Source organism: Sporosarcina sp. FSL K6-1540 (genome assembly GCF_038620285.1).
GTDB lineage: Bacteria > Bacillota > Bacilli > Bacillales_A > Planococcaceae > Sporosarcina > Sporosarcina psychrophila.
This window is the reverse complement of record NZ_CP152018.1, coordinates 2,257,501-2,315,171: the sequence shown is the minus strand read 5'-3', so window position 1 is coordinate 2,315,171 and position 57,671 is coordinate 2,257,501. Positions and strand designations below refer to the sequence as shown.

Below are 57,671 nucleotides of genomic sequence, written 5' to 3'. Positions count from 1 at the left end.
TGAAACAATTGCCTCAATGGTCGCTTCATTCATTATGCTAGCAGTTGGTATTCAAGTATTGAATGAGGCAATTACCTCCATGTTTCAAGGAGGCAAAGAGACCCCTCATATTGGCGCCGCTTATGTAGGTGTTTTTTCTTCAATAGTTATGTATTTTGTCTACCGTTACAACAAAAAACTAGCCGAAAAAATTAATAGCAAAGCGGTTATGGCCGCTGCAAAAGATAACATTTCAGATGCCTGGGTAAGTATGGGAACGGCTATAGGTATATTTGGTTCACAATTAAATATGCCATGGTTGGATACGCTAACTGCCATTACTGTTGGACTATTAATATGTAAAACGGCTTGGGATATCTTCAAACTAGCTTCACATGAACTTTCGGATGGATTTGATGTAGATAAAATTAAACTCTATCAGGATATAGTCAAAAAAGTGGATGGAGTTCTAGGTATAGAAACAATTAAAGGGAGGTATTACGGAAATAATGAAGTAATAGATATTGTAATTTTAGTTGATTCCTCGTTAAATATTAAAGACTCTCATGATATAGCCAGCCATGTTGAAAAAGTCTTGATAAATGATCATGGTGTATACGATGTTCATGTCCATGTAGAGCCTGAATGAATCTCCCGAGACTGAAGTCACGGGTGTTCTGGGCTTAATCATAAATTAATAATACCAACAAATAAATTGCTATTTCTTCCTCCTCAATAAAAAGCACCTGGCATCCAAACATTTCATAACCATTTGGATACCAGGTGCTATTCGCTATACATTAACTTCTAGGCGCCCATAACATAACGGATACACCAACTATACAAATTGCAGCACCAATCCAATCGTATGTATCCGGCATCTTTTTATCGACGCCCCATCCCCAAAGTACAGATAGCACAATGAATACCCCGCCATAAGCAGCATACACCCTGCCAAAAGTCGGGAAGTGCTGGAAAGTGGCAATCACTCCGTACATCGCTAAAACAAGCCCGCCTATAAGACCCAAGTAAGCCGGTTTACCCTCTCTTAACCACTGCCAAATAAGATAACCTCCACCGATTTCCGCTAGACCCGCAAATAAAAAAAGCAGTATTACTGTAATCAAAATAAAGACATCCTTTCGAAAGTTTAATATGCAGGTTCTATAACCTTTTTATATAGATGAAGTAATCACTAGCAACATGGAGAAAAAAAGCAGCAAATAATCTCCAAAATCATAAAGGTCATAATGATTCCCTTCAAACCCGCTTCGATCCACCCTCTTAGGCGCCTTCGCTCAGTTTTATATATATATTCATATGTTCAATATACTTCGACATTATGCTGGTTGAATTGAAACCCGTTGTCAATGTTTGATTATTAAAGTTTAGGGATGTCTTCATTATACCTCAATCATTCTTTCCTCTTTTGATAAAATAATTGCGAAGTCCGTAGGTAACAGCTTATACATTATTTCGTACCAATGAATAATCTATAGTAAGTAGTGACTTAGCCATCAGAGGAGGTTTTTATATTGTCACGGAGGAGAAATGGAAGATTTCGTTTTTGTATTCTACCAGGCTATAATTGGTGTGGACCTGGCTGTAATGGGCCCGGCGCACCTATTAATGATTTAGATGCAGCTTGTAAAGCACATGATGATTGTTATCGCAGGGATAGAAACCCATGTGAATGTGACCGCGAATTTCTTAATCGGCTACGATCTAAAATAGATCCATGTACTAAAAAAGGAAGACACGCCCGTATGCTTTATAATTATATGAAACTACAAAAGATTTTCACTTGCAACTTTTATAGATAATGAAAGGCGCTTGGTACTAAAGTAATTCAGCATATTTTAGAACTAGGTGCTTTAAATCATGTTTTTTCCGATCTTTTAATTACCAATAAACTCATATGGTACAGTTAGCATTAAAAAAACTAGAAAAATAAGTGAAAATGATGAAGCAGATAGAACCTTTACAGGTTGCTAGTATTACTCAACTTAATATTTACACATCCTATATCTGAAAGGAATTCCATCCCTAAATGTTCCTAGCACTTATGCAAACTTCATTTGCACCACCAACCTGGCTGAAGACAATCTTGACGCTGCAATGGACTTGGTCAAATTGGGCGTTTGCAATTGTTCCGGTACGCTGACACTTCAAAACCCGAATTTGCAGCTGAATTGTCCTGGTGACAGTAATTTATCACCATAAAGGATCATTGATAGGATCTTTCTTCTGGAGTTCCAAATAATATGGACCTAGGCTAAACATGATATACGCAGCACATGAGACATGCACAACAATACCTAGCAATATATTATCAAATAGCTGAGGGGCGATAATCATAAAAGGTATAAATATATTTAACATACCACCTTTTAATCTTGATTTTTTCGTTCGGCACTGTATTTGACCACAGTAAGGACATGTCATTTTTGTGTTTTTCATGCTTTGTTTCAAGGCCTCTCGATAGGACCATTCTTCACCACATTCCACACAAATCGGTAAGCCTTTTCCACTTTTTTGCAAGCGTCTCTTTAACAAGTCCCGCAGAATAATAAAGAAGCTTATGTAGAGTACCGCTTTTGAAAAATCATTAGTAAGCATTGACCAAGTCGTAGTCGTTATAGGTTCAATCGGTGCTGCACCTTGCGCCTTACTTGCAGGTCCCTCCTGTTGCCATAGTAAATAACTGAAGCCTATTGCGAATATCGTGAAAATCGCGAGCACAAATCGATATTGTAAGTTGATGCGTCTCTTGTGGTTGTGTAATTTTGCTTTTGCCTTCGTTGCAATTAGCTGCTTCTTCTCTTTGGACAATGACACAGACTGAAGCTCACGATTTAAATCTTCCTTAAATTGATTCACGGCCTAGTTCCTCCCATTCATAATCAATTATCCGATTTCCCAGTTGCTTTCGCGCACGCTGTAATCTAGTTCTTACCGTAGCTTCCGGACGCTCCAATAATTCCGCGATTTCTACCGTCGTCATCTCCTGAAAATAATAAAGAATGAGCACTTCACGATAGGTGATTGATAATGTAAACAAGGCATCCACTAATTCCTGCTTTTCCACTTTCTCAATTATTGCACGTTCAGGCGTATGAGTAGTGCCTCTCCCTTTAATTTTTTCAAACAGCATGGTTCGCTTGTTCTTCCAACTTCGTAAATAATCATGGCTGCGATTAACCGTCATTTTCACCAAGTAGGTCCTCAGCGATGCCTCCCCCCTGTACTGATCCTGTTTCTCATAGAAGGCAATGAACACGTCTTGTACAATATCCTCAGCGGTTGCATTATTTTTCACGTACAAATAGGCGACACGCAATAAATAATCACCATGTTCGGCAATAATTTCTTCAATTTCCGTCACAACCTCACCTACCTTCATCCTACTGACGCACCCCAAGCCTTTTCCGATTCACTTTTACTAACTTTATTTACTATGCATGTATTTTAAATCCTCATTAGATGCAATTATAGCGCTCTACTTTGGGATAATGAAAAATACCTGGTAATAAACCCAAATGGGATTATTACCAGGTATCTGGGCTGTTCAAATTTACTTTGGGGTAACTCCAACCAGGCAACATGCTCGCAGTAGTGAACAATGAAAATAAGGTGTAGTGGTGCATCTTTTAACAATTCCGTTGAGATTGGACAAATTCCCAAGCGTTATTGGCTTATATTTTCAAACTTCCAGATTGCATTTTATAATTCCTAAAAACCATACCATTTGTCTGCGTCATACCGAACTTATCATAATAAGGAATTAAATCGTCATCACAGCATAGGTCAATCATATAGATGCCATCGAGTTCTTTTAGCATCCGATCTACTAATTCCTTACCTATACCTTTATTTTTGTATTCCGGTAAAACCTCAAGAAATGGAATGTAGGCAGATAGAACTCCATCACTTATCGCTGTAATAAATCCAACTACTTGATTAGTTTGATCATCAATAGCAATAATCACTTCACTGCTTTTCTTTAACAGTAGTAAGTGAGTTTGCGGATTTGGTGGCTTTGGCCAATCTACAAAAAAGCCCTTTAACATATCAGAAGAAATACCATCGAGTGTGTTCTTGTATATCATAATATATCAGCTCCTAATTTATAGTTATTTATTAGATAGATGATATATCTCAAAAGTAAAGTACCAAAAATATGACCTCCAAGCATTCTAAAGAATACTATACAGCAATTATTAAAAGATGCAATATTTAGTATTTTACCTATTAAAGCTAATTCACCTATATATGATGAAATAAAAAAGATACCCGGTCCTAACACAAGTCGCAATTGTATCAGAACCAGGTATCTTACACTATCGATTATTTCATAATTCTTTACTACTACACAAAGCTGGTGGGTACCTTTTATTCTTTCATTATATTATCAACCCTTCACTCTTCGCTAATCTCTAACGGTTTACCTTCTAAAATCTGCTCGACTTCTTCGTAACCAGTTAAAAATGCGAAGTCGTAACGTGCGGGTATTGCAAAAACATATTTTTCATTACGATTTAATTCTTTTGGTCCGATAGGTGCTGCCCTATATGGAACTTCTCCTGCTGTAATGAATCCCATTGCTCTATTGTGAAAATCATAATCGGTATATCTTGACGCGGATTTTCCGAAGTCCACTGAGGATGTCGAATAGAATTCATTGGACCATTTTCAATTACCTCTTCCGTTTGAGCCTGTGAAACCGCCAAGCCCTCCCACTCGTCCGTTACAATCGAATAATCCTTCCAAGTTGCGGGTAATGTAAAATCAAACCCATATTCTGTGTTTTTATAAAGGAGCGCCATTTTAGGCGCTCCTTTTTGATATATTCTGTTACATATCCCAAGCCAAAATTAGTAATGAACCCAAGATGGTAACAAGCGCTATGGCAACTGCATAATAGATATTCATATAAATCGCCTTTTTATCTTCAGTTTCACCAGCATGCATAAAGACAACGAGTTGGACTGCTGCTTGTACGAATGCTGTGACTAAAAGAATTGTCATCCCCACTGCAAATGAAAAATCTAAGAAATAGACAGTCAGTGCAGCTGCAGTAAGAACTAACGAAAAGATAAAGCCCATTACTTGTTTGCGCGGGAATAATTCGCTCATGTTACATCATTCCTTTCAAGTAGATGAAGCTGAAAATAAAGATCCAGACAACATCTAAGAAATGCCAGTAAAGTGAAAAGATAAATGATTTATTGGCTGTCTCAGGCGTCAAACCGCGCTTTTTCACTTGAAGGATGATGAATAATCCCCAAAAGAAACCAAGTGTAACGTGAGCTCCATGTGTCCCTAATGTAGTTAATAGGATAGCTGTGAATGCACTCGTTTGAAGGCCAGCTCCAACATGGACATAATGCGTAAACTCATAAATTTCTACGCCTATGAATGCAAGACCAAGTAGCAAGGTAATCGCAAAGAATGTCATCATTGCATTTTTTTTACCTAGACGCATTGCATGAACACCAAGACCAATCATAAAACTACTTGTTAACAGTAAAATCGTTTCAAAGAGCACTGGAGTGAGTTCAAAAATCTCAGCTCCGGACGGTCCGTTGCCCGTACGATGCTCTAAAATGAAGTAGGTTGCGAAAAGTGTTGCAAACAGCATTACTTCGGCTCCAAGGAAAATCCAGAAACCTAAAATGTTCAATTTATTTTGTTCTGTACCATATTCAAGTGGAAGCGAGTTATCTGTTTTCATCAGCCCGCACCTCGCAATCTTTTTCAGTGTCTTCTACTTCTTGAACGGAAATGTAATGCCCGTGGTCTTTCTCGAATGAACGGTAAGCCAAACACGCAAAGATTCCAATTGTCGCAAGAATTGCAGGAAGCCACATGTTGAATATGAGCGAGAAGCCCCATACGAAGAAAATACAACTCATGATGAACGGCATACCGCTGTTATTCGGCATATGAATCTTTTCAATTTCATCTTTGAATAATGGTTGTCCTTTTTTCTTATGATCCCAGAACGCTTCAATTGAATTAACTTGAGGTGTCTTCGCAAAGTTATACGATGGCACCGGACTGTGAGTGGCCCATTCCAACGTACGTGCATCCCACGGATCTGAACTGATATTTCTTGATGCATAGCGAATGCTGTGATAGATGTTATAGACAATTAAAGCAAAGCCTATCGCCAGTACAATTGCTCCAGCAAAGGACAGTAAATTAAGCGCTCCATACCCCGATGCTTCAGAGTACGTGTACATCCGACGTGCTTGTCCATCCAATCCAGTGAAGAACATTGGGAAGAATGTTACGTTAAAGCCAATCGCGATAAACCAAAATGCCCATTTCCCAATTCTTTCACTTAACATGAAGCCAAACATTTTCGGCCACCAATACGTGAGACCAGCTATCATCGCGAAGACAACACCAGGAATAATTGTGTAGTGGAAATGCGCAACCAAGAACATCGTATTATGGTATTGATAGTCGGCACTGGCCATACCAAGCATTACCCCGGTCACTCCACCGATTGTAAAAATCGGAATGAATCCTATTGTATAAAGCATCGGAACAGTAAATTCAATTTTCCCTTTACGCATCGTAAGCAGCCAGTTAAATATCTTAATCCCGGTCGGAACGGCAATCGCCATTGTCGTGATTGAGAAAATACTGTTTGTCAGTGGACCTTGTCCCATTGTAAAGAAATGATGAGTCCAAACCAAGAATGAGAAAAACGAAATGATTACGATCGATGCAACCATTGATTTATACCCATAAAGGTTACGACGGGAAAAAGTAGAAATGATCTCACTATAAATACCGAATGCCGGCAAAATCAGAATGTAAACTTCCGGATGTCCCCAAATCCAGAACAGGTTCGCCCAGAGCATATCCATCCCGCCATTTGTCATCGTAAAGATATTTGTGCCGAATAGCCGATCCATCGTTCCCAATAGAAGCGCAATTGTCAGTACAGGAAATGCGAAAACGACAATTGCATTCGTGATTAAAGCAGTCCATGTGAACATTGGCATTTTCATCAATTTCATTCCAGGTACTCTCATTTTGAGTATCGTAGTCGTGAAGTTAATGCCTGATATTAATGTACCAATACCGGCAATCTGAATCGCCAGCATGTAATAATTGGTTCCTACAGATTGACTGAAGTCATTCCCTGCAAGTGGGAAATACGAAGTCCAGCCGGCATCAGGAGAGCCACCAACTACGAATGAAATATTGAATAACATCGCCCCCATAAAGAACAACCAGAAACTAAGTGCATTCAAACGAGGGAATGCTACATCGCGCGCTCCAATTTGCAATGGAACAACGAAGTTCATAAATGCATAGATAAATGGCATAGCCATGAAAATGATCATAACAACTCCATGTGTGGTGAAAACTTCATTGTAATGCTGAGCATCTAGCAGCTTGTTGTCAGGTACAGCAGTTTGTGCCCGCATCATAATTGCGTCTACTCCACCACGGAATAGCATTATCAAAGCAGCAATTAGGTACATAATACCGATTTTCTTATGGTCTACGGTCGTCAGCCATTCACGCCATAAATAACCCCATTTTTTAAAATATGTTAATCCGAAGAGAATCGCAATCATGGTTAGGCCAATGGCAACCATTGATGCGTAAATCGCAGGACTTGGATGTGGAATCGCAAAACGATCAAAGTACTCCATACTTCTATGACTCCTCTCAAAAATTAGACTCTATATGCAAAGTGATTTGTTTGGAAATTTTAATGTTGATGTTCCATGTCTGATCCACCATCAACATCGGTAGATTCGTCTTTTTTTGCTTTATCATCGGAATTACTTGATCCATGTTGATGTCCCCCATGCTCCCCTTCTGGAGCCGGTGAGAATTCCAAGTGAGTTTTATTAAACGTTAATTGGCCAAGATGACCCGGTTCTAATAACTCTTCAAATCTCTCTTCAGTAAGAGTATCCGCAGTCGCTTTCACTTCTTCTACCCATTTATCGAATTCCGATTCAGGCATCGCTTCCACATGGAATATATTCTCAGCGAACCCTTTACCGCTAAAGTTTGCATTTCTCCCCATGTATTCTCCCGGAACGCTAGCTGCCAAATGTAACGTGGTCACCATGTCCGACATTGCATATTTTTGTCCGCCAAGTTGTGGAATCCAAAAACTCGTGATGGGTCCGTATGAGTAAAGTCTAAATTCCAACGGTCGATCTGTTGGGATATACAAATAGTTAACCGTTTCGATATTTTCTTCCAGATAACTGAAATGCCATTTCCAGTCAGAGGAAGATGCATAAACAACCAATGGCTTTTGACCTTCATAACCCTTTGGTGTCGCCTCAACTTCATAAGTGGATTTGACAGTGATGATTGAAAGGAAAATGATAATCAGAACCGGAATACCAACAATAATCGCTTCAACCACCGGATTACCTTCGATATGTGGGGGCTCATAATCTGCGCTCTGTTTCGACGCACGATATTTTATTACGATGTATGCCAACATACCGAAAACCACGACCACAACCAACGCCATGGTAGCAATCGATATCCAAATAACATTAGAAATCGTTTCAGCTTGCGGCCCTTTTGGATCCATAACCATTACTGGTTCACAGCCAGCTAACACTGCGATAATACTGATAATCAAACCTAAAAAAGTCCATTTCATTCTCATGAAGGTACCCCTTTCTTTTACTCTATAAGCTTTAGTAGCATAATAAAAAAACATATTAGTCGGTTACTCTCACAACACATTTTCATCTTATTATAATGAAATACTAAAAACAATTACCTAAAGCGAACTTCATCAAAACTTCATCAATTCTTCACCGAAAGGCTAGTAATTACGTCACAAAACGTTCAACAAGTTCACTTTTCGTTTATATAAAAATAATGAATACCTTATTATTATTAAATGTGTTATAGTCTGATTACTGAAAAAATATGTTATTCACCCCTTATTAATTCAGGCTTTTCTCACCTTACAAATCCTGAAAGAAATAATTTAATTAAAACCCGTATTGGAATCAATTACATTCGTATTCAATTACTCGTTACCACACAAAAAACACTTCTTTCTAGAATGCATTTTCGTTTCACATTATTAATAACATGCCAAACATCAAATCAATTAATAATAATTTGAGTACCGAGAGGATTAAGTGATTTGTTATTGAGTCGAATACTGGACACAAAAAAGGTACTAGGTTAAAAACAATTGGGAATTGTTTTTAACCTAGTACCTTTTGCAATACATGAATACCCAATAAACCTTTACCCCAGTTATAGTAAAGAGATTATTTTTAATGGGTTTGATTCCTTATTAATCTATAATTAAATCTCCAACCATGTAACGCATTCAACGTGCGCTGGGTGCTGACGGTAGAATAAATTAAGATGTAACTGTATTCATTTCTAGAGCTACATATCTAAATTGACATTCGTTGCGTATGACATAATAAAAGGAAGGGGAAATAATCATCCCCTTCCTTTTATATAGTAAACTCAAATTCTTTTAAAGAAGGATTATTTGTCACTAAACCTTTTACTCTTTCTATTGTATTAGAATCTTTGGGTACCCCACCACTTCTATTAAGCACGAGCCACCTGAGACAAGCCAAGGCTTCAAAAACTTCAAGTTCCTTCTGCTGAATATCCTTTTCTAAAAGATAAGCAGAACGAAACACATAAGCATATCGCTCTGAGACATATATTTTCAGTAAAGTAAGTGACCACGCAAAATCATATCTCGGGTCCCCTAATTGCCCATTCGTCCAATCGATTACAGTATACTGGTCATTTTCCTCCATAATGTTATTCACATGAAAATCGCCATGAATAATATGTTCTTGCCTTATTTGGGTTGTTTGTACAAGAGAAATCAATGCTTTATATATGTCAGAGTGTTCTCTTACTCCAGGAAAAAAATAGTCAATGAAATCGTACTTTGGAAGTTTTATATTTCCAATCTCTTTAACGGGAATTTGATGTATTTTTGATAAGATGTTTGCAATCTTTGTCATTTTCTTTTCGTTTGCTTTAAGCACAGGTATTCCGTCAAATGTTGTTAACAACACCTTATCTCCGTTTAGATTTATCCCCCAGCCTAATGGTTTAGAGACTGATAATCCTCGTTCCAATAGGACATTCAATAATCGATATTGAAAACTAATATCGGGTTTGGAACTCTTACTCCACACTTTCAATACAAAGCTATCTTTACCTGAACATATCTTCATGACTTCAGCTTCAAATCCATGTTCCATTGGGTGCATGGTTAAGGTGTCTCCTTGAATTAATAGATCATCTATAACTTCATTTTGTTCTACCCAATCCACGATACCTAAAGGGTTTCCCAATAATATTCCATCTCCTTAGTGAAAGATACAAACTGCCCAAACAACTCGAAATACCTTTTTACATTTTCACAAGCACTATATTTCAATTTACTACATCTTTTTTCTCCTATTCACAACTACGTGACACCAGTCAATAACGCGATTAAATATCCCTTAGCACAACAAAGATATATTGTCATCTAACTGTTTTACAGCTCTGCTTATAGTATCTATAACTAATTCTGGGTTTTCTAAATGTATTGAATGATTGTTGTTAGTTTTAATTTGCACAGTATTATTTGTCAAATTACTAAGAAGTTTTTGTTGGTTAATCCAAATTGGGTCTATATTATTAGAACTTAAAATTGTTACGGATAAGTTTAAATTCAGTGGTTCGGACTTTTTAAGTTGCATAGCAGATTTTTCGCTATATAGAAATTCCTTAAAAACAGCTTCATAAGATTTTGAACGGTATCCTATATACTTAATATACTTCTGATATGGTTCTGGAAGTTGTTTTCTTCCAACAGGAAGTTTTAATAGTTTCGGAAGCCCTAAACCACTGGTGAGATAACCGAACTTGAATAACTTGAGATTTTTCTTATGCATTTTCCTTCGAACAGTGTCCCATTCAGCACTCAAATATCTATTTTCATGAACAGAATCAATTAAGATTAAAGATGCTACCTTATTTGGATATTTACTAGCAAATAATCGCATATTTAAACCCCCAAAGGAATGTCCTACTAAGATATATGGTGGATTTATTTGAAGTTTCTCTAAAATCTCCGATAAATCACTAACAACATCTTCGCTTGTGTATGCTTTCTCTATTGCAGTGCTCCAACCATATCCTGCTCTATCAAATGAGATTACCCTACAAAACTTAGACAATTGAGGCTGAATATAATACCAATCAATTGAACAGCAACTTAACCCCGCGTCTAATATTACAGTACATTTAGTCTCTTCACATTCAGAAACAACAGTATGAACTACCCTATCTTTTATATTTACTAAATCACCTATTTCTCTTACCCTATTCTTCTTATCAAAATACATGTTTGCCATTACAAACGGAAAACCTACTATCTCTAATGTGGTCTTAATGATTTTTTCAGTTTTCATGTCTTCCCACCTTCCCATACAAGGTAAATAATACCATAAACTAATTTAAATTCGCAGAAAACAATGCGAGTTTGATAAATTGGTTAAAATCCCCTGGATCCGTTCACCTCTTCCAATTTAACCAAATTGAAGTAAGTTGTGACCTCAACCATCGGGGAACTACAAGTAAAACATCACCAAGAACAATAGAGAATACGTTTTCGAACACAAAAAAAACGATCACATTTCGAAATGTGATCGTTTTTATTAAAGTGACATTGAATACCCATGCCTCGCCAAATACTCTTCCTTCTCTTTATAATCCGGCATAATACTTCCGACACGTCTCCAAAATGAGCGATCATGATTCATATGAAGTATATGACAAAGTTCATGGATTATCACATAATCGATGACTTCAACCGGAGCCATAGCTAGACGATAATTAAAAGTTAGCTTTTTATCCGAACTACAACTACCCCACTTGGCTTTAGACTCTACTATTTCGATGATTTTAGGCTTTACTTTTAGTTGTTTTTGATATATTTTTATCCGTTCTTCTATAATCGTCCTACAGCTGGCGATATAGAACTTCTTGAGATTTCTTTTAAGTACCTCTTCATTTAACTCACTACTATCTATTAACTCATGAAGAAAACGGTCTTTCCCAAGGTATAAAAACTTCCCTTGAGCGTGATACTCTCTTGCCTTAGGGGCTTCTCGAGCTACTTCAATTTCATGTATTTTCTCTAGTATCCTTTTCCCTTTGCTCTCAATGGCACTGACAATCATTTCTTTACTTGTGTCATTTGGAGCTTTAACAGTTATGAAACCAAACGAATCTATCTGAATCGCTAGCTTCTTCCTATTTCCATACTGAACATTAAATTCTATAATTTCATTTTCAATTTCAACTTTCATAACTAACATCACCTTTATACATTTATTCCTAACTCTTGTTTATTAACTAATCCGCTGTTTTCTTTCTATTCTTAGCCACAATCCATCGATTCGCTTCCTGATACATTCATCTTAGTGTGTATTAACCATTCTGGCAACAAACGCTACGTGTACAACTACTTTTTGGGACGAAAGAACAGCGGTTCTTCTTATCTGGATATAATCCGCCAAAGATACAATTTTGGCGGCTGAAACTTTCTTTATGATTTTCTCTTTTTTAATAGTAAAGAAGTGTCACTTTCTATTAGGCATCACATGATTAGATGCATAGTCTTTCTTAAAAGTAAGCAAGAAGCACATTATACAACGTTCAAGAGTGCCCGAAATTGTATCTTCGGGCACTTACACTCTCTATAGAAAGTCATCTATTCATTTCTTCCAAAACAGCTGCATTTTCCACTTGAACAATGCAGGAACGCGACAGGCTACTATCCACAACAGGATTACTAAAAAATGTATGGCTAGTACCCCTCAGTAAATCTGTCATGAATAGTTAGCCGGAAATAGTCCAGTGAAAATGAAGGTCATCAAGCCCTTCTCACTAGTATTTTATTCAAATAAATGGGTCATCAACAGACGAAATAACATTTAAAAGAATATCAAGTCCCCATTAAATTCAGAACCTTTCTAGAACTCGGCACCTTTCCCTTGCAATTGCGTTAGAATAGAGGTAAGGTTTGTCTAATTAGAAATTCACTTATTTCAAAAATTTTGAAGTAAGGATAGAGGCGCAAAGACCATCAGTACACACGTGGAGGATGATGAGATCCTGTGACATTTGTGGAAAGGGGAATTTGCCGAAGTGGAGAGAATCTCATTTTCTTGAAGCTGGTTCTGTGTTGAATAAACACAGAATTGTCATATAGGAAACTATATGGAGGGCTATCTTATGCAAAGAAATAATTTATTATTTCTACTGCAACAACGAGCCCTTGTTGTTGCTTTTTTGCGTTCATTCACTAACTGCCCTTCTTCCTCTATTTTTTTAAAATAAATTATAGGATGTGGAGAAATAATGAATTTCGGACAAGTATTAACTGCTATGGTGACTCCTTTTGATGAAAATGGTGAAATTGATTTTCAAGCTACAAAAAACTTAATTAATTATTTAATTGCTAATGGAACAGATGGCTTAGTGGTATCTGGTACAACAGGAGAGTCTCCGACGTTAACAGAAGAAGAAAAGGTCAAATTATTTAAGTTTGCAGTGGACGTTGTGAATGGCAGAATTCCGGTGATTGCTGGTACAGGCTCGAACAACACAAAAGGATCAATTGAACTAACAATACTTGCAGAAGATGTAGGTGTCGATGGTATTATGCTCGTTGCGCCATACTATAACAACCCATCTCAAGAAGGATTATATCAACACTTTAAGACAATTTCGGAGGTCACATCTTTACCGATTATACTTTATAATGTTCCCGGACGCAGTGTTGTCAACATATCTGCTGAAACAGTCATTCGCCTTTCAAAAATACCTAATATCGTTTCTATTAAAGAGGCAAGCGGTGATTTAGATGCGATGGTCGAAATTATTACTCATACACCTGAAGATTTTTCATTGTATAGCGGTGATGATGGTTTAACAATTCCAGTGTTATCAATTGGTGGAACAGGTGTTATTTCTGTAGCATCCCATGTTATAGGAAATGAAATGCAAACGATGATTGAACATTTCAAAAGCGGCAATATTCAAGAGGCAGCTAAGGTTCATCGTAGACTACTACCAATAATGAAAGCACTTTTTGCTGCTCCAAATCCATCACCTGTAAAAGCAGCTTTGAATTTAAAAGGAATCCCTGTCGGTGGTGTCCGCTTACCTATGATTCCTTTAAGCGATGAACAACTAAGTTCACTACAACGAGCACTAGATATCCATGAAAAAGTAACTTCTTAATAAACCATTGTGACAGGTACCAGGTTCTAAAACAATTCACAAATCAATAAGAACCTGGCACCCATCACTCTATCTCATCGTCTATAAGCTTAGTGGGTGCGAAATTTAGACCCTCAGCGAGCCACGGAACCCCCTGGCAGCATAGTAGGATTCTGCTCCATTGTGATACACAAAGACAGTGTCGTAGCGCCAATCACAAAAGATAGCCCCTCCGAGTTTTCTAATATTGGCAGGTGTTTGCACCCAGCTCGATGTTTTCATATCGAACTTTCCAAGTTCCTGCAACTCCCGGTATTGTTCTTCCGTTAAAAGCTCAATGCCCATGTCGGAAGCCATATCAAGAGCATTATTTTCTGGTTTATGCTTTTTTCTTGACTCCAACGCTTCTAGGTCGTAACAAACACTTCTACGGCCTTTAGGGCTTTCTATTGAACAGTCATAAAAAATATATTCGCCCGACTTTTTATCATGACCAACAACATCCGGTTCACCACCGGTTATTTCCATCTCATTAAGCGACCATAGTTTTTCAGTATTCGCTTCCAACTTCGCTTGGACTTTACTCCATTCAAGTTCTTTATGGCGATTCATGTTTTTCTCAAAACGAGCTTTCAATATTTCGAGTAATTCTTCACGTTGTTCTAGTGACAACTCCTTGTTTCTCTTTGTCATACTAGTTTCCTCCCCTATTTTTTTATTATGTATAGAATACTCTTAATTTTTATTACGAGCTACCTTAAATAAAAACGGAGGAGAAAATTTTTCATTTTTCTCCTCCGTTTTTATTTTATGAATTGAAATCATATATTTGACCTTTAATCAAATATGCTGCGCTTTCAGCGATATTTGTGATATGGTCTGCTGTTCTTTCAAGATAACGATTTACAAATAATAATTGGACAAGCTGATTTGTTTCTTCTGGATGTTCACTTAGATACGTAGTCAGTTTTTTATAGTTTTCACGACTGCATTGATCCACTTCATCCTCTAAGTCGCCAACTTCTTTAGCAAGTACCATATTTTCCTCTAAAAAAGATTGGAGTGCTTTTCGGAGCATTTCAATTGATATGTCTTTCATCTTTTCTACATGTGTGATTTCCAGTAAAGATGTTGTTTGACCAATCTTAATGGTTGATTTTGCAATATTTACGGCAAAATCCGCAATCCGTTCAATTTCAGACGAAATTTTAAGTACACCAATAATTTCGCGTAAATCCCTTGAAATAGGCGCTTCTTTTGCCATAATCCAGATTGCAAACTGGTTAATTTCCACTTCAAGTTTATCTATTGCTGTATCTCCCTCCATGGTTTTTATAGCAATTTCAACATCTTGTGTTTTCAAGGCTTTAACTGATTTTTCTAAGGCAATAATTGATAGTTCACCCATTTCGGTGATTTTACTTTTTAATTCCTCTAAATTTTTCTCGAAGTTTTCACGCATGATCCTTTGTTACCCCCTGTTATCCGAATCGACCTGTGACATAATCTTCGGTTCTTTGATCTTTTGGCGTAGAGAAAATATTATCTGTATCATCGTATTCAACAACTTCTCCATTTAAGAAAAATGCTGTTTTATCAGAGATTCGTGCAGCTTGTTGCATGTTATGAGTAACAATAACAATCGTATAATCTTTTTTCAATTTCGTGATTAGTTCTTCGACTTTTAACGTAGAAATTGGATCTAGTGCGGAAGTAGGCTCATCCATTAATATAACATCTGGTTTCATCGCAATGGCACGTGCAATGCAAACACGTTGTTGCTGACCACCAGACAAACCTAGTGCTGATGTTTTAAGACGGTCTTTTACCTCTTCCCAAATCGCGGCTCCGCGTAAACTTTCTTCCACAATTCGATTTAATTCTTTTTTATTTTTTATGCCTTGCCCCTTTGGACCATAGGCAACATTATCGTAAATGCTCATTGGGAATAAATTTGGTTTTTGAAATACCATTCCCACTTTTGTGCGTAATTTAATTACATCACTTGAATTATAAATTTTTTCATGATCAATGACAACTTCACCTGTAATTTTCACACCATCAATTAAATCATTCATTCGGTTTAATGTTCGTAAAAAAGTGGATTTGCCACAACCTGAAGGACCGATTAAAGCAGTAACCTCATTTGCACGAATAGCAAGATCGACGCCGAACAGCGCTTGTTTCTCACCATAGAATAAATTCAAATCCGTTACATTAATTTTCGATGTACCTACTTTATGTTGCTCCATATGCGCAAATACCTTTCCTACTTGATTTTGTGTGATTGCTGGTTCTATTACTGCTGTACTCATTGATAAGCACTCCTTATTTGTTGGTTCCTTTGTTTAACTTTTTTGATATGTAGGTTGCTGAAAGGTTGATGATCAAAATGAGAACGATTAAGATGATCCCCACTGCTGCAGCAAGTTCAATGTCTCCCGATTCTTGTGTGACTAAATAGGAATGAACCGTTAACGTTCGAGCCGATGAAAAGATTCCATTTGGCATGGCAGCAACAGTTCCGGCTGTTAAGAAAATAGCAGCTGACTCGCCAACAATTCGTCCAACAGAGAGGATGATACCCGATAAAATCCCCGGCATGGCATTAGGTAAAATCACCTTATATAAGGTTTGTAGCTTCGTTGTCCCAAGTGCTAACGAACCTTCACGATAGGAAGCCGGTACTGTTTTCAATGCTTCTTCTGTTGTTCGGATGATGACAGGCAAAACAATAATCGTTAATGTTAATGAAGCAGCAATAATGGACATACCTAACTTTAAGGTTGTTACAAAGAATACTGCCCCAAACAAACCGTAAATAATCGAGGGGATTCCTGTCAAACTTTCTGTTGCAAAACGTATGATTCTTACCAAACGCCCTTGTTTCGCGTATTCTTGCAAGTAAACGGCCGCTAATATCCCAATGGGTGTTGCGATGATCAATGAAATAAAAATTGTGTAGACCGTTGTTACAATCATTGGCCAAATACCGCCGCCTCCAGTTGGTGAATAATCGCCAAAGATGAAATCGAAGCTGATTAAACGAAATCCTTTATAAAAGATGAACCCCACAATCATAACGAGGACAGCAACCGATAAGAAAGCCGAGAACCATAAAAGTCCACGTAACAAGTTATCTTTAAATTGCCTCATCTTAGTTGCCACCCTTCGCACTGATTCTGGCTAATACAAAATTCAAAATTAATATAAATGAGAATAAAACAATTCCCGTTGCAAACAACATTTCTTGATGTGTACCGAATGCATAACCCATTTCTAAAGCAACATTTGTCGTCAGTGGACGAACACTATCTGTAAGGCTCGTAGGGACGATTAAACTATTACCAGCTACTAAGATAACTGCCATCGTTTCCCCAATGGCCCTACCTAAACCTAATACGATTGCCGTCATAATTCCTGACTTAGCTGCTGGTACAATGACTTTAAAAATTGTCCCAATATGAGATACGCCAAGTGCTAATGATCCTTCACGATATGTATGAGGGACCGCACGAATCGCCGTCTCTGCTACAGTCACAATTGTGGGTAACATCATGATTGCTAGCACAAGAATAACAGCTAGTAAACTTTGTCCTTTCACTAAACCGAACGTATCTTGTAAAAATGGAACAATGATTGCAAGTCCAAATACACCATATAATACAGATGGGATACCAGCTAGCAACTGAATGGCTGGTGAAATAATTTTAGCTACTCTTTTAGAGGCAATTTCCGCCAAGAAAATCGCTGTAAATAAACCGATAGGAACCCCAATAATTAATGCTCCAACTGTTGCATAAATTGATGCAACAATCATTGGGAAGATACCGAATTTATCTTCACTCGGTACCCAATCAGTACCAAAAATAAAATCTATAAAGCTATAACCACCTGCTACAAAGGGATGAGCTCCTTTATAAAATACAAATCCAATGATTAACAATAAAGTGATAACTGAAAGAAGTGCGCAAATCAAGAAAATTCTTGAAGACACCTTCTCTAACAAATACTTCCTTTTATTTGCTTTACCGATTGCTACGGCCTGCTCGTTAGTTGTTGGGATAGACACACTTTATTCCTCCAAAATCACACTCAAAATTATGGTTCTGTTTTTCTTTAAGAATCTTTTATTTTATAGGAATAGCTCCTGCTTCAGCTGCAATGAGTTGTCCATCTTCACTTAAGATGAAATCTATAAATCGTTGGCCATCCTCTGTTAATTGACCTTCTTTATATAGAAATAAGAATGGTCTAGACAAACTGTATTGTTCTTTTAGAACATTTTCTGCATTTGCTGCTACGCCATTAATGTCGATTGTCGAAATGGAGTCATCTATATATTCAAATGAAATAAAGCCCACTGCATGTTTATTGTTCCCTACTGTTGTTTTAATATTACCGTTACCACTTGCAATAATTGCATTTCTTATTAATTCGCCAGAGCTGTAATCGACAATTTCTTGGAAAGCATCACGTGAACCTGAACCATCCTCGCGAGAGACAACAACGATTTCCATATCATCTCCACCAAGTTCTTTCCAGTTCGTCACTACTCCAGTAAAAATCTTCTTTACTTGCTCCATCGTAAGATCTTTTATTTTGTTAGTTGGATGAGTCACTACTACAATTCCATCATAAGCAATAACGACCTCATTCAATCCACTCGCTATTTCTTCATCCTTTAAATCTCGTGAAGACATACCTATTTCAGACACGCCACTGATTGCGTTGGTAATACCCGCAGATGAACCAATTTGGTTTATTTCAATATTCGTTTTGTCTTGCTCTGAATATTTGTGGGCTAGTTTTTCAGCAAGCGGCCCTACAGATGTTGATCCTGAAATAGACACTGTTGCGTTACTACCTTTTGACGCTTGTCCGTTAGGTTCATCATTGCTTGTACATGCGGATAGTATAGTAATTAGAGACAGCGTTAATAATCCCATTTTCACTCTTTTCAACCTAGTCATTTGTGACCTCCTAGAAATAGGTTAGGAACTTTTTTATGTCGTATCTTGTCTAATACTAGAATAATCGCCTAGTGTAAATTTTCAACAGGTATTTTGTAAAGCTTTTGTAAATTTCATTAAAAGCAAGATGCTTTATGTTAAAAATTGTTAAGAATTAATACTCGACAAGATAACTTAGGATGAGTTGAAATTAAAACTTAAATACCTTCCATTTATTTCACAGTCATTCTAAGTAGATTGAATACATGATTTCAATTTTATAGTCTCAAACAAAGCTGTGTAATCATCTCGTCATGTCATAGAATACAGTTTCCAAAAGAACCGCCTTTTGTCCCACTGATGGTTTTGAAGGTTTACCGAGTGATATTCCCTTCTTTGTAAGCAGACCTATAACTATTAACTGTAAAGGGATGATGACCGATTATTTGAGCAATCTAATTGATTTTGGACGCCCTATTGGTTATCTCTATACCCGCTAGGAAGAGCTTAAAATCTTTAAATCAACTATGTTGTTTATTTAGTTTCTTATTAATTTTTAAAATCGATATATTAAACACTGGAATTGTAAAAAGCTTGAGGATTCAAATTTGAATCCTCAAGCTTTTTACATTTATATAGTATGTAAGTCTAACCATGCCAACTCTTCGAATAAAGCTTTTAAGGAACAATATAAAACTGTTCGTTTCGAATTGCACCAAAGAAATTATATGAAAATCTCTAATTGGATGAAAGATGGCACTATATACTTTGACTACACCTCTCTATTTATCCTATCTAACCAGTTTACCGATGAAATTCCCCATACCAATTCACAATTACCTTGTCTATTTATCGTTTGACTATGTCTGTATAAGAGCCAATTACATGGTGATTGGCATATATTACTCAACATAAAAGGTGAAGAATCAAGTTAAAAACGATTCTTCACCTTTCATTCAATATCTCGTTTCAAATCTCCAACCATGCAACGCATTCGACATATGTGTATTCACCTACACCATCGTTCATGTATATATTTCAGTTGCTTCCCTTTTAAATAGTTGTTTGCCATCAAATACTTTAACTAACAAGAAGTGAGCATGAAGAAATTAATTTTCGCATGCAACATTGGATTCATAGTTCAATGTTACATAGGAACTTTTTATTAAGCATTCTAGCTAACCTGATTTAATTAAAGTTTTTTTTGCAAGACTTGAAATAAAAAACCATTTAATTGATAATCGTTATCAACTACTATATATTTAATAGTGACAGAAAATATAAATGTAAAGGGAGAGTATAATGCAAATATACTGGACTAAAATAAATAAAATTATTGAAGAAACTCCTGAAGTGAAAACATACTTGCTCGATCGTCCGGAGGACTTTTCATGGGAGGAAGGTTCCCACACTCATTTCGCACTTAAAGGTTTTAACGCTGGAGATAAGCCGAACCGTAGCTTAATTCGCCACATGTCAATATCCACTTTACCTCATGAAAATTCAATTGGCATTACAACCCGTATCAGAGAACATTGCTCCGAGTTTAAAGCGATCTTAAGAAATCTTGAAGTTGGCAATGAAGTTGCAATATTTAAAACTCATTCGAATATACCACTTAAAAGAGAAAACAAAAATGTTTATCTATTGTCATCAGGCGTTGGCCTGGCAACTTTCAGACCACTTGTACTTGATTACTTTGAACGTGCGGAAAACGTCAATCAAGTTCATTCCTTAAACATCGATTCGTCAAAGGATTTCCTATTCTCTACTATTTTTGAATCTGCACCTGATAAGAAATTCATATCACGGTTCGTCGATAATCGGAGAGACTACTATGAAGAAGTGAAAAATCTAACTGCCGATAAAGACGGACAGTTCTATATAGTTGGCAGTGACGAATTCCTCATGCAGAATATTGAATTGCTGCGTGAACGAGGGATCAAACCAGAACAAATTATGCTCGATAAACGTCAACAGCAACTGTCTGAGTTTTTATGATTTTAAAAACGGGAAAAGATTCACCTTTTCCCGTTTTCCTTATCCTCGAATCAAATCTCCAACCAAGCCACACACTCCACATGACTCGAATGAGGGAACATATCAACCGGCTGTACTTCCTGCGTGCGATAACCGCCATCTTCAAGTATGCGTAAATCCCGTGCAAGTGTACCTGGATTACATGATACGTAAACAACACGTTTTGGCTTATACTCCAAAATTGTTTTCAAAAGTTCTTCGTCGCAGCCTTTACGCGGTGGATCAACAACCAGCACGTCGAATCGTTTGCCATCTGCATACCATTTCGGAATGACGACTTCAGCAGGGCCTGCTTCGAAATGCGCGTTATTTATGCCATTCAATTCCGCGTTGCGTTTAGCGTCTTCGATTGCTTCGGGAACGATTTCAACGCCATAAACTTCTTTTGCTTTTTGTGCGATGAACAACGAAATTGTACCAATACCGCAATACGCATCGATGACAGATTCATTTCCTGTTAGCTGTGCGTACTCTAGTGCCTGTCCGTAAAGAACTTCCGTCTGTACAGGGTTCACTTGGTAGAAAGAGCGTGCAGATATTTCGAAATCGATGTTGCCGATTGAATCGACAATAACCGGTTTCCCGTATAACAAAACTGTTTCATCACCGAAAATAACGTTCGTTCTCTCGGTGTTAAAGTTTTGCATAATTGACGTTACATTTGGAACGACACGTTTAATAAGTTCTATGGCTGCATCTTTCTGCGTAAATTTCTTTTTGCGCGTTACTAAAACAACCATTACTTCGCCTGAGGTACGTCCTTTCCGGACAATTAAGTGACGAAGCAAACCTAAGTGAGTCTTTTCATCATAGGCATCAACGCCGATTGCATGTAGCTCATATTTCAACATAGCCATTAGGTCATCTGCTTCATGACTTTGGATGAGACAAATATCTGTGTCAACGATGTGATGTGTACGCGATTTATAAAATCCAGAAACAACTTTTCCATCCCGCTCACTGAAAGGGATTTGTGATTTATTGCGGTAGCGCCAAGGGTCGTCCATCCCTTTTACTGGGTGCACTGGCACATGGGGGAGTTTTGCGACACGGTCCATTACATCACGTACTGTTTTACGCTTTTGCACAAGTTGACCTTCGTAAGACAAGTGTTGCATCTGACATCCACCGCATTCTGAGAATACATGACAAGGCGGTTTTACACGATCAGGGGATGCTTTCGTTATATTTAACAGCCTGCCAAAGCCGTATTTTTTCAATGTTTTACCTACTTGTATATTAACCTCTTCGCCTGGAAGTACACCGGGGATGAAAAGCGGATAGCCGTCCACTTTTGCTACGCCCGAACCATCGTGCGTTAAATCTTCTACGTAGACGCTGAGACGATCGTTTCTATTTACACTATATGACATTATATTTTCCTCCAAATTTCAGATGTCTTTAGTTTACCATGCTGAGGGTGAAAAAACAGATGTCGCGTGGGCATCTATTAGACAATACATGTACTTTACTGCGGGAGTAGATTTTGTTTGGCTAGTCGGCACTTGTATATGCTCGGTTGGTCCACCCATATAATCGGTAAACTAACCTATATGATCGGTCAGTGTACACTTATGATCGGTTGCCTACTTTTAGGATCGGTTCGCACACGCTTAGGATCGATTGCCTACTTTTATGATTGGTCAGCACACGCTTATGATCGATTGCCTACTTTTATGATTGGTCAGCACACGCTTATGATCGATTGCCTACTTTTATGATCAGTTGCCTTCTTATATGATCGGTTCGCACCCACATACGCCCGCCTACCGATCACCAACAAAAAACAGACGCCACAATCGACGTCTGCTCTCTTTTACTTTTCTTTTTCAATCTGCTTCTTTATGGCTCCGTCCATTGGTGCAATAACGAACGCAACGACGAGTCCCCCGATGAGGACGATGAAAGGTGCGTAAAACATTAAAAAGTGATTCATGGACCATTCCTCCTTATGCGTGGTAGTCGCCTTTTCCGCGGACGTAGTCTTTATCGAATAGGAATAGACGCATGAGCAAGTACAATGACGGAATCAGCAGCCCAAGTCCCATGATGAACACCACGATAAGCGAGATGGCCATGGCCGGGTTCGTGAAGCTGTCGTAAATCGTCAAGTATGGGTACAACAAGTATGGATAATGGGACGCACCATAGCCAAAGAAGGCGAAGGCAAACTGTCCCACTAGCAATAGAAACGCGAGTCCGTAATTACGGCGCTTCCAGATTAGCCAAACCGTTCCGATGAACATGATAAACGAGATAAGGAACATCGGCCAGAAGTTTTGGATGTTAGAGTAATGTTCCGGATTGTGATTTCTTAGTTCGAATATAATGCCCCCTGCTGTGATAATCGTCGGCAATGCCCAGATGAGCGCATATTTCCGAATCATATTCGTCGCTGCAACATCACGTGCTTTATTCGCATACCAAGTCAGGAATACCGCCGATATATAAAGCGTTGCGGCGATGCTTAGCACAACGATCGACCAGGTCAACGGACTGGAGAACAGCCTCCAATAATCGAGTACGGGATTACCGTTTACCATGTCGATAAATCCACCTTCAGAAATGGTAAGTACGATGGACAGCGATGCTGGAATAAGTATTCCGGCAAGGCCGTACATGAACGAATACCCTTTGTGTCCACGTGCCCCGTATGTCTCAAATGCATAATAGGAACCACGGATGGCCAGTAGGATAATCCCAATGCTGACGGGGATTAATAACGTCGTTCCATAATAAAACGCTGTTTTCGGGAAAAACCCAATAATCCCCACAAAGAAGAACACTAAGAAAACGTTGGTCACTTCCCAAACAGGCGATAAATAGCGCTGAATAATGTTGGTCAAAATATGCTGACGGCCAGTGAGCGTGCTGTAGGCATTGAAAAAACCTGCTCCAAAATCAATGGCACCAATCAGTATATAACCGAACAGGAAAGTCCATAGAACGGATATGCCAAGTATTTCGAGTGTCATAGCACGTCGCCGCCTTTCTCCGTATCACGATCTTCAATTTCACGTTCAACTGGATTATTACGGAACATTCTTCTCAGTACAACTACACTACCGACCCCAAGGACAAGATAGAGCAAGCAGAACAAGATAAGCATCGAGTCAACATGTCCGCTCGTCGTAGCGGCGTCCTGCGTCCGCATGATACCTCTTAGAATCCATGGTTGTCTACCGACTTCTGCGAGCCACCAGCCTGCTTCGATCGCTACTATTGAGAGAGGCCCGCCAAGTACGATAAGCCAGCGGAACCATTTCGTAGAAACCATTTTCCAACCTCGTTGAACACCTAACCAAAATACGCCCGAAAGAAGGGTCATCCAAATACCAATTGACACCATTATGTCGAATAAATAATGGATATATAGTGGCGGAACTTCATCTTCAGGGAATTGATCCAGACCAGCTACCTCTTGCGTAAAGCTACCGTGTGCAAGGAATGATAATGCATATGGTATTTCGATGGCATATTTAACTTCTCCATCTTTGAGAATGCCGTACATTATCAGCGGCGCATTATCACTTGTTTCAAGATGCCATTCTGCGGCAGCCAATTTTTCAGGTTGATACTCCGCTAAATATTTCCCTGAGAAGTCACCGATAATTGCTGATGCAATTGCAAAGACAAGCCCAACTTTCATCGTTAGATAAAGTGCTTTTTTGTGGTATTCATGATTCGAACCTTTTAACAGACGGAACGCTGCAATCGCTGCAAGCACAAAAGCAGCTGTCATATAAGAAGTCGCAACAACGTGTGCCACTTTCGTCGGCATCGCTGGATTGAACATCGCAAGTAGCGGATTGACGTTAACGAATTCACCATTAACGATATCAAACCCTCTTGGTGCATTCATGAATGCGTTAACGATTGTGATGAACACCGCAGAAAAGGATGCTCCGATGGCAACCGGAATAAGTAATAGAAAATGTTTCTTTTGGTTTTCAAAACGATCCCATGTATATAAGTAAATACCGAGGAAAATTGCTTCAAAAAAGAATGCAAACGTCTCCATAAATAACGGAAGTGCAATGACGTTCCCTGCAAGTTCCATGAAATTAGGCCATAACAAGGATAATTGTAAACCGATTGCGGTTCCTGTTACGACACCAACGGCAACTGTAATGATAAAACCTCTTGCCCAACGTCGTGCAAGTAAAATATAGTGATCATCGTTTTTCTTTATGCCAACCCATTGTGCGATCATAATCATCAACGGTACTCCGACGCCAATTGTTGCATAAATAATATGGAATGATAAAGTTGTTTCGGTTAAGACCCTTGAAAAAAAGACTGCTTCTTCATTTCCCATCTGCGTATCCCCCTTTAGCTCCCGAAGATTTTACCGAAAATTGATAACAGCATAATTCCTGCAATAATAAATGCAAGCCATATAAGTCTTTTTTCATGTATTTTGTACACTTGCACCATGTCCTTTCAAATACATCATGATTCTATTGTATACCCTCTATACCACCCAGTAGTTACGTTTAAAACGATTTACATGAACTATTTGTGACTAGACATGTTGAACAAGTGAATACCAATATAAAAAGTGAACGAAGGCGTTCAACAATGAATAGCTTTAATGAATTCAATGAAATTCTTTATTTCAACAAATATGTAGCAAAGTACCTGCTTGCCGGAGTACGGAATATTGTGTATATTTAATAAACTAAAGCGGGGTGAACGCAGTGGAACTAAAAAGAAAAGTATTAGCTTATATTACAAAAGGAGAGGGTACCGAGCGTGAAATTCTGGTGTTCGAGCATAAAGATAATCCTAACGCCGGCTTACAGGTCCCCGGAGGAACAATTGAAGAGGACGAGCTTCTGATAGACGCATTATATCGGGAAATCGAAGAAGAAACAGGTATTAATAGAGAAAATTTAGAGTTGAAAGGGAAAGTTATTAAATCGAATTACTTCCCTGAACATAAGAATGTTATCTATGAAAGGAATATTTTCCACCTCACGTTTATCGGTAAAGAACATGATGGGTGGGAACACCGTGTATATGGAGGTGGCGAAGACGACGGTATGATATTTTGCCATCGCTGGGTACCCATCAACAAGTTGCCCGAACTAGCCGCCAATCAAGATCAGGCAATAGAATTTATTTAAGAAAAGCGAAAGGCGCCGTCCAGCCCTGACAGGTATAAGACGGTTTGTGAGGAGGTGTACTTCAGCCCCACAGCAAAACGACTTATAACCCGAGGGGCTGGTGCCTGGAGTCTAGACATTGAAAAGCGAAAGGCGCCCGCAAGACGCGACAGGCATAAATCAATCTAGCGGCTTGGCGCTCTTTGCCATATAGCTTGATTGTTTATGACCCGAGCGGCTAGACATAAGTAAAGAGCAAGGCACCGTCCTGTCGCAACAAGGAGGGATGTAATTCAAATCCCTCCCCACTCACTCATACCTACATCCTTGCAGGGCCTACTTCAAGACCCACAGCTGTACTGTACTTTAAAGGTACCTAGCCTAGACACTGCTTCAAAGTGAAATTCTTATCTTTTCTTATCTTTTCTTATCTTTTAGAAAATGAGCTGTAGGAATGCCCACTTTCGGCATCCTTACAGCTCATTTTGTCCAATCCACTTACTACCTAATCCTGACTGCAATTTACGACTCTACAGAAGAATCCGGTAGGTCTACTCGATCCTCATTCCGTAATTCACTCATAGGAACAAACATCTCAATATGCCTGTAAAGATTTTCAAACCTTGCCGGTAATACTCCACCGTATTCTCCATCTAGATTGAGGAGTACCTTTTCAGTGGATGTCACTGTGATTTTTTCTGCTTTAGTTGAAATAACAAGCGGATCATCTAGATGCTCACCTCTGAGAGCAAGCGAAACAACACGAATGAATTCAGCGATATTACACTTTTTCAGGATAAGCAAAGTGAATTTCCCGTCATTAATGCTTGAACCTGGTGCAAGTTTCTCAAAGCCGCCGACTGAATTCGTTAAGCCGACGAGAAACATCATTGCTTCATCCTCAAATACTTCACCATCGTATTCAATCTTGACGTGAGTAGAGTGGATCGACGGCAACATCTCAATACCTTTTAAATAATAAGCAAGCTGCCCAAGTACTGTCTTCAATCTGCTTGGGACATCATATGTCAATTCGGTCAATCTGCCGCCACCTGCAATGTTAATAAAGTGGCGATCGTTCATTAAACCAACATCGACAGGTATCGTTTCTCCACGAATGATAATATCTACCGCTTCGTTAATATCACGAGGAATACGTAACGCGCGCGCAAAGTCGTTCGTCGTTCCAGTAGGAATAAGTCCAACTTTCGGACGTTTGTCAAATGGACTCACGCCCGCGATGACTTCGTTCAATGTGCCATCCCCACCTGAAGCAATTACAAGGTCAAAACCAGCTTCTACAGCATGTTTAGCTGCTTCTGTTGCATCTCCTTCACACGTTGTCGCATGACAAGATGTTTCATAACCGGCCTTTTCAAGCTTCTCGAGTACCTCACCCAGGTGTTTGCGGAATGCTTCGCGTCCCGACGTCGGATTATAAATAATTCTTGCTCGTTTCATCCGTAATTCCCTCTATTCGTACATATGTTTTTTAAAAGAATCAGCTAAAATGCTCTATTAATAAGACATGCCACTTGGCACTTAAGATTGTTTCTGCAATACCGGTAAGAATGTTTTACGAATGTCATCGTATACTGTCAACCACAGCTCTGGCTTGGATGTATATTCGGCAGTAATCCGCTCGATGAATGCCTGCTGTTTTTCTTTATAAACTGGTGAATCAGCTGCAGGTAAGTCTTTGCGCAATTCTAAAACATATTCTTGAATGGCAGCTGCTCGCGGTCCCCATTTCGCCTCGACTTCCCCGTCTTCATCAAGCAATAAGTATACAGGAATCGACCTACCTCCATTTGTCAGATGTTTGTCGATTAAGTCCGTATCTGCATCACGGTAAGCCGTACGTACGTCAAGACACGCGGCTTCCGCTATTCTTCGAAGAACCGGATTGTTCATCATAGCGTCTCCGCACCAATCTTCCGTAATGACTAAGATATTCGGTTTCTTTGCTTTTAATAGCTCGATGAATTCATCATCTGCCGGCACTTCGAATTGTTCATAAATGCGAAAACTTTCTTCTTTATGTTTTTCCATCTTATTCATATACTGTTCGAGTGAAATGGCTTCATCAAAGTATTGTTGTTCAGTTTTCATCAATCATCCACACTCCTTTTCTTTAATTGTACGTCGTCCCTTCCCGCGAATCAAATTACGAGATTAAAAAAAGACGCTCTGTACAGGGACTTGGAAAAGTCTTATGCAGAACGTCTCAATTAAAAATAGGAAATAATAAGTTTTCGCCTAAAAATGGTGTCAAGGCGCCTTACGCTTTTCTAGTTACCTCTTCGCAATTTCCTCAAGAAGAATTTTATTAACGAGTGGCGGGTTTGCCTGCCCTTTCGTCGCTTTCATAATTTGACCAACGAGGAAGCCTACTGCGCGCTCTTTCCCGTTTTTATAGTCTTCAATCGATTGTTCATTTGCATCTAATGTTTCAGTGACGATTGTTCGAAGCGTGCCTTCATCAGAAATTTGGACAAGCCCTTTTTCTTTGACGATGTCTGCTGCATTTCCGCCGTTATCAATCAATTCCTTGAACACTTTTTTCGCGATTTTAGATGAAATTGTACCATCTGTAATCAGCTTAATCATACTTGCAAGTCCTTCAGGCGTTAATGCCGTAGCATCAAGTTCTTTTGCCTCTGCATTTAGATAAGCTGAAACTTCACCCATAAGCCAGTTAGATGCAAGCTTCGCATCCGCTCCCGCCGTAACAGTTGCTTCGAAGAAATCAGACATATCTTTTGTCAGTGTCAATACCATCGCATCGTAAGCAGGTAAGTCAAGGTCGTTGATATAACGGTCCTTACGAGCGTCCGGAAGTTCTGGAATTTCAGCACGAACACGTGCCATCCATGCCTCATCGATATGAATATCTGTCAAATCAGGTTCTGGAATAAAGCGATAATCATTCGCTGGACCTTTGACACGCATAAGAATTGTTTTACCTGTTGCTTCATCGTAACGGCGTGTTTGCTGTTCGATTTTACCACCGGATAATAAAACTTCTTCTTGACGATCCACTTCATATGCGATTCCTCTACGAACGAAGTTGAATGAGTTCAAGTTTTTCAATTCCGTTTTCGTTCCAAATTCCTCTTGTCCAAACGGACGGATAGAAATGTTGGCGTCACAACGGAGTGATCCTTCTTCCATACGGACATCGGAAACACCTGTGTATTGAATGATAGCTTTCAATTTTTCAAGGAAAGCATACGCTTCTTCAGGAGACCGTACATCAGCTTCAGTTACAATTTCAATTAATGGTACACCTTGTCTGTTTAAGTCAACAAGCGAGTGACCTTCATCGGTATGTGTTAATTTCCCTGCATCTTCTTCAAGGTGAACGCGTTCAATACGAATCTTTTTCTTTTTACCATCAACTTCGATTTCTACCCAACCGTTTGCACCAATTGGACGGTCATCTTGAGAGATTTGGTAAGCTTTCGGATTATCGGGATAGAAGTAATGCTTACGGTCGAAATTAGTAATAGGCGCAATTTCACAGTTAAGTGCCATTGCAGCTTTCATACCGAAATCAACTGCTTGTTCGTTCATCACCGGTAATACACCTGGATAAGCCAAGTCAATCACATGAATGTTCATGTTTGGTTCCGCACCAAAATGTGCATGAGCTGGGGACATGATTTTCGAATTTGTTTTAAGTTCTACGTGGACTTCAAGTCCTACTACTGTTTCAAAGTTCATTATTATTTCCCCTCCCATATGACTGGAGTTTGTGTATGGAAATCAGTCGCTTGTTCGTAAGCATGTGCAACTTTGTAGAGTGTCGCTTCATCGTAATGTTTCCCGATAATTTGAAGACCAAGTGGAAGTCCATTCGAAAATCCGCATGGAACCGAAATTGCCGGTACACCCGCAAGGTTAATCGGAACTGTTAAAATGTCGTTTGCATACAGCGTCAACGGATCTTCTAGTTTTTCACCAATTTTATAAGCCGTTGTCGCAGATGAAGGTCCGATGATTACATCGTATTTTTCGAAAAGAGTAGCAAAGTCTTGTGCAATGAGTGTACGTACTTTTTGCGATTTCACATATAAACCACCGTGTTGAGCTGCACCTAATGAATACATACCGAATAAAATACGTTTTTTCACTTCATTGCCAAAAGCTTCAGAACGTGTACGCGCGTATAATTCTTCAAGATCCTTGACGCCTTCAGCACGATAACCGTAACGAATCCCGTCAAAACGAGCAAGATTCGATGATGCTTCAGAAGATGATATGACATAGTAGACTTCAGATGCATACTTCGAATGTGGAAGTGAAACTTCTTCCCACTCGGCACCAAGTGATTCGAGTACTTTGAGCGCTTCCAATACTGCATTTTTCGCTTCTTCAGATACGCCTTCACCTAAATACTCGGCTGGAACGCCGATTTTTAAGCCTTTGATGTCGCCAGTTAGTGCAGCACGGAAATCAGGAACAGCCTGCGGAGATGTAGATGAATCTTTTGCATCTAAGCCTGCAATTGCACTTAGTAGCAATGCATTGTCTTCAACGTTGCGCGTAATCGGACCAATTTGGTCTAGTGATGATGCGAAAGCAACAAGACCTGAACGAGACACGCGACCGTATGTTGGCTTCATGCCGACAACGCCACAGAATGCAGCGGGTTGACGGACAGAGCCGCCTGTATCTGAACCAAGTGCGAATGCTACTTCGCCGGCTGCAACTGCCGCCGCCGAACCGCCTGATGAACCTCCGGGAACGTAATCAAGATTCCATGGATTATGTGTCGTTTGGAATGCAGATCTTTCTGTCGTCGATCCCATCGCAAATTCATCCATATTCAGTTTCCCGATTGTTATTAGTCCTGCTTCGTTGATTTTATCAACCACTGTCGCATCGTAAACTGGTACGAAGCCTTCAAGCATCTTACTAGCAGCAGTTGTAACAATGCCTTTTGTAACGATATTATCTTTCAGACCGATCGGTAACCCGAATAGAGGTCCCCGTCCTTCTAATGGCTGGTTGTCCAATTCTTCCGCTTTAGCGAGTGCCTGTTCGCCATTTGTTGAGAGGAAAGCTTGTACTTTTCCATCCATCTTTTCAATACGGGCTAGTGACTCCTCCGTCAGTTCTTTGACAGATACTTCCCGATTATGTAATAGCGACTGAAGTTCTGTTGCCGTCTTTTCAAATAACGTCATTTTTCTTCCTCCTTAAATCCATTCATCAAATGATAGTCGGCACTTTGATTTGTCCGTCTTCATGCTCTTTCACGCTCTTCAGCATCTCTTCCCTGTCAAGTGCGTCTGTCGGAATATCCTTACGTAATACATTGAAAAGCGGTAGTGGATGTGTCATTGGAGCAATCTGCTCAGTGTCCACTTCTTCTAGTTTAATGGAAAATCCAATCATGTCTTCGAGTTGCTCAGCAAACATTTCTGCCTCAGCGTCTGTCATAGCAATCCTTGCAAGACCTGCGTGACGTTTCACTTCATCTATCGTCAATTGTGTCATTGTTTCTCCTCCTCCTCTTTGAATTGTACGGTTAATCATATCATCTTCCTATTATGATGAAAAGTTATGTTGATCAATAGCCGTAAATATGAACGAATGGCTTATCATTATCTGCCTCTTTCACGATTAATGCTTCCGGTCCATTGACGGACGTTATACTTACTTCTGTATGCACATTCGGGAAATGTTGATTAACGAGTGACGTCATATATTGCGTGAAACCGATCGTTTCACTTGTACCAAAGAATTGGATTGGTACTTTTATTTCAAGCGACTTTAAGTTGTTGTCTTTATAAAATCCGGTGCCTATGACGTTGACGAAACTCGGGAAATACGCATCGATATCCTGTTTAAAGCTATCAAATGTAGTATTCATTTCCCTATATTCGCCATTCGCAGAAGACGCTGGGAAAACAACATACTTCTCGTTAACTACTTTCCAACCTGTCGGTGCCGATTGCCCTTTTCCAGCGATGGCTGTTGCAAAATAAGTGCCCGGGACAATGGAGTTGCGGCTCTCTTGCTTAAACAGTCCGACAACAATCGGGATATCTGATAGCCCTTCCTGTGTACGCAGCCGCTTTACAACTTCTTCAGCCATTTTCATACCTTGCTTCTCAAGTACCTTATCCGTTATTTTGGTCTCTTTTCCACTTCTCGAATAGCTGGTTGAATTAAGTGCTAGACCGACGGAAATCCCGGCAAGATGGAGTTTCTTGTCATCCGTCATTACGAGGTAGTTCTGTTCGACGATATGGGCCAGATAATTCGGCGCCACTTCCGAGGCTGTCTCTTCGCTCATGCCTTCCTCGATGGGTGGATTCAAACCAGCTTTATTCGCTGAACTTCTTGACAGCCAGGCCTGGGCAGTCTCCTTGTCGATATGTTGCCCTTCCTGAAAGTAATGGTTTTTCGGATTAAACTGCTGATTGGAAAGACGTAAGAGCCCTTCCTCTGCTTCCTGCATATCGTATTTTGTATAGATATTGTTTACGATTAGACCACGACTCGCACTTTTCTTGAAAGAGATAGGTGTCTTGTAAAACTCTTCTTTTAATTGGACATCCGGTATCATGACAGTCTCTTCAATGCTTTCGTCGTTCTCCTGGACGGCTTCCTCTTTCTCCGTTCCGAATGAAGGAAGACACCCTCCAAGTAGAAGAATGGCTGCAAGTCCAGGTAGTATACCTATTTTTCTCATCATATAATTACTCCTTTTCGCCAAGTGCTTCAATCAACTCAGCTTCATTCCACACAGTAATTTCAAGTTCTTCGGCTTTTGCCAATTTCGAGCCGGCGTCTTCCCCTGCAATCACAAGATCTGTCTTTTTACTCACGCTACCACTCACTTTTCCGCCGAATGCTTCGATTTTCTCTTTCGCTTCGCCACGGGTCAAAATGGATAGTTTCCCTGTTAGGACAACAGTCTTGCCAGAAAATAGGCCGTCTGTCGGTACATCTTGCCGCCTGCGTCCTTTATAGGCTGTATTCAATCCGTAAGCCTCCAGCTTTCGAAGCACTTCAAGAACTTTTTCATTGCTAAAATAGGTCGTAATTGAATCGGCTACCTTGTCCCCGATTTCGTGGATGGTTACAAGCCGCTCTGCATCGGCTACCATTAGATCAGCAAGTGTTCCGAACTCCTCCGCAAGTATTGCTGCCGCTTTTTCACCTACATGGCGGATACCTAGTCCAAAGAGCATTTTTTCAAGTGAATTTTCTTTTGATGCTTCAATTGCAGTTAGTAGATTCGAGACGGATTTTTCACCCATCCGTTCGAGTTCAATTAATTGCTCTCTTGTCAGCGTATATAGATCCGAGACGTCGTGGACAAGATCTGCCTTGTACAAAAGGTCAACTACCCGTTCACCAATTCCTTCGATATTCATTGCATTGCGGGACACGAAGTGAATAATGGCTTCTTTCATCTGTGCTGGACATTGTGGATTAACACAACGTATCGCAACTTCTTCCTCGATTCGAACGAGTTCTGAATCACAGACAGGACAGTTCGTTGGCATTTCAAAAGGTACTTCATCACCAGTGCGTTTTTCCACAATTGCAGCAACTACCTCCGGAATAATATCTCCTGCTTTTCGGATAATAACTGTGTCGCCGATTCGAACGTCTTTTTCTTTAATGAGATCCTCATTATGCAACGATGCGCGTCCTACAGTCGATCCCGCGACAAGAACTGGTTGAAGTATAGCTGTTGGAGTCACTACACCTGTTCTGCCAACACTAAGCTCTATATCTAGCAACGTTGTGACGACTTCCTCAGCGGGAAACTTGTAAGCAGTCGCCCATTTCGGACTTTTTGCCGTAAATCCAAGCTGTTCCTGATCCTCAAAGTTATCGACTTTTACAACAATCCCGTCGATTTCATAGTCAAGAGCGGAACGGCTTTCCCCCCACTCCCCAACATAGTCAATCACTTCTTCAATTGTGGCGCATCGCTTGCGTTCTTTGTTCGTTTCAAAGCCAAGCGCAGCAAGGTAATCTAGTGAGTCTGAATGACTATCTTGTCCGAATAAACTTCCATCGCCACCGATTCCATAAACGAATATCGCCAAATTTCGGCTCGCCGCTATTTTTGGATCGAGTTGGCGAAGTGAGCCTGCCGCCGCGTTACGTGGATTGGCGAACGGCTCATCGCCGGCTTCGTCGCGCATTGCATTCAATTTCACGAACGATTGCTTCGGCATATAAGCCTCGCCGCGAACTTCAATCGCAACAGATTCTTTCAGTCGAAGTGGGATTGTCCGGATTGTTTTTAAACTTGCCGTTATATCTTCCCCGACCGTACCATCTCCACGAGTTGAGCCCTGTACAAACTTTCCGTCGACATATCTGAGCGAAATAGCAAGCCCATCTATTTTTAGTTCACAAATATACGAAACATCGTGTCCTGCTGCCGCCTTAACACGCCTGTCAAATTCTCTCAAATCTTCTTCATTGAATGCATTCGATAGACTAAGCATCGGAAACTCGTGAACGACTTTTCCAAATCCCTTCAGTATCTCTCCACCTACACGCTGTGAGGGGGAGTCCGGATAAATGAGGTCAGGATTTTCCGCTTCAATCGACAACAGTTCCTGCATATATTGGTCATAGATTGCGTCGGAAGTAAGCGGTTTATCAAGCGAATAATAAGCATGACCATACTGATGAAGCAGGTTATTCAATTCTTCCACCCGTTTTTCGAGTTCAAGTCGATCCATCGATTTTTTCTCTCCTTCAGCCATCATGCTTTTTCAATTGGTGCAAATTTTGCTAAGAGACGTTTGACTCCGACTGGATTTGGAAATGCGATGTCCAGTTCTACTTCTTCGCCTGTCCCTTTTACGCTGACAATCATGCCGGTTCCCCACTTTTTGTGAACCGCTTTGTCGCCAGGGCTCCATCCCATTTTGTCTCCACCACTGGTATTATATACAGGCTTTTTAACAGCAGATCGCACAGGTGCTTCATTACGTGCTTTGGATCCGCCTCCAATGGAGAATCCGGAATCTCTTGAAACAATTTCCGTAATGTCATCCGAAATTTCTGCAATGAAACGTGAAGGGCTATTATAGCTCGCACGTCCATAAAGCGTGCGGTACGATGCGGAAGTTAGATAGAGTTTTTGCTCTGCACGCGTGATTCCCACATACGCAAGACGCCTTTCTTCTTCCATCTCCTCGTCATCTCCCATTGAACGGGAGTGCGGAAAGACGTTTTCTTCCATTCCGATGATGAAGACAACAGGAAATTCAAGACCTTTGGCGGCGTGCATCGTCATAAGGACAATTTTCTCTGTAGATTTGTTCTCTTCTTTATCAAGTGAATCAATATCTGCGATGAGCGCAAGATCTGTCAGGAAGGCGACTAATGATTTGTCACCTGTATCTTCTTCTGCACGTTTTTCAAAAGCTTCCGTTACAGATAAAAACTCTTCGATATTTTCCAGACGACTTTCTGACTCAATTGTTTTTTCACGATGAAGCATTTCGCGGTAACCCGATTTATCAAGTATTTGCTCAACAAGTTCAGTCACCGATAAGTATTCCTGCATTCGAGTAAATCCTGCGATCAGCTCACGGAACTTGGCAACTTCATTTGCAGCTCTTGACGTAATGCCCATAAAGTCAACTTCTTGTAATGCGTCAAAAATGGAGCGGTCATGTTCAATTGCAAAGCGCGCCATTTTATCGAATGAAGTAGCACCAATACTGCGCTTTGGTTCATTAATAATCCGGGCCAGTGCAAGATCATCGTCATTGTTGGATACGAGTTTTAAATATGCAAGCAAGTCTTTAATCTCTTTCCGTTCATAAAACTTCGTGCCACCAACAATTGTGTAATCGAGATTGGATTTCACAAGATATTCCTCGATAACGCGCGACTGAGCATTTGTACGATACAAAACTGCAAATTGGTCGAGTTTTAGTTTCTCCTGCTCTTGCAATTCAATAACTTTACCTACGACAAACTGCGATTCATCTTTTTCATCGCTTGCTTTGTAGACATAAATTGAATCGCCTTCTTCATTATCTGTGCGTAGCTTTTTATCATAGCGGCTCTTGTTATTTGTTATGACGTCGTTCGCTGCCTGTAAGATGCGTTGTGTCGAACGATAGTTTTGTTCAAGCATAATCATTTCGGCATTTTTATAGTCTTTTTCAAAGGACAGAATATTGCCGATGTCCGCACCGCGCCATCTATAGATAGATTGGTCAGAGTCTCCAACAACACATAAGTTTTTAAATTTAGCCGCCAGCATATTAACAAGCCTATACTGTGCGTTATTTGTATCCTGGTATTCATCCACATGAATGTATTGGAATTTGTTTTGATAAAATTCAAGGACATCTGGTACACGTTCGAATAAGACCAACGTCATCATGATTAAATCGTCAAAATCAAATGATTGGTTTTTACGCAACCGCTTTGCATAGCCATCATAGACGTCTGCAATCGTTTTTTCATAGGGGTTATGAGGGTTGATTTGTGCGCGGTACATTTCTGCATCAATACACTCGTTTTTCGCTGAGCTAATAGCATTCAGCATTGAACGTGGTTCGTATTGTTTCGCATCAAGGTTCAACGTTTTCAAAACGCTTTTAATGACCGACAATTGATCGGCTGAATCGAGAATCGAAAATGATGTTGAAATACCGATTCGATCAACGTTACGTCGCAGTATTCGGACACACATTGAGTGGAATGTCGAAACCCACATCCGCTCGCCTGTGCCAGCACCAAGCAGTCCATCAATACGGTCACGCATTTCACGTGCCGCTTTGTTAGTGAATGTAATCGCGAGAATATTGGAAGGATAAATGTTTTTCTCAACGACGAGATAGGCAATCCGATGTGTTAGGACACGTGTTTTACCAGAGCCAGCACCCGCCATAATAAGCAGTGCACCTTCTGTTTTCTTCACTGCGCGAGCTTGTTCTGGGTTCATACCTATAAGTAAGTCTTCTGCTATTTTATTCATCTATTATCGCCCTCTCGGAACATTTGTTCTTTTATTATACACTGATTTGGCCTTAACGGGAAACCGATTTCACCGCGTCTACTGTTCCCAATGCCGCCTTGAAATCTTCATAGATGACGTTACCAACGATAATTGTATCCGCAATTTCAGCCATCTTTTTAGCATCTTCACCATTCCTAATGCCGCCTCCATAAAATAGGCGAGTTTTTTCGAGCACGCGTGATGCTGCTTCTACTATTTTAGGATCACCATACATACCGCTGTACTCCAGATAAAAAATGGGTAATTTGAAAAGATGTTCTGCCATGCGAGCATAAGCGACGACATCCTCTTCGTTCGGAACTTCTGTCACTCCAGTCAATTTCGCCGCTTTACAATCGGGGTTCATAATGCAATACCCTTCCGGTTGAATTTCATCCCAGTCCATCATATGCCCATATTCACGAAGCGCGGAATGATGAAGTCCATTAATCCATTCGACTTTCGTTGAGTTAAGCACCGTTGGGATGAAATAATAATCAAAACCCGGTGTCACTGAGTCAACTGTCGATATCTCAAGTGCAACTGAAACGGAATACCTTCTAATTCGGACGAGCAAATCGAGTACGTTATCGAGCGTCACTCCATCTGTTCCACCAACAATAATTCCATCTGTTCCTGACTCTGCAAGCAGTTCCAATTGTTCGTCTGTCACTGTTTTTTCAGGATCTAATTTAAAGGCATGACGCCATGTAGTGAAATCCATGTTTGACCACCCAATCTTATAATGTACGTTTCTCTAGTATACCAAAAAAACCGGACAGATTCTTTCCCTGTCCGGTTCTAACTAAAAGCGTAAGGCACCTGAAGTGCTTATTTAGTCTCCGCTTCCTCTTCATTCACTTGCGGATAGAGGCGTCCAAGTACTTTTCCATACCCGCCAGAGCCGTAATCCACACAGCGTCGTACTCTTGAGATAGTTGCAGTACTGGCACCTGTCTCACCTTGTATCTTATCGTACGTCTTCTTCATCATAAGCATTTGCGCCACTTCCAAGCGTTGGGCGAGTGACTGCAATTCACTTATCGTGACGAGATCATCAAAGAATTCATAACATTCATCGAGGTCTTTTAATTCGAGCATTGCTTTAAATAGTTGGTCCGTCTGATGACCACGGATTTTGTCGATTTGCATATGTCTCCCTCTCTCTGAATGAATTTCTTAAGGGGTATATGTGACAGACGTTTCCATTCCAGGTTGAGTCGAAACGATGTGAATCCACGTTTTACCCGGAACAAGTTTCGCAGGAACACCATTTTCAATCGGTGTTAGGATTCCGTCAATATTTTCCCATTCGATTTCCTTTTCAATACCTGCATGGAACATCATACCTCTACCGCCCGATTCAATATCGACTGACTGTCTGCCGACGTTATCAATTGTTCGATGGGCTGTTTCGAATATAAGTATATTAGACAGTTCCACTGGCTTTTCGTTGGATTTATCGACTGTTAGGATCCCTTTTACCATTCTATTGTACGTTCCTTTTTCGGCATCGTAGGAATACGTGCTTGTAAAGTCCGGGTCTGTGCCATAACGAACAACAAGCATCGATGCGATATCCCCTATTTTAGCACCTTCTATCGAATCTAGGAAAGAAAATGGCGGTATTACGGACAATTCTATCGACGAATTGGTTTTCTCCATACCTGCTAGCACATTATCTTTCGTTATATACGAATTATGCGGAGCTCTTCGTTCTTTGGAGCGATTGAAAAGCGTTCCATCATATTGCATACCGTTTATATTATCCACGAAACGATTTTGCAGCATTTGTTTGGCATCTGGGCTATATCCGTGCGCCACGTAAAATGCGTCAAGTCCTTTTGAGATTTGGACAAAGTAATCCCTCGCACTGCGGATAGGACCGATTTCTTCAGGTAGCTCACTTTGAAATAATGCCAAAAGCCTTGTAATGTTGCCTTCTGCTGCAAGTTCATAGACAATATCTGCATCACTAATGCCTGATTGTGGTCTTGCAAGCGGATGATTGTTAATCGTCATCAGAACTGCGCGACGGGTACTTTCCTCTTCTGATAGAACACCAGTGAACGGTTCTTTATACAAGGTTGGCCCCTGTACAGGTTCTTCTTCAACGATTACTTCTTCCTCTTCCTCTATCGGCTCGGGTACAACGTCCTCCGCCTTCTCTTCTTTTGAACACGCCGCTAACAGCAACATTAAGATAGCTATGTACAATAGCCACCCTCTCATTTTCTTCTCCATTTACGCCTCCTATCTTCCGGTTACCGGAACAATCATTTCTTTTTTCATAACATCGTACAGCCCCATCTGTGTGATGCGTATGTACGGTAAATGTGTTGATTGCAAGAAAAGCAACGTATAGACTGCATCGCCTTTCGTGTAACCACGATCTGCCAGTGCCTGTTTCAATTCTATCTCCTGCTCAATCAATTTTTGAACCGGTTCTGCCGATAAACCGCCACCGATTGCCAGTGGAAGAGTCGCGACGATACCACCGTTTTCCGAGAGCACCATACCGCCACCGATTCGTTTAATTTCCTTGAAGGCATTGTGCATTTCTTTTTTATCTTTGCCGATTAAGATAATATCCCCTGTATTCGAATACGAAGACGCAAAGCCTTGAATTCCTGTTGCGAACCCTTTAATAATTGTATTGACATGCCATTTTCCATTTCTATCGAGAAGCATAAGGAAACTTTCATCGTGATCATCCGCAAGTTTATCGACCTTTGTGTCAATCGTCACATTATACGGTTTTGTAATGACATCGTTAAGCATTTCGATACCAACCGGATTGTCAAATATGAAATCCGATTCATCAAGTTCGAAATTCGGTGCGAACGCTTCAACAAACGACCAATCAATGGTTGGGAAAGGTTCCGTCGATTCATTTTCACGTTTCAACCATTTCCCTTTGGATAAAACATCCGTCGGCACTGGATTGTACTCATCCTCCAGAATATTTAGCGTTGCAAAACGACCTGTCGCAATGAATCCGTGTAAATCGGTCATATCATAATAGCGCGCAACGTTATAAGATGCCATCTGGTATGCATCAATTGGCGGAACCCCCGCTTCAAGCGCAGCACGGATACATTTATCCATTACGCCATCGAGGTGAAATGAAGGCGTCGATCCGTCCGTCGTCATCATCAAGTGATCAAACACATTTAATTCTTTGGCAACAATGTCTTTTAATAAATGTGGAAGATCCGGACGAATGGATGAATAGCGTAGGGTCACTCCATACCCGTGCAGTAGCCGTGCCTCTACCTCTTCTATCGTCATCGCTTCATGATCACCGTCTGTTCCAAGAAGACGCATCCGTGCCAACGTCCGCTCAGAGGCACCAGGGAAATGCCCTTCTATTTTCTTGCCCCCTATTTTTGCAGCATTTACAGAGGCGACCATATTGGGTTCCCCTGTCATGAGCCGTGGCCAACCCGTCAACTCTCCGCCCACCAATACTTCTGGACGTTCAATCCACTCTTTAATAGAAGCTAGATTAAACAATTCAGCCTCCTTCTGTAGAATCGTCTGTGAATCAAACCGTGCCCACCAGTAAAATGAAAACGGTAATTTATTTAACTCATCAAGCAGCCCAAACGATGTTTCGTTATCAAGAGACATGAATAATATAAGATTATCCGAAATGAATGTCGTTGTCCCAAGCCGCGATGCATAATCTGCAAACGTCCGCGGGTTGTACAATTGAAACGGATGAACATGCGGTTCAATATAACCAGGAACAATTTTCTTCCCTGTAGCATCGAAGATTTCGGCGCCTTCTGTCATTACCGGCATTTCCTTCCCGGCGTACACAATCCGATCGCCAGCAATCCAAATGTTGCCTGTCACCCATTTTTTATAGATTGAATGTAAATATTCTGCATTAGTAATAATGAGGTCCGGCGCCTTGTTGCCGTCGATCATATGTAGTTGGTCTTTTATTTCTTTAGGCTCCCACATGATACACTCTCCCTTTAACTGAACTATTCATACTATTTATCGTAGCATAGCATTGAGGAAATAAATAGGGAGTTCGGTAGACATTTTTTGTTATTTCGGACAAACGAGGAGTTCATATTGAGGCGGGCGTTGTGAAGTTTACACTGAACGTTGTTAACTTTTGATATTCTGTTGTCTACTTTTGAGGTAACGTTGCGAACTTCTTGATACGTTGCATGCTTTCTCAACTTTGTTGTTTAGTTTACGCGGTGTGTTGTTTATTTCCGGAGATACGTTGCATAATTCTTGATACGTTGCATACTTTCTCAACTTTGTTGTTTAGTTTACGTAGCGCGTTGTTTACTTTCAGAGATACGTTGCGAACCTTTCCTCAGTAAAAGGGTTCCGACACCTTTTGACGAAATAGTGTAGTATTACAATCGATTGGATTTGATAAAATGACCGACAAGATGCAGTTTGATAAAGAGATGGCCGCAGAATATGACAGAGGAGTGCGCCGAACGTTGCCTACCTACGATTCGATGTTCAAACTTGTACAGGCTTATCTTCGAGCAAACATAACACAACAAGAAAGTGTATTGATAATTGGAGCGGGTGGCGGCAATGAACTTGCTACGTTAGGACCAACTAATCCCGCGTGGACATTTACAGCAGTAGATCCCGCACCACCAATGCTTGATTTCGCGCGAATGAAAGCAATTGACTTGAAGATAGATGACCGTGTGGAATTCATCGAAGGAACTGTCGATGATGTAACAGAAGAGAAACTGTTCGGGGCTGCAACCTGTATGCTCGTCCTCCATTTCATTGAAGATATCGATGAAAAAAGGATCCTACTGAAAAAGATCCGACATCATCTATCACCTGGTGCTCCATTCGTTATGGCGTCCATGTACGGGAACCCGAGCGACCCCTCATTTAATGAGCTATTCGCTCTATGGAAAGCGTACTGGTTGGATTCAACAAATTTAACTGAAACAGAGGTAAATGAAATGGAGAAAACAGTAAGGAAGCTTTCCTTTATTCCTGAAGAGGAGATTGTCCGTTTGCTAAGGGAAGCTGGATTTGGGAACATTGCTAAGTTCTTCACGACGAATATGTTTGGTGGGTGGATTTGTAAGGCCGAATAATAAGAAAAACAAGTAAATCTCCTCAAATAAAAAAATCCCCAAATCCATCACCTAGATAGATTTGGGGATTTTTTATTCAAACGTACGCCAGCCAATGTCCTGCCTGTAGAAGAATCCGTTCCATTCTAATTGAGACAAGCCTTTATAAACCTCAACCTGCGCTTCTTTCAATGAATCTGCTTTCGCTGTAATGAGGAGTACACGTCCCCCATTACCAACAAACCCTTCGCCATTTGATTTTGTGCCTGCATGGAAGACTTCTAAGTCACGTGCTGACAAAACGTCAAGTTCAGGTAATGCCGCCCCTTTTACTACATCTCCTGGATATCTATCTGCCGCAATGACAACGCCTAACATCGCTTTGTCATCCCACTTCAAGTCATACGGTTTACCAGCCATAAGTGCAGCCATGAATTCACCAAAGTCAGACGCCATTCGTGGAAGGACGACCTGCGTTTCAGGATCGCCGAAACGAGCGTTGAACTCAATCACTTTCGGGCCCTTGTCAGTCAAAATCAGACCGGCATATAAAATACCAGTAAACGGAGTCCCTTCTGCAGCCATTGCTTCAACAGTCGGAACGACGACTTTATCGTATGCTTCTTTCACAACTGCGTCCGAAATTTGCGGAACGGGTGAATAAGCGCCCATACCACCCGTATTCGGTCCTCTATCACCGTCATAAGCACGCTTATGATCCTGCGCGACAACCATCGGGTAAATCTGACCGTCATGAACAAACGACATGTAAGAGAACTCTTCGCCGTCCAAAAACTCTTCGATAACAACACGTGATGAAGATTCGCCGAATTTCTGGTTGCCAATCATATCGTCGACTGCTTCAAGCGCATCCTCCAGCGTCATCGCAACGATAACACCTTTCCCAGCTGCAAGTCCATCTGCTTTAACGACAATTGGGGCACCATTTTCTCGGATAAACGCTTTTGCTTCTTCTGCATCGGTAAATGTTCCGTAGGCAGCTGTCGGAATAGCATACTTTGTCATCAGCTCTTTAGCGAATGACTTACTTCCTTCGATCAACGCCGCCGCTTTCGTTGGTCCGAACGCTGTTAATCCACGTTCAGTAAAGTAATCAACAATTCCTTCTCCAAGCGGTTGTTCAGGGCCGACAAATGTCAGGTCCACATGGTTCTCTTGTGCAAATGAAGCAAGTGCCTCAAAATCCAACGCATCGATTTGCACACATTCAGCATCATTTTTCATGCCATCATTGCCGGGTGCGACAAAAACTTTATTTACTGAAGGGGAGACATTGAACTGTCTGGCAATCGCATGCTCGCGGCCACCGCTCCCGATAACGAGTATATTCAATGCAATCTACTCCTTAATGTTTGAAATGACGTACGCCTGTAAACACCATCGTAATACCGTATTCATTAGCTTTCTTAATCGAATCTTCGTCTTTCACTGATCCGCCTGGTTGAATAATTGCCGTAATGCCCGCTTTCGCTGCAGCTTCGACTGTATCATCCATTGGGAAGAATGCATCAGATGCAAGCGCTGCACCTTTAGCGCGTTCGCCTGCTTGCGTTAGCGCGATATTCGCTGCTCCAACACGGTTCATCTGCCCCGCACCAACACCGAGTGTCATATTGTCATCAGTCACGACAATTGCGTTGGACTTCACATGTTTTACAACAGCCCAACCAAGTTTCATCGCTTCCCATTCAGCTTCAGTTGGCTGGCGGTCAGTCGCAACACGAATGTCTGCATCCGCAAATCCGTATGCATCCGGCTCTTGCATAAGCAATCCGCCTTCAACAGAAACTGTATTCCATTTGTCTTTTTTGTTTTGATCAAACGAAATTGTCATCAAGCGAATATTTTTCTTCTTCGTCAAGATTTCAACTGCTTCTTCTGTGAATGCAGGTGCGATGATAATTTCTAGGAAGATACCCGATAACTTTTCAGCAGTTGCAGCATCAACTTCACGGTTCAATGCAATTATACCGCCAAAGATAGACGTCGAGTCTGCTTCGTATGCTTTATTGAACGCTTCGAAAATTGTTTTGCCTGTTCCAACACCACATGGATTCATATGTTTTACCGCTACTGCAGCTGCTTTATCAAATTCTTTAATGATTTGGATAGCCGCATTCGCATCTTGGATATTGTTATACGAAAGTTCTTTGCCATGTAATTGGTTCGCGTACGCAATTGAGAAATCAGAACCAAGTGGACGGCTGTAGAAAGCTGCTTTTTGGTGTGGATTTTCTCCATAACGAAGCGGTTGTTTTAATTCATATGTATACGTAACCTGCTCAGGGAATTCTTCGCCTGTAAGGTCAGTCAAGAAACCGGCAATAAGTGCATCGTATGCTGCTGTATGACGGAAAACTTTTGCTGCAAGACGTCTGCGCGTTTCAAGTGTCGTTTTGCCATCTGCTTTGATCTCGGTAAGCACTTGATCGTAATCTGTTGCATCTACGATAACTGTGACGTATGCATGGTTTTTCGCTGAAGCACGAAGCATCGCTGGTCCACCAATATCGATATTTTCAATTGCATCATCATTGGTTACGTCCGGCTTTGAAATCGTTTCTTTAAACGGATACAAGTTAACACAAACAACGTCAATCGGCTGGATGCCATGCTCTTCCATTTGTAAGATATGAGAGGGATTGTCTTGTTTCGCAAGAAGTCCTCCGTGAATCATTGGGTTGAGCGTTTTAACGCGGCCTTCCATAATTTCAGGGAATCCGGTTACTGCATCGACTGCTGTTACTGCGACGCCATTGTCTGCAAGATGTTTCATTGTACCGCCTGTTGATAACAGTTCATAACCGAGACTTTCCAATTCTTTTGCAAATTCCAAAATACCGTTTTTGTCTGACACGCTAAGCAATGCACGTTTTTTCACGAATAAAACCCTCCAATTAGTATGTTAGGATAGCAGTCTAAAATCGCGACTTCCTGTCGCAACGACTGCATGACCTGCTTTCTGCCTGCCCAAGCCTTGATCATTACCGGCTAAAAAGTTCGTTTAACGTATCTTTATATAAACCGTGTTCAACAGCATGAATCGCTTCGGCTGTTTTATCTTCATCTCCACTGACAACATCGACTGCACACTGCGCAAGAATTTGTCCTGTATCCATTCCTTCATCCACAAGATGAACGGTAACACCCGTTACCTTCACGCCATGCGCAACCGCTTGTCCAATCGCATCTTTTCCAGGAAACGATGGCAGTAGTGAAGGATGAATATTGACGATGCGAGAAGGATAAGCCGTCAATAGTACCGGCCCAACAAGACGCATATAACCTGCAAGAACTAGCCATTCCGCCCCGGATTCTCGAAGTGCATGAAGAATTGCTTCTTCGTACGCATCTTTCGTTTCGAAATCTTTTGGACGTATTGCTGCAACTGGAATACTCACTTTGTCAGCACGTTCAACAACAAATGCTTTCGGCTTATTTGTCACCATCAGGACGATTTCAGCATTCAATTCACCTGCGCTACATGCTTGTTCAATTGCTGCAAAATTACTGCCGCTTCCGGATGCGAAAACGGCAATCTTCACTTTTCGATTCATTCGGCAAGACTTCCGTCATGTTTCCCTGTAAATGTGACGCCATCGCCTTCAATTACACGTCCAATAATGAATGCTTCTTCCCCGTGCTCAGCTGCAATTTTAAGGGCAGCATTCGCTTGTTCTTCAGGAAGCGCAACTACAAAACCGATACCCATGTTAAATACGCTGTATAGATCTTTATCCAACAGTTCGCCTTTTTCTTTCAGCATTTTGAATACTGGAAGTACTGGCCATGAACCAAGGTCAATTTCCGCTCCGAATCCATCTACCAACATACGCGGTAAGTTTTCGTAGAAGCCGCCGCCCGTAATATGGCCCATTGAATGGACGTCGAGTTCGTTATGCATTTGAAGAACAGGTTTCGCATAAATTTTCGTCGGTGTAAGAAGTGCGTTTCCAACTGTTCCAAGATCTTCGTATCCAGCAATCAAACCGTCAATTTCACAGCCCTGATCTTCAATTACAATTTTACGGACGAGGGAATAACCGTTCGAATGAATACCGCTTGAAGCGATACCGACAAGAACGTCTCCAGCAACAACTTTTTCACCCGTGACAACTTTACTCTTTTCACATGCTCCAACTGCAAATCCTGCAAGGTCATACTCATCGACTTCGTAAAGTCCTGGCATCTCAGCCGTTTCTCCACCAATTAATGCTGCACCAGATTGAACACAACCATCTGCGATTCCTTTAACAATCGCTTCGACCTTTTCAGGAACGGCTTTGCCAAGTGCGATGTAATCAAGGAAGTAAAGAGGTTCTGCGCCCTGCGCCACAATATCGTTAACACACATAGCGACACAGTCAATACCAATCGTGTCATGCTTATCTGCCATGAACGCCAGTTTCAACTTTGTACCAACACCGTCTGTACCGGAAATAAGTACCGGTTCTTTGTAGTTAAGTGCGGATAGATCGAACATGCCACCAAAACCGCCGAACGTTCCTGTAACACCTTTACGCGCAGTTCGCGCAACATGTGACTTCATCCGTTCAACTGACTCGTAACCAGCTTCGATATTTACACCTGCGTTTTCATAAGCCTTCGACATGTAAAAGTCCCCCTATCAAACAATTTCTTTCTTATGTGGCAACACTGTATCTGAATAGATTTCTGTAGGATATTCTCCTGTAAAGCATGCAAGGCATTGTCCACAGTTCTTTGTTTTATCGGGACGTCCAATGGCTTCGACCATTCCCTCAGCAGACAGGAATGTCAGTGAATCTGCACCGATAAGCTCTCGGATTTCATCAACCGTCCTATTTGTTGCTATCAATTCTGAATCCGTACTGATATCTACACCATAAAAACACGGACTGACAAGCGGTGGAGACGCAATCACAACGTGAACTTCTGTCGCACCGGCTTCTTTCAACAGATTGACAATCCTTTTAGACGTGGTGCCGCGAACAATCGAATCATCCACCATGACGACTCTTTTACCGTTCACAACTTGACGCACTGGAGAAAGTTTCATCTTCACGCCTCTTTCACGCATCTCCTGTGTTGGTTGAATGAACGTTCGCCCGACATAACGACTTTTGATCAGCCCTAACTCATATGGAATTCCACTTTCCTCAGAAAACCCAATAGCCGCTGAAATACTTGAATCCGGTACACCTGTGACGACGTCTGCTTCGATATGCACTTCACGTGCAAGTCGTTTGCCGCAACGCTTCCGTGCTGAATGAATATTAATACCATCAATATCCGAATCAGGGCGTGCGAAATAGACATATTCCATCGAGCACATAGCCGAGTCCGCAGCTTTCGCAAAACGGTCCGACTGAAGACCTTTATCATTAATAATGATGAGTTCTCCCGGCTCTACCGAACGAACCCATTCTGCACCAATAAGATCGAACGCACATGTCTCAGATGCTACGACCCAAGCATCTCCCAGTTTCCCAAGGGATAATGGACGCAAACCATTCGGATCCTGCGCAACCATTAATCCGTCATCCGTCAAGATGACAAACGCAAAAGCACCTTTTAACATCGACAATGCTTTTTTTACACGATCACGCTGTGTTAAAGAACCGCTACTTTTCTTAATTAAATGCGCTAGCACTTCTGTATCAGAATTCGTTTGAAAAATACTACCTTGACGTTCAAGATGCTCGCGTAGTTCGACCGCATTCACAATGTTGCCATTGTGAGCGACCGAAAGACTTCCAGTTGTTGAACGGAAAACGAGCGGCTGAACATTTTCGATTCCGCGACCGTTCTCTGTAGAATAACGCACTTGCCCAATTGCTGAATTTCCTTTTAAATCATTGATCTCATTACCAGAAAACACTTCATTGACAAGACCTTCGCCTTTAATCACATGAAACTTTTTGCCTTCCTTCGTAACGATACCGGCTCCTTCTTGTCCCCGGTGTTGTAACGCGTGCAGACCATAATAACTGATCTGCGCCGCGTCTTCATGACCCCAAATGCCAAACACACCGCACTCTTCGTTTAAGCCTCTGAGTTCAGCAAGCATTGGATAGCCCCTTTCCAAGCAGAACGGAGTTCATCCACCGTCCCGTCGATTAACGTACCATCTTCACCGTTAATAACGATACGGTTACTATCCGTAACTACACCGATCTTAATCGCATCTGCTACAGCTTTTTCGAAATCTGCCGCTTTTTCTTCTTTTACAGTCACAAGGAAACGTGATTGTGTTTCACTGAATAATGCTGTTACTGCAGATCCTGAAACTGTAACGCCTGCTCCAAGACCTTCCGTACCGAATGCTTTTTCACAAAGCGCTACTGCAAATCCGCCTTCTGATAAATCTGTTGCTGATTGAACAAGTCCCGCTTGGATCGCTGTCAAAAGTTCTTTCTGGCGTGCTGCTTCAACTTCAAGGTCAATTGCCGGAGCTTGGCCGAAAATTTTCCCTTCCGTCATTTGTTGCAATTCACTACCGCCGAAATCAAGTGATGCTTCACCGATGACATAAATGACATCGCCTGCATTTTTGAATTCAGTAGTCGTTACTTGTGATAAATCATGAACAAGGCCGACCATACCAATCGTTGGTGTCGGATAGATTGGAACACCATTCACTTCATTAGATAAGGAAACGTTCCCGCTTATTACAGGAGCATTCAACTTGCGGCATGCATCAGAAATTCCGTCAGCTGATTTCTCAAGCTGCCAAAATACTTCCGGCTTGTCCGCACTACCAAAGTTTAAGCAATCTGTAATTGCAATTGGTTCCGCGCCTGAACAAATGAGATTACGTGCTGCTTCAGCAACGGCAATTTTCCCGCCTGTTTCTGGGTCAAGATAGACGAAACGTGAGTTACAATCGGATGTCATCGCAAGTCCTTTATTCGTTCCAGTGACACGAATGACACCTGCAGATGAACCTGGTGCAACGACCGTATTTGACCTAGCTTGTGTATCGAACTGATTATAGACCCATTCTTTCGATGCAATCGTTGGACGTTGCAAGAGGTCTTTAAGTGTTTCATTCAAATCTGTCACGACAGGTTCTGTCATTTCCATCGCTTGGAATTCTCTGAAATAAGCAGGTTCCTCGGATTTCTTATGGTAAACCGGTGCGTCTTCAGCAAGTGCATCAGCTGATACTTCAGCGACAACTTCACCTTTATGAAGCAGGCGCAGCATTTTATCATCTGTTACTTTACCAATCGTTACAGCTTCGACATTATATTTCGCAAATAAATCCGTTACTTCCTGTTCACGGCCTTTTTTCACGACGATTAGCATACGTTCTTGAGATTCTGACAACATCATTTCATATGCTGTCATTCCTTCTTCACGTTGTGGTACTAGGTCAAGGTTTAACTCAACACCATACCCTGCTTTTGATGCCATTTCAGCCGCAGAAGAAGTAAGTCCTGCTGCCCCCATATCTTGAATCCCAATTAACGCATCTGATTTTACAAGCTCAAGGCATGCTTCCATCACAAGTTTTTCAAGGAACGGGTCACCAGCTTGCATCACTGGAAGTTCTCCATCTTTTACTTCGGATGAAGACATCGTCGCACCGTGAATCCCGTCACGTCCTGTTGTAGCACCGGCATACATCACACTATTACCGATACCGGAAGCGATCCCTTTTTGAATGTCTTCATGATTTAACAAACCAACAGCCATCGCATTGACGAGTGGACGTTTAGAATAACAATTATCGAACTGAACTTCGCCAGCAATAGTAGGTATACCAATCGCATTTCCGTAACTTGCAATCCCTGCAACCGCTTCTTCGAATAAATAACGGTCACGTTCGTCTGTTAGATCGCCGAAACGAAGTGAGTTTACAAGTGCTACAGGGCGGGCACCCATTGAAAATACGTCACGCAGAACCCCACCAGCACCAGTTGCTGCCCCGATGAACGGTTCAATCGCAGAAGGAGAGTTATGGGATTCCATTTTGAAAACAGCTGCTTGATTGTCGCCAATGTCGACGATTCCTGCTCCTTCTCCTGGTCCTTGAAGAACACGTGGCCCATCAGTTGGGAATTTACGCAGTACTGGTTTCGAGCTCTTATATGAGCAGTGTTCAGACCACAATGCAGAGAATAAACCCGTTTCCGTATAGTTTGGAAGGCGTCCTAACATCTCTGTTGCACGTTCGAATTCCTCATCTGTCATTCCCATTTGGCGGTATAATTGTTCATCTTTAATTTGTTGTGCGTTCGGTTCATGCTTGGCTGACATTATTTTCACTCCACCTTTTCAAGATTGAATTGAATAGAGGCAATCCATCTGTTCCTCCGATGATTTCCTCAACTGCACGTTCAGGAAGGGGCATCATACCGAGCACATTGCCTTTTTCGTTTAAAACACCCGCAATGTCCGCTGTGCTGCCATCTGCATTACCGTCCGCATATGTAAATACGATACGGTTCGTACTTTTCAATTCTGCTACTGTCTTTTCATCAACATAATAGTTGCCGAATTCATGAGCAAACGGAATCGTGATTTCTTGCCCGTTGTCGTAATCTGCCGTAAATGTAGAATCTGTATTCAAGACAGTCAATTTCGTTTTGCCAGACCTGAATTTCAGTCCTTTATTGCGCAAGAAAGCGCCTGGTAAAAGGCCTGCTTCAGCAAGAATTTGGAACCCGTTACCCACACCAAGAACAGGTTTCCCTGTTGCAGCAAATGCTTTCAAGCTCTCGATTGCTGGTGAGCTTTGCGCTAGTGCACCCGCACGCAGATAATCCCCGTACGATGCTCCACTCGGAATAAGTACTGCGTCATAACCGTCAAGATTCGCTTCTGTATGCCAGATGTATTCTGCTTTATTGCCCAGAACGGTATTTACCGCATGATACATGTCGATGTCGCAACCCGATCCTGGGAAAACAAGTATAGCGAACTTCATTTGCCCGCGACCTCCCCGATTTCATATCGGTAGTCCTCAATAACTTTATTGACTAAAAGCTTTTCGCACATTTCTTTGACACGTGCATCGATATTTGTAACTGATTCGTCTAATTCTAGCTCAATCAATTTCCCAATGCGTACGTTTTCGACCTCTTTATAACCCATCGTTTGAAGCGCTTCTTTAGTTGCTACCCCTTGTGGATCAACAACACTTTCACGGAGTGTTACGTATACGTTTACTTTCGTCATGTCTTTTTTCCTCCCAAATGGAATTAGATTAAGTTTCTTTTTGAAACTTTGAAATGTTGAAAAGCTGCCGTCAATTATTCAGTCAAGACGGAGCTGCTTGAAATTCGTATAACACTTATTTTGTTCTAACCGTACAGCGTCCATTTCTGGACTGGGGTATCGCTTTATCATAAGTATCACCCTCTATTCAGACCAAATTCCCGTTGAATTAATGTCTTCCAATGTCTTTTCAATGTTGTCCGTCATGATTGTGACATGTCCCATTTTTCGCTTTAATTTCGCTTCGGCTTTGCCATATAGATGGATTGACCAATCGGGATAATCCGTAACAATCTTCGTCAGTGGCGCTACATGTTCGCCGAGCACATTCACCATAATCGAAGATTGCCATAATATCGGCTTGCGAAGTGGCCAGCCACAAATAGCACGGATATGCTGATGGAACTGCGAAATGTTACACGCCTCAATTGAATAATGACCCGAGTTATGTGGACGTGGTGCTAATTCATTAATAATAATTTCATCATTTTCTAAGACGAACATTTCAACCGCCAATGTCCCGACAAGATTGAGATGATCTGCGATTTTCTTCGCTGCATCTTCGGCTTGGGCTAAGACTTTTTCATTGACCCGTGCTGGAACGATTGATTCATGCAGTATATGGTGTTTATGAATATTTTCAGCAACTGGAAGACAGTAAGATTGTCCTTTATCATTCCGTTGAATGATCACTGATATTTCTTTTGTAAACGGAACGAACGCTTCTGCAATACATGCCGAATGAACAAAGAGTGATTCCGCTTCGTGAAGATCACTTTCAGAGTCGATTTTCACTTGCCCTTTGCCGTCATAACCACCGAATGCAGTCTTGACGATACAAGGGTAGCCGACTTCTCCAATTTTCAATGTTAGCTCTTCAAACGTCTGTGCCGCTACATAGTTTGCAACAGGTGCACCCGATGCTGTAATTTCTGCTTTTTCATTGATTCGATTCTGTGTGATCCGGACAAGTTCTGCGCCCTGCGGTACGTGTGCGATTTGAGTGAGCCTTTTCAATCCCTCATAATCAATGTTTTCGAATTCATATGTGATGACGTCACTCACTTCACCTAGTTCCTCGAGTGCAATCTCATCGTTGTAAGGTGCAACAATCCGTATATCAGCAATTTGACCACACGGTGAATCCATAACAGGATCTAGCACCGCGATTTTGAATCCCGCTTCCTTCGCGGCAAGCCCCATCATCCGACCAAGCTGTCCCCCACCAATGATCCCTATCGTTTGTCCAGGTAAAATTGTTTTCATAGTAAGTCACCGCTACTTTCTAGTGCCGCATCACGCATGTTATTACGGCGCTCTTCAATACGTTTCATTAGAGCTTTGTCATGGACACCTAACATCTGTGCTGCAAGAAGACCTGCGTTCACAGCGCCTGCTTTCCCAATCGCCATAGTCGCCACTGGAACACCTCCAGGCATTTGAACAATGGACAATAAGGAATCCATTCCATTCAACGCTTTTGACTGAACAGGTATGCCAATAACGGGTAGCAATGTTTTTGCTGCAACCATCCCTGGAAGGTGTGCAGCTCCCCCAGCTCCTGCAATAATGACTTCTAAACCTTTATCTTGCGCTTGTTCTGCATATTCAAACATGAAATCAGGTGTACGGTGTGCTGAGACGACTTTCTTCTCGTAAGGGACTTCTAGTTCGTCCAAAATGTCACACGTATGTTTCATTGTTTCCCAATCACTTTTACTTCCCATAATGACACCGATTTTCGGTTCCACTTATAATCCGCTCCTTTTAAGAAAAGCGTTAGGTGCCGCTACAAATGAATGTTGCATAAGTTTGCCACATTTTGTGGCAACAGGCCGTCTTATGACCCGAGCGTCTGGCACCTGAAGCCTAGCCAACATTTCCTAAACTAAAAAGTCCTCGAACAAACCACTCTTCATATGCATGAAAAGCAGATCATTCGAGGACGTTGAAATATGCGTTAAGATGATTGCACCCATAGGTACCCACACACCTTTCGCTACAATTCCTGAAAGTCGCTTTCCCGCATAGTCCGGACATTACGGTGTCCTGGTAGAAACACTGCGGCCAATTCCACAGCATATATGGGGATTCTATTTACTCTCTATATTTTAACAAGACCGCGAGCATTCGTCAATAGAAAAGGCGAACAATTACATATCGCTATCCCATAACGTTCGCCTTTTAGGCATTTTCATCTTCTCTTAGTACACCTTTGAACTTGATAACTTGCCGTACTGGAATAAATTCTCCATTCACCTCAGTAAACAGCGGCTCTTCCTTTCGTCCCGCAACTGCATAACCTTCTGCAGCCATTCGCTTCAAACAATCCTCAATAGTCTCTTCTGTTTCCACGTCAAACCATATAGTCTTCTTTTTACTCACTTGAACAACTTCCCTTTCCTCACACTCTTAACCCAGAAACCGCCATGTATCATTTTCGCCTCGTATGCAATAATAAATGCTTTTGGGTCTATTTCTTTAATAGTAACGTAAAGTTTCAATTCATATTTACGCGGGGTAAGAATCTGCATAGCAGACCGATCCCCATCAAGACCATTCGCTGACCAATCTGTGACTCCGTAACCTTTTTCCCGCAGTATACTCGGTAATTTCAAGTTCTTCTCTGACGTAATTACATTTACTGTAATATAGCCAAGTGCCATCTTCTCTTCAATCTTCGACCCAATAATAACTCCACAACCATAACCGATTGCATAGGCTACTAAGTTCTGTATTTCATTCAGGTTATCAAGCACTAAACCAAGGCCGATGACATAGATAACGATTTCTACTACACTAAGTCCGGCAGCGATGTATCTATAGCCTTTTAACGTTAGAATCATGCGCACTGTAAAAAATGTAACATACACGATATTAATCGCGAATATAATGAGCACCATTTGCAAAATAACCACCCCTTTCAATATTGCTTGACCCTTATCGTATCGCTGTTAGGCTATGATTTCAAGCTATTAAGAATAGACGGACAAGTAGCTCGGATCCGAAGATGAATTTAGGTATTCTAATCGCCACTTCCATAATCTAACGCCAATTCTTATGTCGCTAATTGTTCAATCATAATGGCTAAAATTATAGGCGAGCGAGCGTATCAGGAGCACGACCGATCATATCAATTCCTAAACAATCATAACCGCTGCACGACCGATCATATCAACACGTAAACCGATCATATCAACACCTAAACAATCATAACCACTGCAGGACCGATCATATCAACATTTAAACAATCATAACCAATGCACAACCGATCATATCAACACGTAAACAATCATAACCAATGCACGACCGATCATTTCAACACCTAAACAATCATAACCATTGCACAACCGATCATATCAACACCTAAACAATCATAACCACTGCACAGCCGATCATATCAATTCCTAAACAATCATAACCAATGTACAACCGATCATTTCAACACGTAAACCGATCATATATATAACTCACTTACATTAAGACCTGTACATTTACGGAATTTCGTTATTATATAAATTGAAGTAAATAAACCCTTCAATATCGCATTTTGTATGCCCAACCCCATTAATCTAACTGCTTCACCTATCCTATAGTCATTTGGCTCCGTCTTTCCCAGTAAGAAGCTAGCGCTTTGTTTTCATATCATATTCAATACTTTAACTTAGATAGCATTTCTCCATAGTACGAGATTTTTTTATTTCCCGGAAGACAAAAAAAGTCATTACCTATTGGCAATGACCTTACTACCGGCGACGTCCAACTCCTCACAGGAAAGAGCTCCGAACCACCATCAGCATGCGAACTTATTATCCCTATGCCTAGTAATGTAGACACGGAAGGGGAAAGGCGACGTTTTTCTAATTGAGACCACCCTTTTTTCGAAAGACAAGAAATTATAAACTTTTTCACCTAGAGTAGTGTCTATACTCCAGCGCCTAGCACCCGATCCTACACAACGGGGGGCATGCAGAGCTGTTGCGACATTGTGTCACCTGTGTCGCGCTGATCCTAAGCTGCCTTCCTCTATCGCTTGTCGTCCTTTTCGGCTCCACCAAGGCGCTTGAGTTTTTTATGTATACGATTATCCTTACTTTTTTTTGTATAAGTACAAATTAACCTATGTAAGTTGAAATTAAGAATCCCTTTGAATTCCTTATTGCGCTAGGGATATCTCGCTCCCTAAGCCTAGTTAGTGCTCCATTACTCTCAGAGCTTCGGATGCCTCTTTAAATGCGCATTCTCTAGGTTCCTATAGTTACTCATTTATTTAATATATATATATCTAAAAAAAATTTCTAAAAATAAACACAAAAAAAGCCATTACCTATTGGCAATGACCTTGCGCCCGGCGGCGTCCTACTCTCGCAGGGGGAAACCCCCAACTACCATCGGCGCTGAAGAGCTTAACTTCCGTGTTCGGGATGGGAACGGGTGTGACCTCTTCGCAATCGTCACCAGACTCTTTGAGCTTGTTCGCTCAAAACTGAATAAAACAGACATTGTGCTACACGAATCAGGGTAATCAAGCCCTTTTCAAAATTGGTTAAGTCCTCGATCGATTAGTATCCGTCAGCTCCACACGTCGCCGTGCTTCCACCCCAGACCTATCAACCTCATCTTCTTTGAGGGATCTTACTTACTTGCGTAATGGGAAATCTCATCTCGAGGGGGGCTTCATGCTTAGATGCTTTCAGCATTTATCCCGTCCATACATAGCTACCCAGCGATGCCTTTGGCAAGACAACTGGTACACCAGAGGTATGTCCATCCCGGTCCTCTCGTACTAAGGACAGCTCCTCTCAAATTTCCTGCGCCCGCGACGGATAGGGACCGAACTGTCTCACGACGTTCTGAACCCAGCTCGCGTACCGCTTTAATGGGCGAACAGCCCAACCCTTGGGACCGACTACAGCCCCAGGATGCGATGAGCCGACATCGAGGTGCCAAACCTCCCCGTCGATGTGGACTCTTGGGGGAGATAAGCCTGTTATCCCCGGGGTAGCTTTTATCCGTTGAGCGATGGCCCTTCCATGCGGAACCACCGGATCACTAAGCCCGTCTTTCGACCCTGCTCGACTTGTAGGTCTCGCAGTCAAGCTCCCTTATGCCTTTGCACTCTACGAATGATGTCCAACCATTCTGAGGGAACCTTTGGGCGCCTCCGTTACTCTTTAGGAGGCGACCGCCCCAGTCAAACTGCCCGCCTGACACTGTCTCCTGCCCCGATAAGGGGCATGGGTTAGAAGTCCAATACAGCCAGGGTAGTATCCCACCAACGCCTCATCCGAAGCTAGCGCTCCGGAATCCAAGGCTCCTACCTATCCTGTACAGGCTGCACCGGAATTCAATATCAGGTTACAGTAAAGCTCCACGGGGTCTTTCCGTCCTGTCGCGGGTAACCTGCATCTTCACAGGTATTATAATTTCACCGAGTCTCTCGTTGAGACAGTGCCCAGATCGTTACGCCTTTCGTGCGGGTCGGAACTTACCCGACAAGGAATTTCGCTACCTTAGGACCGTTATAGTTACGGCCGCCGTTTACTGGGGCTTCAATTCGAAGCTTCGCTTGCGCTGACCTCTCCTCTTAACCTTCCAGCACCGGGCAGGCGTCAGCCCCTATACTTCACCTTGCGGTTTTGCAGAGACCTGTGTTTTTGCTAAACAGTCGCCTGGGCCTATTCACTGCGGCTCTCTCGGGCTTTAACACCCTACCAGAGCACCCCTTCTCCCGAAGTTACGGGGTCATTTTGCCGAGTTCCTTAACGAGAGTTCTCTCGATCACCTTAGGATTCTCTCCTCGCCTACCTGTGTCGGTTTGCGGTACAGGCACCTCCCGCCTCGCTAGAGGCTTTTCTTGGCAGCGTGAAATCAGGGACTCAGGGATAAATCCCCTTGCTGTAACAGCTCAATGTTATAGGAACGGGATTTGCCTCATTCCACACCTCACTGCTTAGACGCGCATAACCAACAGCGCGCTCACCCTATCCTACTGCGTCACCCC

At 41.3% G+C, this 57,671-nt stretch carries 51 protein-coding genes, 2 rRNA genes and 2 riboswitches (2 of these 55 only partly in view); of the genes, 6 read left to right on the top strand and 47 right to left on the bottom strand.

The window, feature by feature from the left end; genetic code table 11:
• A protein-coding gene (locus MKY15_RS10745) for a cation diffusion facilitator family transporter (RefSeq protein ID WP_187046621.1) crosses the window boundary here: on the top strand, positions 1-628 show its 3' portion. 242 nt of this gene lie to the left of the window's left edge; 628 of the gene's 870 nt are visible here — the last part of the coding sequence; its start codon lies beyond the left edge, outside the window; it ends in the stop codon at positions 626-628.
• Positions 629-779: 151 nt separating this feature from the next.
• On the opposite strand, the gene MKY15_RS10740 is transcribed toward MKY15_RS10745, so the two are convergent.
• Positions 780-1,106, bottom strand: coding sequence for a YnfA family protein (locus MKY15_RS10740; protein ID WP_067205681.1), 327 nt, complete (start codon positions 1,104-1,106; stop codon positions 780-782).
• 408 nt (positions 1,107-1,514) lie between these two features.
• Between MKY15_RS10740 and MKY15_RS10735 the strand changes: the two genes are divergently transcribed.
• Positions 1,515-1,802 carry a phospholipase gene (locus MKY15_RS10735; protein ID WP_342539672.1) on the top strand — a complete coding sequence of 96 codons (288 nt, stop codon included), beginning with the start codon at positions 1,515-1,517 and terminating at the stop codon, positions 1,800-1,802.
• A 391-nt stretch (positions 1,803-2,193) separates the two neighbouring features.
• Here the strand turns inward: MKY15_RS10735 and MKY15_RS10730 are convergent, their stop codons facing one another.
• The 11 genes from MKY15_RS10730 to MKY15_RS10680 all read right to left on the bottom strand — a co-directional run bounded on the left by MKY15_RS10730 (position 2,194) and on the right by MKY15_RS10680 (position 12,335).
• On the bottom strand, positions 2,194-2,859 hold the full coding sequence (locus tag MKY15_RS10730; protein ID WP_342539670.1) for a TIGR04104 family putative zinc finger protein: 666 nt from the start codon (positions 2,857-2,859) through the stop codon (positions 2,194-2,196).
• The gene (locus tag MKY15_RS10725) at positions 2,846-3,382 is read right to left on the bottom strand and encodes a sigma-70 family RNA polymerase sigma factor (protein WP_187046620.1); all 537 of its coding nucleotides are present in this window, start codon (positions 3,380-3,382) and stop codon (positions 2,846-2,848) included. The genes MKY15_RS10730 and MKY15_RS10725 overlap by 14 nt, the downstream gene beginning before the upstream one ends.
• A gap of 292 nt (positions 3,383-3,674) precedes the next feature.
• Positions 3,675-4,088: a GNAT family N-acetyltransferase gene (locus MKY15_RS10720; RefSeq protein WP_187046619.1), complete on the bottom strand. Its 414-nt coding sequence runs from the start codon at positions 4,086-4,088 to the stop codon at positions 3,675-3,677.
• A 429-nt stretch (positions 4,089-4,517) separates the two neighbouring features.
• The gene (locus tag MKY15_RS10715; protein ID WP_342539669.1) at positions 4,518-4,805 is read right to left on the bottom strand and encodes a hypothetical protein; all 288 of its coding nucleotides are present in this window, start codon (positions 4,803-4,805) and stop codon (positions 4,518-4,520) included.
• A gap of 28 nt (positions 4,806-4,833) precedes the next feature.
• Positions 4,834-5,115 (bottom strand): cytochrome aa3 quinol oxidase subunit IV, encoded by a 282-nt coding sequence (gene qoxD, locus MKY15_RS10710; protein ID WP_067205671.1) that lies wholly within the window; start codon positions 5,113-5,115, stop codon positions 4,834-4,836.
• A 1-nt stretch (position 5,116) separates the two neighbouring features.
• Positions 5,117-5,713, bottom strand: coding sequence for a cytochrome aa3 quinol oxidase subunit III (gene qoxC, locus MKY15_RS10705; protein ID WP_067205669.1), 597 nt, complete (start codon positions 5,711-5,713; stop codon positions 5,117-5,119).
• Entirely contained in the window at positions 5,700-7,658 is a 1,959-nt protein-coding gene (qoxB, locus tag MKY15_RS10700) for a cytochrome aa3 quinol oxidase subunit I (protein WP_342539667.1), read from the bottom strand. Before qoxB ends, qoxC begins: the two co-directional genes overlap by 14 nt.
• Positions 7,659-7,717: 59 nt before the next feature.
• On the bottom strand, positions 7,718-8,644 hold the full coding sequence (gene qoxA, locus MKY15_RS10695) for a cytochrome aa3 quinol oxidase subunit II (RefSeq protein ID WP_342539666.1): 927 nt from the start codon (positions 8,642-8,644) through the stop codon (positions 7,718-7,720).
• 817 nt (positions 8,645-9,461) lie between these two features.
• The gene (locus MKY15_RS10690; RefSeq protein ID WP_342539664.1) at positions 9,462-10,328 is read right to left on the bottom strand and encodes an aminoglycoside phosphotransferase family protein; all 867 of its coding nucleotides are present in this window, start codon (positions 10,326-10,328) and stop codon (positions 9,462-9,464) included.
• A 153-nt stretch (positions 10,329-10,481) separates the two neighbouring features.
• Positions 10,482-11,435, bottom strand: coding sequence for an alpha/beta hydrolase (locus tag MKY15_RS10685; RefSeq protein WP_067205660.1), 954 nt, complete (start codon positions 11,433-11,435; stop codon positions 10,482-10,484).
• 246 nt (positions 11,436-11,681) lie between these two features.
• Complete coding sequence (locus MKY15_RS10680) at positions 11,682-12,335, bottom strand: SprT family zinc-dependent metalloprotease (RefSeq protein WP_187046616.1); 654 nt, start codon at positions 12,333-12,335, stop codon at positions 11,682-11,684.
• 754 nt (positions 12,336-13,089) lie between these two features.
• Positions 13,090-13,267, top strand: a riboswitch (Lysine riboswitch).
• A 122-nt stretch (positions 13,268-13,389) separates the two neighbouring features.
• Here MKY15_RS10680 and dapA point away from each other — a divergent pair.
• Positions 13,390-14,274, top strand: coding sequence for a 4-hydroxy-tetrahydrodipicolinate synthase (dapA, locus tag MKY15_RS10675; protein ID WP_340741392.1), 885 nt, complete (start codon positions 13,390-13,392; stop codon positions 14,272-14,274).
• A gap of 105 nt (positions 14,275-14,379) precedes the next feature.
• Here the strand turns inward: dapA and MKY15_RS10670 are convergent, their stop codons facing one another.
• From MKY15_RS10670 to MKY15_RS10645, 6 genes are all read right to left on the bottom strand, one after another.
• Complete coding sequence (locus tag MKY15_RS10670) at positions 14,380-14,946, bottom strand: DUF4256 domain-containing protein (protein WP_187046614.1); 567 nt, start codon at positions 14,944-14,946, stop codon at positions 14,380-14,382.
• 115 nt (positions 14,947-15,061) lie between these two features.
• Positions 15,062-15,715: a phosphate signaling complex protein PhoU gene (gene phoU / locus MKY15_RS10665; protein ID WP_197485362.1), complete on the bottom strand. Its 654-nt coding sequence runs from the start codon at positions 15,713-15,715 to the stop codon at positions 15,062-15,064.
• 19 nt (positions 15,716-15,734) lie between these two features.
• Positions 15,735-16,505 (bottom strand): phosphate ABC transporter ATP-binding protein PstB, encoded by a 771-nt coding sequence (gene pstB, locus MKY15_RS10660; protein ID WP_067213825.1) that lies wholly within the window; start codon positions 16,503-16,505, stop codon positions 15,735-15,737.
• A gap of 76 nt (positions 16,506-16,581) precedes the next feature.
• On the bottom strand, positions 16,582-17,409 hold the full coding sequence (gene pstA / locus MKY15_RS10655; RefSeq protein ID WP_340741391.1) for a phosphate ABC transporter permease PstA: 828 nt from the start codon (positions 17,407-17,409) through the stop codon (positions 16,582-16,584).
• Position 17,410: 1 nt separating this feature from the next.
• Positions 17,411-18,325: a phosphate ABC transporter permease subunit PstC gene (gene pstC / locus MKY15_RS10650; RefSeq protein ID WP_187046612.1), complete on the bottom strand. Its 915-nt coding sequence runs from the start codon at positions 18,323-18,325 to the stop codon at positions 17,411-17,413.
• A gap of 58 nt (positions 18,326-18,383) precedes the next feature.
• Positions 18,384-19,226, bottom strand: coding sequence for a phosphate ABC transporter substrate-binding protein (locus tag MKY15_RS10645; RefSeq protein ID WP_082786475.1), 843 nt, complete (start codon positions 19,224-19,226; stop codon positions 18,384-18,386).
• 1,281 nt (positions 19,227-20,507) lie between these two features.
• Between MKY15_RS10645 and MKY15_RS10640 the strand changes: the two genes are divergently transcribed.
• Positions 20,508-21,206, top strand: a complete 699-nt coding sequence (locus MKY15_RS10640; RefSeq protein ID WP_342539661.1) for a dihydropteridine reductase — start codon at positions 20,508-20,510, stop codon at positions 21,204-21,206.
• Positions 21,207-21,256: 50 nt separating this feature from the next.
• Here the strand turns inward: MKY15_RS10640 and rlmD are convergent, their stop codons facing one another.
• The 3 genes from rlmD to MKY15_RS10625 form a co-directional block, all read right to left on the bottom strand.
• Positions 21,257-22,618 (bottom strand): 23S rRNA (uracil(1939)-C(5))-methyltransferase RlmD, encoded by a 1,362-nt coding sequence (gene rlmD / locus MKY15_RS10635; RefSeq protein WP_342539660.1) that lies wholly within the window; start codon positions 22,616-22,618, stop codon positions 21,257-21,259.
• A gap of 576 nt (positions 22,619-23,194) precedes the next feature.
• Complete coding sequence (locus MKY15_RS10630) at positions 23,195-24,220, bottom strand: cytochrome d ubiquinol oxidase subunit II (protein ID WP_340766294.1); 1,026 nt, start codon at positions 24,218-24,220, stop codon at positions 23,195-23,197.
• The gene (locus tag MKY15_RS10625; RefSeq protein ID WP_342539659.1) at positions 24,217-25,563 is read right to left on the bottom strand and encodes a cytochrome ubiquinol oxidase subunit I; all 1,347 of its coding nucleotides are present in this window, start codon (positions 25,561-25,563) and stop codon (positions 24,217-24,219) included. Before MKY15_RS10625 ends, MKY15_RS10630 begins: the two co-directional genes overlap by 4 nt.
• 382 nt (positions 25,564-25,945) lie before the next feature.
• Between MKY15_RS10625 and MKY15_RS10620 the strand changes: the two genes are divergently transcribed.
• A complete protein-coding gene (locus MKY15_RS10620) occupies positions 25,946-26,374 on the top strand; it encodes an NUDIX domain-containing protein (protein WP_342539658.1) in 429 nt (142 codons plus the stop codon).
• A 501-nt stretch (positions 26,375-26,875) separates the two neighbouring features.
• Here MKY15_RS10620 and MKY15_RS10615 read toward each other — a convergent pair.
• The 12 genes from MKY15_RS10615 to MKY15_RS10560 all read right to left on the bottom strand — a co-directional run bounded on the left by MKY15_RS10615 (position 26,876) and on the right by MKY15_RS10560 (position 41,333).
• Positions 26,876-27,814 (bottom strand): diacylglycerol kinase, encoded by a 939-nt coding sequence (locus tag MKY15_RS10615; protein ID WP_340766296.1) that lies wholly within the window; start codon positions 27,812-27,814, stop codon positions 26,876-26,878.
• Positions 27,815-27,895: 81 nt separating this feature from the next.
• Positions 27,896-28,465: a thioredoxin family protein gene (locus tag MKY15_RS10610; RefSeq protein ID WP_342539737.1), complete on the bottom strand. Its 570-nt coding sequence runs from the start codon at positions 28,463-28,465 to the stop codon at positions 27,896-27,898.
• Between the two features lie 183 nt (positions 28,466-28,648).
• Entirely contained in the window at positions 28,649-30,079 is a 1,431-nt protein-coding gene (gene gatB / locus MKY15_RS10605; protein ID WP_187046607.1) for an Asp-tRNA(Asn)/Glu-tRNA(Gln) amidotransferase subunit GatB, read from the bottom strand.
• Positions 30,080-30,081: 2 nt separating this feature from the next.
• Positions 30,082-31,545 (bottom strand): Asp-tRNA(Asn)/Glu-tRNA(Gln) amidotransferase subunit GatA, encoded by a 1,464-nt coding sequence (gene gatA / locus MKY15_RS10600; RefSeq protein ID WP_338653642.1) that lies wholly within the window; start codon positions 31,543-31,545, stop codon positions 30,082-30,084.
• Positions 31,546-31,570: 25 nt separating this feature from the next.
• Complete coding sequence (gene gatC / locus MKY15_RS10595; protein WP_067205624.1) at positions 31,571-31,858, bottom strand: Asp-tRNA(Asn)/Glu-tRNA(Gln) amidotransferase subunit GatC; 288 nt, start codon at positions 31,856-31,858, stop codon at positions 31,571-31,573.
• Positions 31,859-31,931: 73 nt separating this feature from the next.
• Positions 31,932-33,062, bottom strand: a complete 1,131-nt coding sequence (locus MKY15_RS10590; protein WP_342539655.1) for a CamS family sex pheromone protein — start codon at positions 33,060-33,062, stop codon at positions 31,932-31,934.
• 4 nt (positions 33,063-33,066) lie between these two features.
• Complete coding sequence (ligA, locus tag MKY15_RS10585; protein WP_067205618.1) at positions 33,067-35,079, bottom strand: NAD-dependent DNA ligase LigA; 2,013 nt, start codon at positions 35,077-35,079, stop codon at positions 33,067-33,069.
• A gap of 23 nt (positions 35,080-35,102) precedes the next feature.
• Positions 35,103-37,340, bottom strand: coding sequence for a DNA helicase PcrA (pcrA, locus tag MKY15_RS10580; protein ID WP_067205617.1), 2,238 nt, complete (start codon positions 37,338-37,340; stop codon positions 35,103-35,105).
• 52 nt (positions 37,341-37,392) lie between these two features.
• Complete coding sequence (locus MKY15_RS10575) at positions 37,393-38,085, bottom strand: heptaprenylglyceryl phosphate synthase (RefSeq protein WP_067205615.1); 693 nt, start codon at positions 38,083-38,085, stop codon at positions 37,393-37,395.
• Positions 38,086-38,192: 107 nt separating this feature from the next.
• The gene (locus MKY15_RS10570) at positions 38,193-38,513 is read right to left on the bottom strand and encodes a YerC/YecD family TrpR-related protein (protein WP_067205613.1); all 321 of its coding nucleotides are present in this window, start codon (positions 38,511-38,513) and stop codon (positions 38,193-38,195) included.
• A 27-nt stretch (positions 38,514-38,540) separates the two neighbouring features.
• Positions 38,541-39,605 carry a DUF3048 domain-containing protein gene (locus MKY15_RS10565; RefSeq protein WP_342539652.1) on the bottom strand — a complete coding sequence of 355 codons (1,065 nt, stop codon included), beginning with the start codon at positions 39,603-39,605 and terminating at the stop codon, positions 38,541-38,543.
• A gap of 9 nt (positions 39,606-39,614) precedes the next feature.
• Positions 39,615-41,333: an adenine deaminase C-terminal domain-containing protein gene (locus tag MKY15_RS10560; RefSeq protein WP_342539651.1), complete on the bottom strand. Its 1,719-nt coding sequence runs from the start codon at positions 41,331-41,333 to the stop codon at positions 39,615-39,617.
• A gap of 437 nt (positions 41,334-41,770) precedes the next feature.
• Here MKY15_RS10560 and MKY15_RS10555 point away from each other — a divergent pair, with 437 nt between their 5' ends.
• Positions 41,771-42,463: a methyltransferase gene (locus MKY15_RS10555; protein ID WP_187046602.1), complete on the top strand. Its 693-nt coding sequence runs from the start codon at positions 41,771-41,773 to the stop codon at positions 42,461-42,463.
• 72 nt (positions 42,464-42,535) lie between these two features.
• Here the strand turns inward: MKY15_RS10555 and purD are convergent, their stop codons facing one another.
• From purD to MKY15_RS10485, 14 genes are all read right to left on the bottom strand, one after another.
• The gene (gene purD, locus MKY15_RS10550) at positions 42,536-43,795 is read right to left on the bottom strand and encodes a phosphoribosylamine--glycine ligase (protein WP_342539650.1); all 1,260 of its coding nucleotides are present in this window, start codon (positions 43,793-43,795) and stop codon (positions 42,536-42,538) included.
• Between the two features lie 13 nt (positions 43,796-43,808).
• On the bottom strand, positions 43,809-45,344 hold the full coding sequence (gene purH, locus MKY15_RS10545; RefSeq protein ID WP_342539649.1) for a bifunctional phosphoribosylaminoimidazolecarboxamide formyltransferase/IMP cyclohydrolase: 1,536 nt from the start codon (positions 45,342-45,344) through the stop codon (positions 43,809-43,811).
• A 103-nt stretch (positions 45,345-45,447) separates the two neighbouring features.
• Complete coding sequence (purN, locus tag MKY15_RS10540) at positions 45,448-46,020, bottom strand: phosphoribosylglycinamide formyltransferase (protein ID WP_342539648.1); 573 nt, start codon at positions 46,018-46,020, stop codon at positions 45,448-45,450.
• Positions 46,017-47,075 carry a phosphoribosylformylglycinamidine cyclo-ligase gene (purM, locus tag MKY15_RS10535; protein WP_342539647.1) on the bottom strand — a complete coding sequence of 353 codons (1,059 nt, stop codon included), beginning with the start codon at positions 47,073-47,075 and terminating at the stop codon, positions 46,017-46,019. Before purM ends, purN begins: the two co-directional genes overlap by 4 nt.
• A gap of 15 nt (positions 47,076-47,090) precedes the next feature.
• The gene (purF, locus tag MKY15_RS10530; protein ID WP_067205586.1) at positions 47,091-48,512 is read right to left on the bottom strand and encodes an amidophosphoribosyltransferase; all 1,422 of its coding nucleotides are present in this window, start codon (positions 48,510-48,512) and stop codon (positions 47,091-47,093) included.
• The gene (purL, locus tag MKY15_RS10525; RefSeq protein ID WP_338653659.1) at positions 48,488-50,707 is read right to left on the bottom strand and encodes a phosphoribosylformylglycinamidine synthase subunit PurL; all 2,220 of its coding nucleotides are present in this window, start codon (positions 50,705-50,707) and stop codon (positions 48,488-48,490) included. The genes purF and purL overlap by 25 nt, the downstream gene beginning before the upstream one ends.
• Positions 50,691-51,377, bottom strand: a complete 687-nt coding sequence (gene purQ, locus MKY15_RS10520) for a phosphoribosylformylglycinamidine synthase subunit PurQ (RefSeq protein ID WP_342539645.1) — start codon at positions 51,375-51,377, stop codon at positions 50,691-50,693. Before purQ ends, purL begins: the two co-directional genes overlap by 17 nt.
• Positions 51,374-51,628 carry a phosphoribosylformylglycinamidine synthase subunit PurS gene (gene purS / locus MKY15_RS10515; RefSeq protein ID WP_067205578.1) on the bottom strand — a complete coding sequence of 85 codons (255 nt, stop codon included), beginning with the start codon at positions 51,626-51,628 and terminating at the stop codon, positions 51,374-51,376. Before purS ends, purQ begins: the two co-directional genes overlap by 4 nt.
• 183 nt (positions 51,629-51,811) lie before the next feature.
• The gene (gene purK / locus MKY15_RS10510) at positions 51,812-52,933 is read right to left on the bottom strand and encodes a 5-(carboxyamino)imidazole ribonucleotide synthase (RefSeq protein WP_067205576.1); all 1,122 of its coding nucleotides are present in this window, start codon (positions 52,931-52,933) and stop codon (positions 51,812-51,814) included.
• Positions 52,930-53,418, bottom strand: a complete 489-nt coding sequence (gene purE, locus MKY15_RS10505; RefSeq protein ID WP_067205573.1) for a 5-(carboxyamino)imidazole ribonucleotide mutase — start codon at positions 53,416-53,418, stop codon at positions 52,930-52,932. The genes purK and purE overlap by 4 nt, the downstream gene beginning before the upstream one ends.
• A gap of 257 nt (positions 53,419-53,675) precedes the next feature.
• A riboswitch (purine riboswitch) is annotated at positions 53,676-53,775 on the bottom strand.
• A 76-nt stretch (positions 53,776-53,851) separates the two neighbouring features.
• Complete coding sequence (locus tag MKY15_RS10500) at positions 53,852-54,052, bottom strand: NETI motif-containing protein (RefSeq protein WP_067205568.1); 201 nt, start codon at positions 54,050-54,052, stop codon at positions 53,852-53,854.
• A complete protein-coding gene (locus MKY15_RS10495) occupies positions 54,049-54,570 on the bottom strand; it encodes a DUF5698 domain-containing protein (RefSeq protein WP_156476136.1) in 522 nt (173 codons plus the stop codon). The genes MKY15_RS10500 and MKY15_RS10495 overlap by 4 nt, the downstream gene beginning before the upstream one ends.
• A 1,443-nt stretch (positions 54,571-56,013) precedes the next feature.
• Positions 56,014-56,129: ribosomal RNA gene (gene rrf, locus MKY15_RS10490) — 5S ribosomal RNA — on the bottom strand.
• 80 nt (positions 56,130-56,209) lie between these two features.
• A 23S ribosomal RNA gene (locus MKY15_RS10485) occupies positions 56,210-57,671 on the bottom strand; it runs 1,470 nt beyond the window's last position.

What these genes read in the sequence shown, in the direction of transcription:
- MKY15_RS10725 (WP_187046620.1), bottom strand. Translation starts at nt 3,382, where the DNA reads ATGAAGGTAGGTGAGGTTGTGACGGAAATTGAAGAAATTATTGCCGAA.
- MKY15_RS10720 (WP_187046619.1), bottom strand. Translation starts at nt 4,088, where the DNA reads ATGATATACAAGAACACACTCGATGGTATTTCTTCTGATATGTTAAAG.
- MKY15_RS10715 (WP_342539669.1), bottom strand. Translation starts at nt 4,805, where the DNA reads ATGGCGCTCCTTTATAAAAACACAGAATATGGGTTTGATTTTACATTA.
- qoxD (WP_067205671.1), bottom strand. Translation starts at nt 5,115, where the DNA reads ATGAGCGAATTATTCCCGCGCAAACAAGTAATGGGCTTTATCTTTTCG.
- qoxC (WP_067205669.1), bottom strand. Translation starts at nt 5,713, where the DNA reads ATGAAAACAGATAACTCGCTTCCACTTGAATATGGTACAGAACAAAAT.
- qoxB (WP_342539667.1), bottom strand. Translation starts at nt 7,658, where the DNA reads ATGGAGTACTTTGATCGTTTTGCGATTCCACATCCAAGTCCTGCGATT.
- qoxA (WP_342539666.1), bottom strand. Translation starts at nt 8,644, where the DNA reads ATGAGAATGAAATGGACTTTTTTAGGTTTGATTATCAGTATTATCGCA.
- MKY15_RS10685 (WP_067205660.1), bottom strand. Translation starts at nt 11,435, where the DNA reads ATGAAAACTGAAAAAATCATTAAGACCACATTAGAGATAGTAGGTTTT.
- MKY15_RS10680 (WP_187046616.1), bottom strand. Translation starts at nt 12,335, where the DNA reads ATGAAAGTTGAAATTGAAAATGAAATTATAGAATTTAATGTTCAGTAT.
- dapA (WP_340741392.1), top strand. Translation starts at nt 13,390, where the DNA reads ATGAATTTCGGACAAGTATTAACTGCTATGGTGACTCCTTTTGATGAA.
- MKY15_RS10670 (WP_187046614.1), bottom strand. Translation starts at nt 14,946, where the DNA reads ATGACAAAGAGAAACAAGGAGTTGTCACTAGAACAACGTGAAGAATTA.
- phoU (WP_197485362.1), bottom strand. Translation starts at nt 15,715, where the DNA reads ATGCGTGAAAACTTCGAGAAAAATTTAGAGGAATTAAAAAGTAAAATC.
- pstB (WP_067213825.1), bottom strand. Translation starts at nt 16,505, where the DNA reads ATGGAGCAACATAAAGTAGGTACATCGAAAATTAATGTAACGGATTTG.
- pstA (WP_340741391.1), bottom strand. Translation starts at nt 17,409, where the DNA reads ATGAGGCAATTTAAAGATAACTTGTTACGTGGACTTTTATGGTTCTCG.
- MKY15_RS10645 (WP_082786475.1), bottom strand. Translation starts at nt 19,226, where the DNA reads ATGACTAGGTTGAAAAGAGTGAAAATGGGATTATTAACGCTGTCTCTA.
- MKY15_RS10640 (WP_342539661.1), top strand. Translation starts at nt 20,508, where the DNA reads ATGCAAATATACTGGACTAAAATAAATAAAATTATTGAAGAAACTCCT.
- rlmD (WP_342539660.1), bottom strand. Translation starts at nt 22,618, where the DNA reads ATGTCATATAGTGTAAATAGAAACGATCGTCTCAGCGTCTACGTAGAA.
- MKY15_RS10630 (WP_340766294.1), bottom strand. Translation starts at nt 24,220, where the DNA reads ATGACACTCGAAATACTTGGCATATCCGTTCTATGGACTTTCCTGTTC.
- MKY15_RS10625 (WP_342539659.1), bottom strand. Translation starts at nt 25,563, where the DNA reads ATGGGAAATGAAGAAGCAGTCTTTTTTTCAAGGGTCTTAACCGAAACA.
- MKY15_RS10615 (WP_340766296.1), bottom strand. Translation starts at nt 27,814, where the DNA reads ATGAAACGAGCAAGAATTATTTATAATCCGACGTCGGGACGCGAAGCA.
- MKY15_RS10610 (WP_342539737.1), bottom strand. Translation starts at nt 28,465, where the DNA reads ATGAAAACTGAACAACAATACTTTGATGAAGCCATTTCACTCGAACAG.
- gatB (WP_187046607.1), bottom strand. Translation starts at nt 30,079, where the DNA reads ATGAACTTTGAAACAGTAGTAGGACTTGAAGTCCACGTAGAACTTAAA.
- gatA (WP_338653642.1), bottom strand. Translation starts at nt 31,545, where the DNA reads ATGACGTTATTTGAAAAGACGGCAACAGAACTTCAGTCGCTATTACAT.
- gatC (WP_067205624.1), bottom strand. Translation starts at nt 31,858, where the DNA reads ATGACACAATTGACGATAGATGAAGTGAAACGTCACGCAGGTCTTGCA.
- MKY15_RS10590 (WP_342539655.1), bottom strand. Translation starts at nt 33,062, where the DNA reads ATGATGAGAAAAATAGGTATACTACCTGGACTTGCAGCCATTCTTCTA.
- ligA (WP_067205618.1), bottom strand. Translation starts at nt 35,079, where the DNA reads ATGGATCGACTTGAACTCGAAAAACGGGTGGAAGAATTGAATAACCTG.
- pcrA (WP_067205617.1), bottom strand. Translation starts at nt 37,340, where the DNA reads ATGAATAAAATAGCAGAAGACTTACTTATAGGTATGAACCCAGAACAA.
- MKY15_RS10575 (WP_067205615.1), bottom strand. Translation starts at nt 38,085, where the DNA reads ATGGATTTCACTACATGGCGTCATGCCTTTAAATTAGATCCTGAAAAA.
- MKY15_RS10570 (WP_067205613.1), bottom strand. Translation starts at nt 38,513, where the DNA reads ATGCAAATCGACAAAATCCGTGGTCATCAGACGGACCAACTATTTAAA.
- MKY15_RS10565 (WP_342539652.1), bottom strand. Translation starts at nt 39,605, where the DNA reads ATGGAGAAGAAAATGAGAGGGTGGCTATTGTACATAGCTATCTTAATG.
- MKY15_RS10560 (WP_342539651.1), bottom strand. Translation starts at nt 41,333, where the DNA reads ATGTGGGAGCCTAAAGAAATAAAAGACCAACTACATATGATCGACGGC.
- MKY15_RS10555 (WP_187046602.1), top strand. Translation starts at nt 41,771, where the DNA reads ATGACCGACAAGATGCAGTTTGATAAAGAGATGGCCGCAGAATATGAC.
- purN (WP_342539648.1), bottom strand. Translation starts at nt 46,020, where the DNA reads ATGAATCGAAAAGTGAAGATTGCCGTTTTCGCATCCGGAAGCGGCAGT.
- purM (WP_342539647.1), bottom strand. Translation starts at nt 47,075, where the DNA reads ATGTCGAAGGCTTATGAAAACGCAGGTGTAAATATCGAAGCTGGTTAC.
- purF (WP_067205586.1), bottom strand. Translation starts at nt 48,512, where the DNA reads ATGCTTGCTGAACTCAGAGGCTTAAACGAAGAGTGCGGTGTGTTTGGC.
- purL (WP_338653659.1), bottom strand. Translation starts at nt 50,707, where the DNA reads ATGTCAGCCAAGCATGAACCGAACGCACAACAAATTAAAGATGAACAA.
- purQ (WP_342539645.1), bottom strand. Translation starts at nt 51,377, where the DNA reads ATGAAGTTCGCTATACTTGTTTTCCCAGGATCGGGTTGCGACATCGAC.
- purS (WP_067205578.1), bottom strand. Translation starts at nt 51,628, where the DNA reads ATGACGAAAGTAAACGTATACGTAACACTCCGTGAAAGTGTTGTTGAT.
- purK (WP_067205576.1), bottom strand. Translation starts at nt 52,933, where the DNA reads ATGAAAACAATTTTACCTGGACAAACGATAGGGATCATTGGTGGGGGA.
- MKY15_RS10495 (WP_156476136.1), bottom strand. Translation starts at nt 54,570, where the DNA reads ATGGTGCTCATTATATTCGCGATTAATATCGTGTATGTTACATTTTTT.